The organism is Planktothrix mougeotii LEGE 06226 (assembly GCF_015207485.1).
In the GTDB taxonomy this organism is placed as follows: domain Bacteria; phylum Cyanobacteriota; class Cyanobacteriia; order Cyanobacteriales; family Microcoleaceae; genus Planktothrix.
In genome coordinates, this window is the sequence record NZ_JADEWU010000015.1 from 1 (window position 1) to 57671 (window position 57671).

The 57671-nt window shown below is 39.4% G+C and carries 54 protein-coding genes (1 of these 54 running past the window's edge); 34 read left to right on the plus strand and 20 right to left on the minus strand.

Going from position 1 to position 57671, the window contains the following annotated elements:
- Positions 1-145: 145 nt before the first annotated feature.
- The 4 genes from IQ236_RS08795 (at position 146) to IQ236_RS08810 (ending at position 2189) form a co-directional block, all read left to right on the plus strand.
- On the plus strand, positions 146-406 hold the full coding sequence (locus IQ236_RS08795) for a ParB N-terminal domain-containing protein (protein ID WP_190515457.1): 261 nt from the start codon (positions 146-148) through the stop codon (positions 404-406).
- 105 nt (positions 407-511) lie between these two features.
- A complete protein-coding gene (gene dps / locus IQ236_RS08800; protein ID WP_193868919.1) occupies positions 512-1018 on the plus strand; it encodes a DNA starvation/stationary phase protection protein Dps in 507 nt (168 codons plus the stop codon).
- A gap of 42 nt (positions 1019-1060) precedes the next feature.
- The gene (locus tag IQ236_RS08805) at positions 1061-1702 is read left to right on the plus strand and encodes a helix-turn-helix domain-containing protein (protein ID WP_193868920.1); all 642 of its coding nucleotides are present in this window, start codon (positions 1061-1063) and stop codon (positions 1700-1702) included.
- A 166-nt stretch (positions 1703-1868) separates the two neighbouring features.
- Complete coding sequence (locus IQ236_RS08810; RefSeq protein ID WP_072717973.1) at positions 1869-2189, plus strand: STAS domain-containing protein; 321 nt, start codon at positions 1869-1871, stop codon at positions 2187-2189.
- Positions 2190-2276: 87 nt separating this feature from the next.
- On the opposite strand, the gene IQ236_RS08815 is transcribed toward IQ236_RS08810, so the two are convergent.
- Positions 2277-3413 (minus strand): PP2C family protein-serine/threonine phosphatase, encoded by a 1137-nt coding sequence (locus IQ236_RS08815; RefSeq protein WP_072717972.1) that lies wholly within the window; start codon positions 3411-3413, stop codon positions 2277-2279.
- A gap of 604 nt (positions 3414-4017) precedes the next feature.
- On the opposite strand from IQ236_RS08815, the gene IQ236_RS08820 reads away from it, so the two are divergent.
- Positions 4018-4455, plus strand: a complete 438-nt coding sequence (locus IQ236_RS08820; RefSeq protein ID WP_193868921.1) for an ATP-binding protein — start codon at positions 4018-4020, stop codon at positions 4453-4455.
- 179 nt (positions 4456-4634) lie between these two features.
- On the opposite strand, the gene IQ236_RS08825 is transcribed toward IQ236_RS08820, so the two are convergent.
- Positions 4635-5663 carry an adenosine deaminase gene (locus IQ236_RS08825; protein ID WP_193868922.1) on the minus strand — a complete coding sequence of 343 codons (1029 nt, stop codon included), beginning with the start codon at positions 5661-5663 and terminating at the stop codon, positions 4635-4637.
- Between the two features lie 450 nt (positions 5664-6113).
- On the opposite strand from IQ236_RS08825, the gene IQ236_RS08830 reads away from it, so the two are divergent.
- The 3 genes from IQ236_RS08830 (at position 6114) to IQ236_RS08840 (ending at position 8760) form a co-directional block, all read left to right on the plus strand.
- On the plus strand, positions 6114-7454 hold the full coding sequence (locus IQ236_RS08830; RefSeq protein WP_193868923.1) for an adenylosuccinate synthase: 1341 nt from the start codon (positions 6114-6116) through the stop codon (positions 7452-7454).
- A gap of 200 nt (positions 7455-7654) precedes the next feature.
- Entirely contained in the window at positions 7655-8041 is a 387-nt protein-coding gene (locus tag IQ236_RS08835) for a hypothetical protein (RefSeq protein ID WP_228041504.1), read from the plus strand.
- Positions 8042-8172: 131 nt separating this feature from the next.
- On the plus strand, positions 8173-8760 hold the full coding sequence (locus tag IQ236_RS08840) for a 50S ribosomal protein L25/general stress protein Ctc (RefSeq protein ID WP_193868924.1): 588 nt from the start codon (positions 8173-8175) through the stop codon (positions 8758-8760).
- 98 nt (positions 8761-8858) lie between these two features.
- Here the strand turns inward: IQ236_RS08840 and IQ236_RS08845 are convergent, their stop codons facing one another.
- Positions 8859-9860, minus strand: coding sequence for an adenosine kinase (locus IQ236_RS08845; RefSeq protein WP_193868925.1), 1002 nt, complete (start codon positions 9858-9860; stop codon positions 8859-8861).
- Between the two features lie 176 nt (positions 9861-10036).
- Here IQ236_RS08845 and IQ236_RS08850 point away from each other — a divergent pair, with 176 nt between their 5' ends.
- The 3 genes from IQ236_RS08850 (at position 10037) to IQ236_RS08860 (ending at position 14331) form a co-directional block, all read left to right on the plus strand.
- Entirely contained in the window at positions 10037-11578 is a 1542-nt protein-coding gene (locus IQ236_RS08850; RefSeq protein ID WP_193868926.1) for a bifunctional aminoglycoside phosphotransferase/ATP-binding protein, read from the plus strand.
- A gap of 112 nt (positions 11579-11690) precedes the next feature.
- Complete coding sequence (locus IQ236_RS08855; RefSeq protein WP_193868927.1) at positions 11691-12923, plus strand: glycoside hydrolase family 10 protein; 1233 nt, start codon at positions 11691-11693, stop codon at positions 12921-12923.
- Positions 12924-12978: 55 nt separating this feature from the next.
- A complete protein-coding gene (locus IQ236_RS08860) occupies positions 12979-14331 on the plus strand; it encodes a Fic family protein (RefSeq protein WP_193868928.1) in 1353 nt (450 codons plus the stop codon).
- A 5-nt stretch (positions 14332-14336) separates the two neighbouring features.
- Here IQ236_RS08860 and IQ236_RS08865 read toward each other — a convergent pair whose 3' ends face one another.
- From IQ236_RS08865 to kdpA, 5 genes are read right to left on the minus strand one after another with little or no spacing between them, the layout of a single operon-like run.
- Positions 14337-15485 (minus strand): sensor histidine kinase KdpD, encoded by a 1149-nt coding sequence (locus tag IQ236_RS08865; protein ID WP_193868929.1) that lies wholly within the window; start codon positions 15483-15485, stop codon positions 14337-14339.
- Positions 15486-15487: 2 nt separating this feature from the next.
- Positions 15488-16066 (minus strand): K(+)-transporting ATPase subunit C, encoded by a 579-nt coding sequence (gene kdpC, locus IQ236_RS08870; protein ID WP_193868930.1) that lies wholly within the window; start codon positions 16064-16066, stop codon positions 15488-15490.
- 48 nt (positions 16067-16114) lie between these two features.
- Positions 16115-16378, minus strand: coding sequence for a potassium-transporting ATPase subunit F (locus tag IQ236_RS08875; RefSeq protein WP_193868931.1), 264 nt, complete (start codon positions 16376-16378; stop codon positions 16115-16117).
- A 42-nt stretch (positions 16379-16420) separates the two neighbouring features.
- Positions 16421-18487 carry a potassium-transporting ATPase subunit KdpB gene (gene kdpB / locus IQ236_RS08880; protein WP_407676147.1) on the minus strand — a complete coding sequence of 689 codons (2067 nt, stop codon included), beginning with the start codon at positions 18485-18487 and terminating at the stop codon, positions 16421-16423.
- Positions 18488-18525: 38 nt separating this feature from the next.
- Complete coding sequence (kdpA, locus tag IQ236_RS08885; RefSeq protein WP_193868933.1) at positions 18526-20208, minus strand: potassium-transporting ATPase subunit KdpA; 1683 nt, start codon at positions 20206-20208, stop codon at positions 18526-18528.
- A gap of 355 nt (positions 20209-20563) precedes the next feature.
- On the opposite strand from kdpA, the gene IQ236_RS08890 reads away from it, so the two are divergent.
- Both IQ236_RS08890 and IQ236_RS08895 read left to right on the plus strand, forming a co-directional pair.
- Positions 20564-21640 carry a sensor histidine kinase gene (locus IQ236_RS08890; RefSeq protein ID WP_193868934.1) on the plus strand — a complete coding sequence of 359 codons (1077 nt, stop codon included), beginning with the start codon at positions 20564-20566 and terminating at the stop codon, positions 21638-21640.
- 32 nt (positions 21641-21672) lie between these two features.
- Positions 21673-22344, plus strand: a complete 672-nt coding sequence (locus IQ236_RS08895) for a response regulator (protein WP_193868987.1) — start codon at positions 21673-21675, stop codon at positions 22342-22344.
- Positions 22345-22405: 61 nt separating this feature from the next.
- Here IQ236_RS08895 and IQ236_RS08900 read toward each other — a convergent pair whose 3' ends face one another.
- A complete protein-coding gene (locus IQ236_RS08900) occupies positions 22406-23710 on the minus strand; it encodes a hypothetical protein (RefSeq protein ID WP_193868935.1) in 1305 nt (434 codons plus the stop codon).
- A gap of 145 nt (positions 23711-23855) precedes the next feature.
- Between IQ236_RS08900 and IQ236_RS08905 the strand changes: the two genes are divergently transcribed.
- Positions 23856-24752, plus strand: coding sequence for a T9SS type A sorting domain-containing protein (locus IQ236_RS08905; protein WP_193868936.1), 897 nt, complete (start codon positions 23856-23858; stop codon positions 24750-24752).
- Between the two features lie 39 nt (positions 24753-24791).
- Here the strand turns inward: IQ236_RS08905 and gatA are convergent, their stop codons facing one another.
- The gene (gene gatA, locus IQ236_RS08910) at positions 24792-26252 is read right to left on the minus strand and encodes an Asp-tRNA(Asn)/Glu-tRNA(Gln) amidotransferase subunit GatA (protein ID WP_190515492.1); all 1461 of its coding nucleotides are present in this window, start codon (positions 26250-26252) and stop codon (positions 24792-24794) included.
- A gap of 213 nt (positions 26253-26465) precedes the next feature.
- Between gatA and IQ236_RS08915 the strand changes: the two genes are divergently transcribed.
- The 3 genes from IQ236_RS08915 to IQ236_RS08925 all read left to right on the plus strand — a co-directional run bounded on the left by IQ236_RS08915 (position 26466) and on the right by IQ236_RS08925 (position 28786).
- A complete protein-coding gene (locus tag IQ236_RS08915) occupies positions 26466-26933 on the plus strand; it encodes a helix-turn-helix domain-containing protein (RefSeq protein WP_193868937.1) in 468 nt (155 codons plus the stop codon).
- Between the two features lie 86 nt (positions 26934-27019).
- Positions 27020-27661 carry a COP23 domain-containing protein gene (locus IQ236_RS08920; protein WP_228041505.1) on the plus strand — a complete coding sequence of 214 codons (642 nt, stop codon included), beginning with the start codon at positions 27020-27022 and terminating at the stop codon, positions 27659-27661.
- A 33-nt stretch (positions 27662-27694) separates the two neighbouring features.
- Complete coding sequence (locus IQ236_RS08925; RefSeq protein WP_193868938.1) at positions 27695-28786, plus strand: S1 family peptidase; 1092 nt, start codon at positions 27695-27697, stop codon at positions 28784-28786.
- Positions 28787-28817: 31 nt separating this feature from the next.
- On the opposite strand, the gene IQ236_RS08930 is transcribed toward IQ236_RS08925, so the two are convergent.
- On the minus strand, positions 28818-29426 hold the full coding sequence (locus IQ236_RS08930; RefSeq protein ID WP_193868939.1) for a cytochrome b/b6 domain-containing protein: 609 nt from the start codon (positions 29424-29426) through the stop codon (positions 28818-28820).
- A 522-nt stretch (positions 29427-29948) separates the two neighbouring features.
- Here IQ236_RS08930 and IQ236_RS08935 point away from each other — a divergent pair.
- The 3 genes from IQ236_RS08935 (at position 29949) to IQ236_RS08945 (ending at position 34024) form a co-directional block, all read left to right on the plus strand.
- Positions 29949-30500, plus strand: coding sequence for a hypothetical protein (locus IQ236_RS08935; RefSeq protein ID WP_193868940.1), 552 nt, complete (start codon positions 29949-29951; stop codon positions 30498-30500).
- Positions 30501-30575: 75 nt separating this feature from the next.
- Positions 30576-31760 carry an NAD(P)/FAD-dependent oxidoreductase gene (locus IQ236_RS08940; protein WP_193868941.1) on the plus strand — a complete coding sequence of 395 codons (1185 nt, stop codon included), beginning with the start codon at positions 30576-30578 and terminating at the stop codon, positions 31758-31760.
- Between the two features lie 356 nt (positions 31761-32116).
- Positions 32117-34024: an EAL domain-containing protein gene (locus tag IQ236_RS08945; RefSeq protein ID WP_193868942.1), complete on the plus strand. Its 1908-nt coding sequence runs from the start codon at positions 32117-32119 to the stop codon at positions 34022-34024.
- Positions 34025-34057: 33 nt separating this feature from the next.
- Here IQ236_RS08945 and hisA read toward each other — a convergent pair whose 3' ends face one another.
- From hisA to IQ236_RS08975, 6 genes are all read right to left on the minus strand, one after another.
- Complete coding sequence (gene hisA / locus IQ236_RS08950) at positions 34058-34831, minus strand: 1-(5-phosphoribosyl)-5-[(5-phosphoribosylamino)methylideneamino]imidazole-4-carboxamide isomerase (protein ID WP_193868943.1); 774 nt, start codon at positions 34829-34831, stop codon at positions 34058-34060.
- A 96-nt stretch (positions 34832-34927) separates the two neighbouring features.
- Positions 34928-35317, minus strand: coding sequence for a hypothetical protein (locus tag IQ236_RS08955; RefSeq protein WP_190515504.1), 390 nt, complete (start codon positions 35315-35317; stop codon positions 34928-34930).
- Positions 35318-35459: 142 nt separating this feature from the next.
- Positions 35460-36074 (minus strand): hypothetical protein, encoded by a 615-nt coding sequence (locus IQ236_RS08960; RefSeq protein ID WP_193868944.1) that lies wholly within the window; start codon positions 36072-36074, stop codon positions 35460-35462.
- A gap of 179 nt (positions 36075-36253) precedes the next feature.
- A complete protein-coding gene (locus IQ236_RS08965) occupies positions 36254-37387 on the minus strand; it encodes a type II secretion system F family protein (protein WP_190515507.1) in 1134 nt (377 codons plus the stop codon).
- A gap of 103 nt (positions 37388-37490) precedes the next feature.
- A complete protein-coding gene (locus IQ236_RS08970; protein WP_193868945.1) occupies positions 37491-38594 on the minus strand; it encodes a type IV pilus twitching motility protein PilT in 1104 nt (367 codons plus the stop codon).
- A gap of 235 nt (positions 38595-38829) precedes the next feature.
- Complete coding sequence (locus IQ236_RS08975; protein ID WP_193868946.1) at positions 38830-40833, minus strand: GspE/PulE family protein; 2004 nt, start codon at positions 40831-40833, stop codon at positions 38830-38832.
- Between the two features lie 1061 nt (positions 40834-41894).
- On the opposite strand from IQ236_RS08975, the gene grpE reads away from it, so the two are divergent.
- The 9 genes from grpE (at position 41895) to IQ236_RS09020 (ending at position 50714) form a co-directional block, all read left to right on the plus strand.
- The gene (gene grpE, locus IQ236_RS08980) at positions 41895-42641 is read left to right on the plus strand and encodes a nucleotide exchange factor GrpE (RefSeq protein ID WP_193868947.1); all 747 of its coding nucleotides are present in this window, start codon (positions 41895-41897) and stop codon (positions 42639-42641) included.
- Positions 42642-42792: 151 nt separating this feature from the next.
- The gene (dnaK, locus tag IQ236_RS08985) at positions 42793-44847 is read left to right on the plus strand and encodes a molecular chaperone DnaK (RefSeq protein WP_193868948.1); all 2055 of its coding nucleotides are present in this window, start codon (positions 42793-42795) and stop codon (positions 44845-44847) included.
- Positions 44848-45163: 316 nt separating this feature from the next.
- A complete protein-coding gene (gene dnaJ, locus IQ236_RS08990; protein WP_193868949.1) occupies positions 45164-46294 on the plus strand; it encodes a molecular chaperone DnaJ in 1131 nt (376 codons plus the stop codon).
- A 73-nt stretch (positions 46295-46367) separates the two neighbouring features.
- Positions 46368-46625 (plus strand): sulfurtransferase TusA family protein, encoded by a 258-nt coding sequence (locus tag IQ236_RS08995; protein ID WP_193868950.1) that lies wholly within the window; start codon positions 46368-46370, stop codon positions 46623-46625.
- Positions 46626-46630: 5 nt separating this feature from the next.
- The gene (rsgA, locus tag IQ236_RS09000) at positions 46631-47773 is read left to right on the plus strand and encodes a small ribosomal subunit biogenesis GTPase RsgA (protein WP_407676146.1); all 1143 of its coding nucleotides are present in this window, start codon (positions 46631-46633) and stop codon (positions 47771-47773) included.
- Positions 47774-48291: 518 nt separating this feature from the next.
- Positions 48292-49254 carry a hypothetical protein gene (locus IQ236_RS09005; RefSeq protein ID WP_193868952.1) on the plus strand — a complete coding sequence of 321 codons (963 nt, stop codon included), beginning with the start codon at positions 48292-48294 and terminating at the stop codon, positions 49252-49254.
- Between the two features lie 33 nt (positions 49255-49287).
- Positions 49288-49974 (plus strand): hypothetical protein, encoded by a 687-nt coding sequence (locus IQ236_RS09010; RefSeq protein WP_193868953.1) that lies wholly within the window; start codon positions 49288-49290, stop codon positions 49972-49974.
- Positions 49975-50190: 216 nt separating this feature from the next.
- Positions 50191-50535: a hypothetical protein gene (locus IQ236_RS09015; RefSeq protein WP_193868954.1), complete on the plus strand. Its 345-nt coding sequence runs from the start codon at positions 50191-50193 to the stop codon at positions 50533-50535.
- The gene (locus tag IQ236_RS09020; RefSeq protein WP_193868955.1) at positions 50532-50714 is read left to right on the plus strand and encodes a hypothetical protein; all 183 of its coding nucleotides are present in this window, start codon (positions 50532-50534) and stop codon (positions 50712-50714) included. The genes IQ236_RS09015 and IQ236_RS09020 overlap by 4 nt, the downstream gene beginning before the upstream one ends.
- Here the strand turns inward: IQ236_RS09020 and IQ236_RS09025 are convergent.
- On the minus strand, positions 50711-50962 hold the full coding sequence (locus IQ236_RS09025; protein ID WP_193868956.1) for a type II toxin-antitoxin system Phd/YefM family antitoxin: 252 nt from the start codon (positions 50960-50962) through the stop codon (positions 50711-50713). The two genes, IQ236_RS09020 and IQ236_RS09025, sit on opposite strands and share 4 nt — an antisense overlap.
- Positions 50963-51286: 324 nt before the next feature.
- On the opposite strand from IQ236_RS09025, the gene IQ236_RS09030 reads away from it, so the two are divergent.
- Both IQ236_RS09030 and IQ236_RS09035 read left to right on the plus strand, forming a co-directional pair.
- Positions 51287-52612, plus strand: coding sequence for an IS4 family transposase (locus tag IQ236_RS09030; protein ID WP_193868957.1), 1326 nt, complete (start codon positions 51287-51289; stop codon positions 52610-52612).
- A gap of 76 nt (positions 52613-52688) precedes the next feature.
- Positions 52689-53264 carry a Uma2 family endonuclease gene (locus IQ236_RS09035; protein WP_193868958.1) on the plus strand — a complete coding sequence of 192 codons (576 nt, stop codon included), beginning with the start codon at positions 52689-52691 and terminating at the stop codon, positions 53262-53264.
- Between the two features lie 49 nt (positions 53265-53313).
- Here IQ236_RS09035 and IQ236_RS09040 read toward each other — a convergent pair whose 3' ends face one another.
- On the minus strand, positions 53314-53883 hold the full coding sequence (locus IQ236_RS09040; RefSeq protein ID WP_193868959.1) for a Uma2 family endonuclease: 570 nt from the start codon (positions 53881-53883) through the stop codon (positions 53314-53316).
- A gap of 61 nt (positions 53884-53944) precedes the next feature.
- Positions 53945-54451 carry a cupin domain-containing protein gene (locus IQ236_RS09045; protein ID WP_193868960.1) on the minus strand — a complete coding sequence of 169 codons (507 nt, stop codon included), beginning with the start codon at positions 54449-54451 and terminating at the stop codon, positions 53945-53947.
- A 185-nt stretch (positions 54452-54636) separates the two neighbouring features.
- Between IQ236_RS09045 and leuC the strand changes: the two genes are divergently transcribed.
- From leuC to IQ236_RS09060, 3 genes are all read left to right on the plus strand, one after another.
- Entirely contained in the window at positions 54637-56040 is a 1404-nt protein-coding gene (gene leuC, locus IQ236_RS09050; protein ID WP_193868961.1) for a 3-isopropylmalate dehydratase large subunit, read from the plus strand.
- A gap of 190 nt (positions 56041-56230) precedes the next feature.
- Complete coding sequence (leuD, locus tag IQ236_RS09055) at positions 56231-56824, plus strand: 3-isopropylmalate dehydratase small subunit (protein ID WP_193868962.1); 594 nt, start codon at positions 56231-56233, stop codon at positions 56822-56824.
- Between the two features lie 131 nt (positions 56825-56955).
- A protein-coding gene (locus IQ236_RS09060) for a BMP family protein (RefSeq protein WP_193868963.1) crosses the window boundary here: on the plus strand, positions 56956-57671 show its 5' portion. 319 nt of this gene lie beyond the right edge of the window; only the first 716 of its 1035 coding nucleotides appear in the window; it begins with the start codon at positions 56956-56958; its stop codon lies beyond the right edge, outside the window.

Genomic DNA, 57671 nt, shown 5'->3' on the forward strand with positions numbered 1-57671 from the left:
CCATCCCCTTGTCCCCTTGTCCCCTTTTCTTCCTCGTCTGTGTGAATGCCGGAAATCGGATTTCTAAGTTTTTCCCAGAAAAGGTTGCAACTTGAAGTCATTATGAGTATGATATAGAAAGACAAGGAAAAGGAGGAGTAACTGAATGCAGGTTAAAGAGATTCCTCTCAAGCAGATTCGTCGTCCTCTGCCTCGTGGAACAGACCCCACTAAAGTTGAAGCCTTAATGAAATCCATTCGAGAGATTGGCTTACAGGAACCGATTGAGGTTTTAGAAGTGGACGGGGACTATTATGGCTTTTCAGGATGTCATCGCTATGAAGCTTGTACAAAATTAGGGTTAGAAACCATTCGCTGTCATGTCCGAAAAGCACCGCGTTCTGTCCTGCAAAAGCATCTAGCTTGAGATAGATTTAGAAGGGTTTGAAATTCGATACACTGTGATCAATCTCTTCTATATTTGTAAAGTTTTGATTCATTCTATAAAACTGATCAAGGAGTATTTTCAATCATGGTAGCAACTCACTCAAAACAACGTCTTTATCCGACTCGAATTGATTTACCCGAAACAACCCGCGCCGGAGTGATTGAGATTCTAAACCACAGTTTGGCGACAACATTAGATTTAAAAACTCAGGTTAAACAGGCTCATTGGAATGTCAAAGGGATTAATTTTTATCAACTGCACCTACTGTTTGATGAAATGGCGACCGAATTAGAAGAATATATTGATCTAATTGCCGAACGAGCAACTGTGTTAGGTGGGACAGCAATGGGAACGGCTCGGATGGCAATTGCAGACACAATTATCCCAGAATTTCCCCTAGATTTGGCTAATGATAAAGATTATGTGGTGGCTTTAGCCGATCGCTATGCTCCGTATGCGAAAATGGTTCGAGAAGCCATTGATCAAACAGGTGCATTAGGCGATGCGGATACAGCAGATTTGTACACTGAAATTTCCCGCGCCATTGATAAGCGGTTGTGGTTCTTAGAAGCTCATTTGCAAGGCAACTAAAGGGCCATCAATGGCAGTGTAACTCGTGAACTAAAAATCAAAATGAGTGAATCTGCGTTACCGGACTATAGCCCCCAGTTACAGGAACTCATGCAACGGGCGGGGATTTCTAGCCTGGAAGAATTAAGCCAAATTGCTGGGGTTTCCCCGTTGCAGATTATTCGACTGCGACGGGGACTCGCGCTACAAACCCCGGTTAGTATTTTGTTGAAAATTAGTCAAGGTTTAAAGATTTCTCTGAGCGAATTATTAGCCGTATTTGCTCCAGGTTCTGTTCCTTCTGAAACTCCAATTCGGGGAGATTTAGAATCAGAATATCAACGCTTACAAACGCAGATGGAGCAACAACGTTCTGCATTGTTAGAAGAATGGAAACGGGAAAGTCTGCACGTTTTGGAGTCGTGGTTATTGCAATGGCCAACGGTGGTGTATCGAGTTCAAGAAAACCCCCAACTTCCGGCGGTAAAATTATTACCTTTTGTGCGTCCAGTAGAACAGCTTATGAGACAATGGGGAGTAGACGCGATCTCACCTGTCGGCACACAAGTTCCCTATGATCCGCATCTACATCAACTCCTGGAGGGAACGGCTCAACCCGGAGAGCAAGTGATTGTGCGATATACGGGATATCGAGAAGGGAATAAACTCCTTTATCGGGCTAAAGTCAGTCCGGTGAAAGGTTGATTAACTTTACGGTTGCGGGATCATCAATGCAGCCCGGAAACAGACAGGGTACTGATTAAATTTCCTGTTCCCCAGGTTAACTGGATGTATTTGGCTATGAGTCCATCTCAAAGCTATACTAACTGAGTCGGGCGAGTCTTATGGAGGGTTTCATCCCTAAAACACTATGAGTTCTGATGTTAAAATTCTTAAACCTCACGGGATTTTAGATGGTACTAAAGCTAGTCCATTTCGTCAAGATATTGCTGCTTTAGTTGAGAAGGGAGCCAAAATAATATTAATTGACTTCCAAGATGTCACATTTATGGATAGTTCGGGTTTGGGTGCATTAGTCTTAGCTCTGAAAACGGTTAGAGCGGCTGGGAGTAAATTATTTGTTTGTTCTATCAATGAACAAATTAGGATTTTATTTGAACTCACCAGTATGGATCGGGTATTTGAGATTTTTGAAAACGAAGATAAATTTTTGGAATCTTTGAAAAGCTAATCTTTGGTGATTCAGGAGCTAAGATAGGGTGAAAACGGGGAATTTAATCTGGATTTCAACAGATTTGTGTTTCCCCATTTCACCCGATTAAGTAAAAGTAACTTTTAGCAAAGAAAAATCATCATCAAAGGGGTTATTTGCATTAATTTTTTTAACGGTATTTAAAACTTCTTCTAAAGTATCTGTTTGTAAATCATTGTATTCTACTAAAATTGAAATTAGCCCTTCTAAGCCTAACATTGTATTATCAGGTTGATTGATTTCATAAACTCCATCACTGAAAATATAAAGATTACTAAATTCTTCTATCTTGTGGGTTGCATCCATATATTCTGCTTCTAAAAACATTCCGACAGGCATTCCTCGTGTTTTTAAGCGTTCAATTTTAATATCTTTTTTATTTTTCCCTGTTAATAAAATAGCAGGAGGATGACCCGCACTAGAATATAATAATTGTCGAGTTGAAAGCTCATAAACCCCATACCAAATTGTAAAATATTTATCATTTTGATAGGTCATCTGAAAGGTGGTATTTAAGGCTTTTAAAACGTTACTGGGTTGATAATAATCAATATTAGGAATAGCCCTAGAACGCAGTAAATTAAGAACAGAAACGGAGGGAAGAGCCGCTCTTAAGCCATGTCCTGATGTATCTAATAAATAAATCGATAAATGATCAGAATCTAACCAATAATAGTCAAAAGAATCGCCACCTAATTGACGAGAGGGAATAAATTTAGTATCAATTTTTACAGGTTCAGTTAAAGGTTCAGGAAGGAGCGATCGCACATATTCTGCGGCTTCTGCTAATTCAGCTTCAATGCGTTGTTTTTGGGTTTGTAAATCTTGGCTGAGTTGATGTAATCTTAATCCTGCCCGAACTCTAGCATAGAGTTCATTCATTTCAATGGGTTTAGAAATAAAATCATCGGCTCCTGCATCTAAGCCCGTGACTCGATCTGAAACTGAACCGAGGGACGTTAATAAGAAAAATTGTGTTGTTGATAACTCTGAAGTCGCTTTAACTTGACGACAGACCTCAATCCCCGTTAACTTGGGCATAATCCAATCACAAATAATCAGTGCTGGACGTAGCTGTTTAGCCTGTTCTATGCCTTCTTCACCATTATTTGCCACACTAACATCATAACCCTGTTTTTTCAGCGTTCTTTTGAGAAGTTCTAAAATGGCAACATCATCATCGATAACCAGAATTTTAAACATGAGCGTTGAGGTACGTTGGTACACCAGATGAGGGTAATCAAGGCCAAGTTAAGACTTTGCTGTCTTTGAGTATAGTCTAATTAGAGGATTGCCTGAACTTGAAATTGACGGACTTCAAGGTTTTGTTCAGTTAATATTTAAGATTCATAAAGTTCATCCCATAAAAGTTACAATTAATTCCTTTTCATGTTAAAGCAGTAATTTTATGTCATATTAGCGCTGATCTATGCGCTTTCAGCCTCATTTCAAAGGAGTGTGTTTTCACTCCTTGAGGGGTTGATTTTTCTGAAACTTCACAAGTTGTGTTATCCCATCTCTAATATTTTACTTGATCTAGCACAATCACGGTTCAGGAAGACTAGAAAACCACTCAAAAATGCAGTAAACTATTAGAGGACGCCAAAGGCAATAACTTATTCAAGGGGGGTAAAACGCTGTGACGAACAAGCGACCTCAGAGGTTAAATAAGCCTCCCTCCTATCCTAACTTTTGTTGTATCATGATGAAGTCAGCCAACTTGTCAAGATTCTAAATCCCTAATGCTGTTCAGGATTTAGGAAATCAGTCAAACTTAATTGTGATTGAATAAGAGGATTCAAAACCATTGCCACTTCCCCAAACGACTCAACTTCAAGTTCCGTCTAGTTTAGTGTTCCTAGCTAAAGTCTTGTCATGGTTTGAGCAACTGTATCAGTCCTTTATTCCTCAATCTGTTTGGATACGCTGTCAGTTAGCTTTAGCAGAGGGATTTACTAATGCAGTTCGTCATGCTCATAAAGGACGTTCTGAGGATCTATATATTGATTTAGAAGTGACTGTTTTAGAACAACAAATTGAAATTCGGATTTGGGATTTTGGCGAACCTTTTGATTTACTCAATAAAATCAAACGCATTCTCAAGGAGATGAATGATCCCTCAAGGAATACGGAGATAAAGGGAGGGGGAAGAGGTTTGAAATTAATGTACGATATTGCCGATTATTTAAGTTATGAACAGGGTGAAGATGGACGGAACTGTTTATTAATTATTAAGAATTTTTAAGCTAGAGACTTGATTGAAAATAATCGAATTAGTCAAAATCAACTTTCCTATTAGTGGGAGGGGAACGAGTTGCTCAGGGTTTAAAACCGCTATTAGAAAAAGCAAAAAAACCGGAATTATTAAAAAGTTAGGAGACAGGAGACAGGAGACTAAATCAACTGCTCACTGTTTCCCATTGTTTAAACCATTGCAGGTTCAGGTTTTAATAAACCATTAAGAATTTGTGCGGGGGGGTTTTCATGGGGCCATGCAAAGGCATGACGAAAGGCGGCTTGTTGACAAGCTTGTAATTCTTCAAACCCTAGAATATCAAGGGTTAATAAATTCTCGTATTCAAAGGGTAAACGCACGTTATGTAACCCGGCGTTATCGGTACAAATGGCAATATCAACTCCAGCATCAAAACAACGTTCAAAAACAATTTTTAGTTGCTGAATATCCTTGAGAGTACCTGTTTTAATATAGGTCGTGGGACAAACTTCTAAACACTGGTTTCGTTGAGCTAATTCCGGTAATAATTCAGGATGTAATAACGGAATTTGAATGCCATGACCAATTCGCATTAAATAGGGTAACAATTCGGGATAACAACCATCTGGGGTTTCATATAAATGTCCGGTGGTTTTTAATCCCAAGGATAAGGCATATTGGTATAAGTCAATAAACTCATCCAACCGTTCAGCATAATGATTATCGCCTCCAGCAATATCAACCGCACAAACATATTGAGGCATTTGTGCAGCTAAATCAATAATTGCCCGGTTAACTTCAACAGGAAGTCGGGAGTGCATACATAAAATTTGGCTGGTAATAATGGGAGTATCACTACTTTGACTGGCTTTTCCTACCACTTCTACAATTTCAGCCATACAATCAATTCGTTGGGACTGGCTGAGATGTTCGGGAGTTCGTAAATAAGGGGTATAGCGCAATTCTAAATACGCTAAATTTTCAAAAGTATAAGCACCCCGCATCAACCGATAAATAAAATAAGGCAAGGTTTCAACGGTCTGCACACTTTCAACCATTGTATGCAGTTCTAAATATTCATCTAAGGTATTGCGAGGTTTGGTATAAAAATCCTCAAACCGCTCATATTCGACAAACCCTTGGGTTAACTGAGGGTTATGACGTTCAAAATACCGCCACAGAATACGCGGTACAACAGAACCCCCTAAATGGCGATGTAACTCAGCGTGTAACGGCATAGTAACTCTTAAATAAAGGTTAAAACAATCACTATCACTGATCCGTTTCAAGGTTTATTGACTCACTTGATAAACTGATCCTGATATTAACCATTAACGATAGCACAACCCTCAAAAAACATGGGGTTAAAACCTGCGTTTCTATGAAGATTCTTATTTTAGAGTTTTAAGCTAAAAAATAATTTTTTTGCTATAATAGAGTTTTGGATAAAAATTGAAGATAGACTTGATTTTCGTTACTTCTTTTAATCTGTTTTTGCTGAGAAACTGAAATCTGGGGGTTGTCGCGATCGCAAATAGAGATAACTCAACGTAACGTCTCTATTCTAGGGCGGTCAGTGAAGGCATTAGGATCAAGGGTGACAAAACCGTTAACAAAACTTAATTTGACAGAGTTCCCTTAATAACAGATAATTAAGATTTGTGTAAACTGTCGGAGTGAAAACTCTCTTGGCTAACGTAGTTGTTATCGGTGCCCAGTGGGGCGATGAAGGAAAAGGCAAAATCACCGATCTGCTGAGTGGTTCAGCCGATGTGGTCGTCCGCTACCAAGGTGGCGTTAATGCAGGTCATACAGTTGTAGTTGACAATCAAACCTTTAAACTGCACCTGATTCCTTCAGGCATTTTATATCCCGATACCGAGTGCATTATCGGTTCAGGAACCGTAATTGATCCCAAAATTTTAATCGAAGAACTGGATCAACTCGAATCCCTGAAGATTTCCACCCAAAACTTAATGATTTCCCAGACGGCTCATGTAACGATGCCTTACCATCGCCTCTTGGATCAAGCATCGGAAGAACAACGGGGAGATCAAAAGATTGGGACAACGAAACGGGGAATTGGCCCGACTTACGCCGATAAGTCTGAACGCACGGGAATTCGCATCATTGATTTGATGGAAACCGAGACTTTACCCGATCAGTTGCGCTGGACGATTAACAATAAAAACGTTATCCTCGAAAAGCTTTATAATCATCCTCCTCTCGACCCGGAAGCGGTGATTAAGGAATATTTGGAATATGCAGAACGGTTGCGTCCCCATGTGGTTGATGCTTCACTGAAAATCGACGCAGCAGTACAAGCTCGACGGAATATTTTATTTGAAGGGGCACAAGGAACCCTATTAGATTTAGATCATGGCACCTATCCCTATGTGACCTCCTCTAACCCCGTTGCTGGCGGTGCTTGTGTGGGGGCTGGAGTTGGCCCGACGATGATTGACCGGGTAATTGGGGTGGCGAAAGCTTATACAACCCGTGTGGGTGAAGGGCCATTCCCGACGGAAATGGTGGATGGGATTGGCCAAGTCTTGTGCGATCGCGGGGCTGAATTTGGAACGACAACGGGACGTCAACGGCGTTGCGGTTGGTTTGATGCGGTGATTGGTCGTTATGCTGTTAGAATTAACGGTTTAGATTGTTTAGCGATTACCAAATTAGATGTTTTAGATGGTTTAGAGGAAATTAAAGTTTGCGTTGCCTATGATATTGATGGGGAACGGTGCGAACATTTCCCCAGTAGTGCGCGAACCTTTGCTCGCTGTCAACCGATTTATGAAACGGTTCCCGGTTGGAAAGAATCAACAGCTAATTGTCGCAAGTTAGAAGATTTACCCAAAGAAGCTTTAAGCTATTTGAAATTTTTAGCAGAATTAATGAAAGTTCCGATCGCCATTGTTTCATTAGGAGCCAGTCGAGATCAAACGATTATTGTTGAAGATCCGATTCACGGGCCAAAACGAGCGTTATTAGATGCAGACGGACAACCTGTAACCGTTGGCGGTTAGAAGTGTTGTATCTTGTGTTTTCGTTGCAATATTTTTTTCCTTTAAAACGTAGCTTGGGATACCAACCCATGCTACGTTAAATATTTTAGTAAATCTAGTGGAGATTGCGTTGATATGCTAGGAGGATGTCAACGAAGAATCTCCACTCTTAAGTACCTCAGAACATCAAAAATAGGAATAAATAGGAATAAAGGATTGTTATGAATACCAAATCCCAAAGCAAAAGACGAGCGATTGCTGTTACTCTCAGTATGGCGGGTATGATCGTTTGGGGAAATGCTGTAGTTGTTGTCCCTGTAAAAGCAGAAACGATTGAGCAATTATCTAATATTGTTGCACAGTCTCCCACTCCCGTTACCAATATAACGGAAGTTAATAATAATAAGATTATGATGGAAATTACCGAGGGAGAGTTTCGCTTTCGCGGCTATCTAAAGCGAACTTCGGGTAATAAATTTATGGGTGAAGATAGACAGGTTCGCGTGATGTATGATCGGGATACAAACCGTGTTGTTGTCATTAATGTTGTGACTGGAACCGAATTTTACAACTATATCTTTTCTGATGTGGATGAAGGAGCACTTTAGCAAACTGTATTAACCCTCAAAATTATTGATTCAGTCCAGATCCCTGATCTTAGCTACAACGTCATGATTTTGGTATAATCAGAGTTTGGCTAAAAAATTTTAAGTGTTTAACCCTAAGCGCAATCAACGTCATGGAAATTACAATTGAAGGTCAAAAACGCCCAGAAGGCTCTAAACCCAATGCTTTGCGTCGTCAAGGATTAGTTCCGGCGGTGCTGTATGGTCATCAAGGAGCCGAATCTATTAACATTACCATTTCAGCGAAAGTCGCAGAAACTCTAATGAAACGGAACGTTGTGAATCATACTTTAATTCAACTGAACGTTCCTGAACTGTCTTGGAGTGGCAAAACCCTGCTGAGAGAAGTACAAAAACATCCTTGGAAAGGATTTCCCTATCACCTGAGCTTCTTCTCCGTTGCTCAACAAGATAGTTTAACGGTTTCTATTCCTCTGCATTTCGTGGGTGAAGCCGCTGGGGTGAAACTCGAAGGTGGTCTGTTAGATGTTGTCCTCTCTGAATTAGAAGTTGAGTGTGAACCGGGAAGCATTCCTGATCGCATTGATGTGGATGTCACGAGTTTACATCAAGGTCAAGCACTACACATTAGAGAACTTAACTTACCTGCGGGTGTCACAGCTACAGGGGATGGAGAACAAGTCGTTGTTAGTATTATTCATCCTGAACGGGGTGAGGAACAAAGCAGCGTCGAAGGTTAAGAATATTGTGAACTGGGGGAGCAGAAGAGAGGAGGAGAAAAGGAGAAATCGTTAACTTCTGACTTCTGACTCCTTCTTCGCACTCCGCACTCCGCAACCTAATTAATAATTGTTGCTAATTTATCTTGTTGAGATTCGCTTAAACGGGGGCCATGAATTTGAACGATTTGAGAACCGAGATAATTTCCCCAACGGGCGGCTTGTGGGGTGGTTAAATTGTTAGTGAGTCCATATAATACTCCACCTGCAAAAGCGTCTCCCGCCCCAACGGTATCAACAGGTTTAACCGGAAACCCTGGAACAGGAATTAAACTTTGGTTTTCAACCACTAAACAGCCTTTATTACTATTGGTAATAAAAACTAAATTAACTTTTTCTCCTAACTGACGAGCGCAAACTTCTAAATCTTCAGTTCCACAGAAGTGACGCACTTCATCTGCATTGCAAAATAAAACATCACAATACTCTGTTAAAACGCTACGGAAATCATCTCCAAATCGTTCAACTAAGAACATATCCGAGAAGGTAAACGCCACTTTTACCCCCAGGCGTTTCGACTGTTCCATTGTTTCAATACTAGCTTTTCGGGGTTGGGCTGCATCCCACAAATACCCTTCAATATAACTGTATTGACACTGACTCAAATGATCAACATTGATATCCGTAACCGATAAAGTTGTAGAAACCCCCAAATTGGTACACATTGTTCGCTCTGCGTCGGGGGTTGTTAAGACTAAACAGGTTCCCGTTGGCCCTTGGGTACTATCAGCAGGTTCGATTTCAAATTGAATTCCAGCCGCGACCATATCCTGTTGATAAAATTCGCCATTGGTATCGGCGCTGACTTTACCCGAATAAATTCCCGTCCCGCCACTTTGAGCGATCGCCATCATCGTATTAGCGGCGGAACCCCCACAACGTAATTCTAAAGGATGGGTTTCCAATTGTTGTAACAATTTCCCCTGTTTGAGCGTATCCATCAGGGTCATTGATCCTCGGTTGAGGTCATGGGTTTGAATAAAATTATCTTCAACTAATGCCAAAATATCAAGGAGGGCATTTCCAACACCAAAGACATTAAAGGGTTTGGGTTCTGTCATTGACTTTTTCTATAAAACGGCTTGAACAATTCAAGTGTTGATCATATCAAATCTTTTGTTACTTTTATTTTCAAGACATTGGAATTGGCTTTTTCTCAAGAGATAATAAAAATAACCCTAAACCCATGACTTATTCTCAGGTTGATTGAATTCATTTTTATCTTTCTGGTATGGATATGACTGACTCTGCACTTCCTCGATTGATTCAACAAATGTTAGAACCGGATTTTTATCCCCATCCGGTACAAGAACCCATTGAACTCTTACAAACTCATATATCGTTTATTCTGTTAACGGGTGAGTATGTGTATAAACTTAAAAAAATAGTCGATTTTGGGTTTTTAGATTATTCAACTTTAGAGAAACGGCACTATTTTTGTGAACAAGAATTACAAATGAATCAGCAACAAGCACCAGAATTGTATTTAGAGGTTTTACCGATTATAGAAATCGGCGATCGCTTTCAATTTGGGGATAATCAAAACCCTGCTGTTGAATATGCTTTAAAAATGCGTCAGTTTCCTGAAGAAGATTTATTGATTAATTTATTTGCACAGGATAAATTAACAACAAAAGAGATGGAAGAGTTAGGAAAAGTTGTTGCTGAATTCCATCAAAATTGTCCAACAAATGATGAGATTCTTAAATTTGGGGAAATGGCTCAAATTCGTCATTCCATTGATGGAAATTATCAAAAAACACAAAAATATATTGGTTCTTGTCAAACCCAAGAACAATATGAACAAACCAAACAATACACAGATAGCTGTTTTGAAACCCATGACGCTATTTTTAAAAGTCGGATTGAAAATCGATGGATTCGAGAATGTCATGGAGACTTGCATTTAAAAAATATTTGTATTTATCATGATAAAATATTACTATTTGACCGGATTGAATTTAATCAAGAATTTCGGTTTGTAGATGTGATTTATGATGTGGCTTTTGTGGTCATGGATTTAGAAGGACGAGGACGGGCGGATTTAGGGAATCGATTTTTAAATACTTATATTGAACAAACCGGAGACTGGGAAGGATTACAATTATTACCTTTTTATTTAACTCGTCAAGCTTATGTTAGAGCCAAAGTTAATTCATTAATTTTAGATGATTCAGCCGTTGCTGAAGAACAGAAAGAAACAGCCCAACAAGAAGCCACTCAATATTATAAATTAGCATGGCAATATACTCGCAGATCTTCAGGAGGAATCGTGATGATGTCGGGGTTATCGGGGTCAGGAAAAAGCACAACCGCCCGCAAATTATCAAAACGATTAAATGCGATTCATATTCGTTCTGATGCGGTGCGAAAACATTTAGCAAATGTTCCTCTATATGAAAAAGGAGAAGAAGAAATCTATACCCCAGAAATGACAGAAAAAACCTATAAACGATTATTAGAGTTAGGATTATTATTAGCAAAACAAGGATTTTGGGTGATTTTAGATGCCAAATATGACCAACAAGAACGACGGGGAGAAGTGATAGAAACCTGTAATACCCATCAATTACCCTTACAAATTGTTGAATGTACAGCACCAATGGATATTTTACAAGATCGTTTACAACACCGTCAGGGAGATATTGCTGACGCAACGGTAGATTTATTAACCTCTCAACAAGCAAAAGCTCAACCCTTTACGGATGATGAAAAAAGCTATCTAACAACCATTGATACCACCCAAAATATTGATCATCAATGGAAAAAATTATATTAAAATTATCTAGGGTTTCCGGTGCGAAGATACTAAAATTATAGTTTCTTACTTACCCTCTATCCTTCTCTCTTTCTTCGTGTCTTTGTGTCTTTGTGTTTCCTTCTTTATAATAATGAAATCCAGAAAGAAAATCATCTTAATTTTATCGTTGATTCTAGCGATCGCTCTTTTAATTCCGCCCACACCGTCCCAACCTATTTTAATTATACCCAATGAAATTAGAGGCGTTTGGTTAACCAATGTCAGCAGTGGAGTCTTATTTTTTCCTTGGGGAATGAATCGTGCTTTACATCAATTATCAGACCTCAAATTTAATACCATTTATCCCGTTGTTTGGAACCGAGGAGTTACATTTTATAAAAGCGCAGTCGCCAGACGAGTCATCGGTCGTTCACAAGATTCCTTATTAAATTTAACCCAATTAGGAGGAGATATTTTATCTAAAATTGTTACAGAAGGACATCGAAACGGATTGAAAGTCATTCCTTGGTTTGAATATGGATTTATGGCTCCGAAAAACTCGGCTATTGTTCAACGTCATCCTGACTGGCTTGCTCAAACTCAAAAAGGAGAAAAAGCCTTAAATCATTTTAGGAATTCGGAGGATGTTTCCTATCAAACCAAGATTAAAAACTGGATTGTTAATCAAATTTTAGAATGGATGACCATTAAAAATGTTTGGTTAAATCCGTTACATCCTGAAGTTCAACAATTTATTGAAGATTTAATTTTAGAAGTTGTAATGAAATATAATATTGATGGAATTCAACTCGATGATCATTTTGGTCTTCCTGTTGAATTTGGTTATGATGAGTATACAATTCAACTTTATCAACAAGAACATAATAATCAATTACCTCCTAACAATCCTTACAATCAAGAGTGGCGGAATTGGAGAGCGAACAAAATTACTGAGTTAGTTCAAAGAATTGTCAAAAGTGTTAAAAAAGTTAAACCTGATTGTATAATTTCTTTATCTCCAAACCCTTACGAATATACTTATGAAATGTATTTACAAGATTGGTTAACCTGGGTCAATCAAGGATTAGTCGATGACATTGTTTTGCAAGTTTATCGAGATAGTATGGTAAAATTTATTTCAGAATTAGATCATGAATCTGTACAAATAGCACGGCGAAAAGTTCCGGTAATTATTGGATTATTAAGTGGAACATTACGCCATCCTGTCCCAATGGAGCAAATTGAAAAACAAATGAAAGTCGTGCGCGATCGCGGTTTTGATGGAGTCTCGTTTTTCTATTGGGAAACCCTCTGGAGTTATTTTACCCCAGATTCTCCCCGATATCGTCGGAAAAGCTTTAAAACTTTATTTTCTGATTCATAAATTTGACTAAAATAAGATAAACTAAAAGAATAGAATTGAGTGAAAAATACTCTCTATGGCAAGAATTAGAGTTCCTAAACCTCTCATTTTGCTATTGCAAGAAGTTGAACCCGAAAAATTTCTACCGTTACTTGGAAAATATGGAGCAACAGATTCCAAAGGAAGGTATTTTCATTGGAATGATTTTAAATGGAGAGTCAAGCCAGGTGACAACGAATTAGCTGCATGGATAGCGACTAAAATTGCACGGAAAGCAATCACTAAGAACTTACCATTATTAAAAGCTGAAGGTGATCGCTGCTTTAGTTATTGTGTACCAGACTCACTGTTTGCTCAACTCTATGGGATTGATACAATGACCGGGGGAAGTCGAGAGAATAGTAATAGTATTCTCGGATCTTCTCCTCCCAAAAATCCTTATCTCGTCAAAAGTTTAATGCAAGAGGAAGCGATTACTTCCTCTCAACTTGAAGGAGCTTCAACAACTCGTGAAGTTGCAAAGGAAATGCTGGAAAAAAATCTTACCCCTAAAGATAAATCTCAACAGATGATCCTCAATAATTATTTATTGATGAAAAAAGCGGTTGAAAAAAAGGATGAGGAATTATCCCTAGAATTAATATTAGAACTCCATAGAATTGCAACAGAAGAAGCCATAGAAAATCAAGCAACACCAGGGGAAATCAGAAAAAACAATAATATTTTTGTTTCTAATTTATACAATGAGAATACTTTTTATCCCCCTGACTGGAAAACCCTCGAAGCTAGACTAACAAATTTGTGTGATTTTGCAAATTATGATCCCGCTCCCAATGATTATAGTAATTTTATTCATCCCATCATCAAGGCTATTATCTTACATTTTATGATGGGATATATCCATCCTTTTGGGGATGGTAATGGTAGAACTGCAAGAGCTATTTTCTATTGGAGTATTCTGCGGTCGGGTTATTGGCTATTTCAATATGTTTCGATTAGCAAACTCATACAAGAAAAACGTGGAGATTATGATCAAGCTTTTATTTACACTGAAACTGATGATTTTGATCTCACCTATTTTCTCTATAATCAGATTAGTACCCTAGAAAAAGCAGTGAAATCATTGTATGAGTATATGAGCAGAAAAAAACAAGATTTTTATGAATTTATGGATTGGATTGATAAAAGTCCTATTGCAAGAACTTTACGCAGAGGTCATTTAGAAATCCTAAAAGAAGCATTCAGAACACCTGGTAAAGAATTTACTTCAAAACAAGTCGCCATCGATTTTGGGATCACCGAAAATACTGCTAGAAGTTATCTCAATAAATTAGTGGATAAAGATTTATTAATAGCCGCTAAATCTAAAAATCAGAAAACAGTTCTCTATCTAGCTCCAGCTAACTTACAAGCCAGATTGAAACTCTAATCTAATTAAGAGGAGGAATTCAATATTTTCTCAGCATCAATAATATGAATATCAACTCCTTTGAGATATTTTAATAATTGCTGAACAGGTGATCCTTTCCAAAACAATTCCCAGCGAGATTTGCGCGTATGTCCGAGAACAACTTGAGTGATATGATATTGTTCAGCAACTTGAGCGATCGCTTCCGAGACATTATAACTTTTCACCCTAAGAAACTCTCCCCCAAACTCTTGAATTAAATCTTGACAAGTTTCTAATAGTAAACTTTCTTCTTTAGTTAAAAAACGTTCTGGATTTTCCACATATAGCCCATATAAACGCGCTTTCATTACATTCGCTAAACGTAATCCTCGCCTTAACAGTTGGGGGGAATTTTGATAAGTAGAAATACAAACTAAAACTCGCTCATGAACATTACAAAATAAAGCTTTTTCAGTCGTTTCTGCTGCGGCTTCAATATTATCAGCAACTTCGCGTAAAGCCAACTCTCGCAATGCCACTAAATGACGACGTTGAAAGAAATTTTGTAACGCTTGTTCAATTTTTTCAGGTGCATATATTTTACCCTCTCTTAACCGTTCTTGTAACGTTTCTGGGGTAACATCAATCACCACAACCTGTGTCGCTTCATCCAAAAGACGGTCGGGAATGCGTTCTCGAACAATAACTCCTGTAATTTTTGCGACTAAATCATTCAAACTTTCTAAGTGTTGAATATTCACGGTTGAATAGACATCAATTCCATGATTAAGAAGAATTTCTACATCTTGATAACGTTTTTCGTGAATAGAACCCGGAACATTTGTATGGGCTAATTCATCCACTAAAACTAATTGAGGTTGACGAGATAAAATCCCATCGGTATCCATTTCCCATAACGTTATCCCTTGATGAAAAACAGATTTTTTAGAAATCATTTCTAAACCGATCGCTTTTTCTGCGGTTTCTTCCCGTCCATGGGTTTCTAATAACCCAATTACAACATCAATTCCTTCTGCTTTTAATTGATGTCCTTCTTCTAACATTCGATAGGTTTTACCGACCCCAGGAGACATCCCAATAAAAATTTTATGTTTTCCTCGATTTCGAGAGGATGTTTGATAATAAGATTCAGGGTCATTTTTTTGAGTTTCAATTTCGCTGCTATCAATCATAGTTAATTGGATAGGTTATCTAAATCTAAATTTAGTTTTAGTACATTAACTCCTGGTTCTCCAAAAATTCCTAAAAATCGATGTTCAGTATTGTTATAAACCAGAGTTTCTACTTGATTAGGATTCAAAGAACGCGCCTTAGCGACTCGTTGAATTTGGGCGTTTGCGGCTTGAATACTAATATGAGGATCTAACCCTGAACCCGATGAATAAACTAAATCCGCCGTTGGAATAATATTATTAGATTGGAGTTGATCAATTCGTTCTGTTACTTTTTTTAACAAATCTGGATTACTGGGTGCTAAATTACTTCCTCCTGAAATTCCCGTTGCTAAACCATCTTTAACTGGACTATAATCAACGCTACTTGGACGGGATAGAAAATAACGATTGGAGGTAAAATTTTGACCGATTAAAGCCGAACCCACAATCTCTCCTTGAGGATTTTTGATCAAACTTCCATTGGCTTGAAAGGGGAAAATTGATTGACCGATTATTAGAATCAAAACCGGGTATAAAATAGCCGTTAAAACCCATAAAACTAGGGTAGTGCGGATGGCGGTTAACAAATCTCTAAACATAGTATAGTTTGAAATTGAAAGTACATTTTTCGAGAATTTGATTGAGTTTTAAAACCGTTCAGGTTGTAAAATTACAGCCAATAAATAGAAAGCAATGGCTATCGTTACTAAAATTAAAACTCCAATCGCCCAAGCTGTTTTGCGAGTTATTTCTTCTCCTGTTGCTGCATAAATAAGGGGAGCAAAGATTAAATTAGAGGACAATAAAAAAAACAAAGAAAGGGGTAAAAGGTTACGTTTGGTTTTGATTAATGAAATTATTTCTTTGACTTCACGGGGTAATATTGAATTAAAATCATCTAATGTTTTCATTTTTTACTCCTATTATTTTAGCTATAAAAACCTGGTTGATTGTTATGTTAAACCAATAATAGCAATTATGCTATCAATCATTTTAATTCCAATAAAGGGTGCTATAATTCCTCCTAATCCATAAATTAAAATGTTTTCTCGAAGTAATTGATTAGCACTAACGGGGCGAAATTTAACTCCTTTTAAGGCTAAAGGAATTAAGGCGGGGATAATTAAAGCATTATAAATTAGGGCGGATAAAATAGCCGATTGACTACTGGCTAATCCCATAATATTTAAACTGCCAATACCTGCCGAGGAAAACATTGCTGGAATAATCGCAAAATACTTAGCAATATCATTCGCAATAGAAAAGGTTGTTAACGCTCCGCGAGTAATCAATAATTGCTTACCAATGGTAACTAAATCAATCAACTTTGTCGGGTCAGAATCTAAGTCTACCATATTCGCAGCTTCCTTTGCAGCTTGGGTTCCAGAATTCATTGCTAACCCGACATTTGCTTGAGCTAAAGCCGGAGCATCATTCGTACCATCCCCCGTCATGGCTACTAATTTACCCTGGGATTGTTCCTGTTGAATCACAGCAATTTTATCCTCTGGGGTGGCTTCTGCAATAAAGTCATCTACCCCCGCTTCTTGAGCGATAACTTCAGCCGTAATCCGATTATCTCCCGTTAACATTACAGTTCTCACTCCCATGCGTCGCAGTTGGTCAAAACGATCTCTAATCCCCGGTTTAATAATATCTTTTAGGTAAATAATTCCATACAATTCATTGTCTTTACAAACGGCTAAAGGTGTACCACCCAAACGAGAAATACGTTGATAAGCGATATCTAAATCAGCCGTTAGTTGACCTCCACGAGACCGAACAAACCCCTTAATTGCATCAACAGATCCTTTTCTAACTTCGCTTTCATTCGGTAAGTTTGTACCACTCATCCGAGTTCTAGCAGAAAACTCAATTCCTTCCGCTAATTCTCGATTAAAATTAACCATCGCCCCCATTTTTTCTGCAAGTCGAACAATCGATTTCCCTTCTGGTGTCTCATCAAAAATACTGGCAGCCAGCGCTACTTCAGCAACAGCTTTTGGACTATGACCATTCACCGGAATAAACTCTTCAGCCAGTCGATTTCCTAACGTAATGGTTCCGGTTTTATCCAAAACTAAAGTATTGATATCTCCACAGGCTTCTACCGCCCGTCCCGATGTCGCAACAACATTAAATTGAGCGACTCGATCCATTCCAGCAATTCCAATAGCACTTAATAAACCGCCAATTGTTGTGGGAATTAACGCCACTAATAGAGAAATTAAAATTACAATACTAACCGGAGTTTGAACATAATTAGCAAGAGGTGAAATTGTAGCAACTACGATTAAAAAAACTTCAGTTAATACGGCTAATAACACCGTTAAGGCAATTTCATTCGGGGTTTTGGTCCGTTCCGCTCCTTCAACTAAAGCAATCATTCGGTCTAAAAATCCTTTTCCCGGTTCTGATGTCACCCGCAAGATTAATTCATCAGAAATAATCCGAGTTCCTCCGGTTACAGAACTAGCAACATCGCTTCCGGGTTCTTTTAAAACCGGGGCAGATTCGCCAGTAATTGCAGATTCATCGACGGAAGCAACTCCCGCAATTACGACCGCATCCACTGGAATCATATCTCCAGCAATAACTTTAATTTGATCTCCTTTTTTTAACGATGTGGAACTAATTTCTGCAAGAGAACCATCGGGTAATAATTTGCGAGCGGTGGTTTCTGCTTTCGTAGAACGTAAGGAATCCGCTTGCGCTTTTCCCCGTCCTTCTGCGACTGCTTCAGCGAAATTTGCAAACAGAAGGGTTAACAATAAAATCACTGTGACGAGGAAATTAAAGAAGCGATTATTTTCTCCTTGAACGGTTCCAAATAAGTTAGGATCGAGAACTAATAAGGCTGTGATTATTGTTCCTAACCAAACGACAAACATCACAGGATTTTTAATCATGTATCGCGGATCGAGTTTGCCAAAAGCATCCCGAAATGCTCGTTGATAAAGTCCTTTAGTATTGACTTTATTTTGCTTTTTTTGTTGTCGTTTATTTAAGCGAGTTTGCATCATAAAATTGAAGGGGTATTTGATGGAAAATAGGTGGATTATTTGAAACTAGCAATTTGAAAGGCTTCCGCCACTGGCCCTAATGCTAAAACAGGTAAGAATGTTAAGGCTCCTAAAATCAAAATCACTCCCGTTGTCACACTGGTAAATAGGAGAGAATTGGTTTTTAATGTGCCCGGAGTTTCGGGAACAGGTTGTTTATTTAACAGGCTTTCTGCTAACAGTAATAACGCCACAATTGGGATATAACGTCCGGCTAAAAGCACAACACTGGTACTAAGATTCCACCAGATAGTATTATCCCCTAATCCTTCAAATCCTGAGCCATTATTGGCAGCGGCTGAAGCATATTCATAAATCACTTGAGAAATGCCATGAAATCCAGGGTTTGAAATCCCTGAAAGTTGAGGATAGGCGAGAGTAATCGCACCCGGAATTAAAATAACAATGGGATGAACCAGTAAGATGACACTGGCGAGAATAATTTCTCGCTTTTCAATTTTTCTCCCTAAAAATTCTGGAGTTCTCCCCACCATTAATCCGGTTAAAAACACTGTTAAAATCAGGAAAATAAATAAGTAGACTGTTCCGGTTCCTTGTCCTCCCCAAACAATTTGTAAAAACAGATTAAATAAGGTAGAAAACCCCCCATTTGGCATAAAAGAATCCAGCATTCCATTCACTGCACCGCACATTGTTCCGGTTGTAGTAACAGCCCAGAATGCTGTTTCTGCCCAACCCAACCGGATTTCTTTTCCTTCTAAATTGGGTGCTTGTTGACCGAGAGAATTATTAACAATTGGGTTTCCTTGAAATTCTCCAAAAGCGGTAATAAGGATGAAGCCGGAATAGATTAAAAATACCATTCCAAAGAGTAACCAGGCTTGTTTTTTGTCTTGGATAAAAATTCCAAAGGTATAAATCAAAGAAGCAGGAATACAAACCATTGCTAAGGTTTCAATTAAGTTAGAAAACCCATTGGGATTTTCATAGGGATGGGCTGAATTTGCTCCAAAAAAACCTCCCCCATTTTCTCCTAATTGTTTAATGATTTCAAAATGAGCAATAGGCCCCCGTGCGATCGCTTGGGTTCCTCCGTCTAAGGGGGTAACAATTTGTGACCCTGCTAAGGTTTCAGGCACACCTAACGCTAATAAAATGATAGCTCCCATTAAAGAAAGAGGTAATAAAATCCGAGTAATAGAACGGGTTAAATCAACATAAAAATTCCCTAATGATCTGCCTGTTAATCCTCGAATAAAAGCGATAGAAACGGCTAAACCTGTCGCAGCCGAAGTAAACATTAAAAATCCCAAGGCGAGTACCTGAGTGGCATAACTAAGGGTGTTTTCACCGGAATAATGCTGTTGATTAGTGTTGGTTAAAAATGAAATGGTTGTATGTAGGGTTAAATCCCAACGCGGAGCATTTAATTGCATGGGATTTAAAGGTAAAACTCCTTGTAAACTGATAATAAAATAGACAAAAACTCCCATAACTAAGTTGATTAAAAGCATAGAACGAGCATATTGCCAACCGGTCATATCCCGTTGAAAACGAACCCCACTCAGGTTATAAATCGTGCGTTCCAAGGGATTAAGTAGGGAGTCAAGAAGGGTCTTTTCCCCTAAGAAAACATCAGCAATATAGGTTCCAAAAATGGGAACAATCGCCACTAATAGTCCTAATGTTAGGGCAATTTGAAAAAATCCTTGCCACATAAATATGATAGAGATTTACATTTGAATTTAATCCTATTATTTTACTTTTTTTCAAAAAAACAATCTAACAAAAAGTATAATTTCGATTAGAAAATGATATAAGCCAAAAATATAATAGATATGTAGCTACTCCTATCTGGACTCATAAACTCCTTGATATAGATGAGTATAACTAGAGATATATTTCATATAATATTTTATCGTAGGGGTTTGGTTTCCAAACCCAGACATAAAGAGGGTTTGGTTTCCAAACCCCTACAGAATTTTTTCACAAATCCTACTCGGATTGCTATAGTTCACTTTCAACGGTGATTTTAAGCTAGATTAAAAAGAGTAATCAATTGAGCAATTAGTTATGATTTTAAAATATACTTTAAAAATTCATTGGTTAATTTTAGGATTCTTTGGGGTGATAATTTTATTAGAATATACGACTCCCGCAGACTATGTTTTTGGTTATCTTTATACGGTTCCAATTTTACTTGCTCACCCCCGTTTAAATCGGATGATTACCCTACAAGTAACTGTAGCTGCTGGTTTATTAACGTTATTCAATTTAGTTTTTCCCCGTGCTGAAATTATCAATTTAGCAACAGTTGCTAATCGAATAATTGCTGTTTTTGCCTTAATTGTTACGGGTTGGTTAAGCGATCGCACTCGTCGCTATGAAGAAGCAATTGCTCAACAACAAGCTCAACTCCAAGCTCATCATAAACTAGCCAGTGTTCGAGAAGATTTTGCGTCTACTTTGACCCATGATTTAAAAACACCGCTTTTAGGGGCAATTGAAACGCTAAAATCCTTTCAAAACAGACAGTTTGGTGACATTAATTCGACTCAAGAAAAAGTTCTCGATATGATGTTGCGTTCTCACCAAAGTAGCTTACAGTTAGTTCAAACTTTATTGGATGTTTATCGGAATGATACGGAGGGATTAAAACTCAATTTAGAACCGATTAATTTAGTTGAAATTGCAGAAGAAGCGATCGCAACTTTAACAGATTTAGCAACAACTCGGCGAATTTATTTAAGTTTAAGTTATCGAGACTCTAATTTTCGGCGATTTCTGTGGGTCAAAGGCGATCAACTGCAACTTCAGCGTGTTTTTAGTAATTTATTAATTAATGGGATTAATCATTCTCCGCGTGGGGGTCGGGTTGAGGTGATATTGGAGTCTGAAACTCATTTTCAAGTGGTGAAAATTTGGGATCAGGGTCTCGGAATAACCCCCGAAGAATTGCCGAATTTGTTTGAGCGATTTTATCAGGGAAATAGCGATCGCCAAGCTCAAGGCTCAGGATTAGGATTATACTTAACTCGACAAATTATTGAAGCCCATGGAGGTATAATTTGGGTAGAAAATAAAATCCCCAATGGAGCGATGTTTTGTTTTCGTCTTCCGGCTTTAGCTCAGGGAGAAATTCAACTGTAAAACTTAAAACTTTTTGAAAAATGTTAGAAAAAATGGAATCAAATTTATTAAGAGTTTTATTAATAGAAGATGATGAATTATTCCGTCTAGGGCTAAATATTCGTTTGCAAAAAGAACCCGATATCAAAATTATTGGCGAAGCTACCGATGGAGAAACAGCCGTTGAATTGACAAATCAATATTTACCAGATGTAGTATTATTAGATATAGGATTACCTGGAATTGGAGGCGTAGAAGCCTGTCGTCAAATCAAACAAAACCACCCTGAAATTCCGATTTTAGTCTTAACTTCTCATTCCCAAAAAAGCCTAATTGAACGATTAATTAAGGCGGGTGCATCCGGGTATTGTTTAAAAGGAATTGAACCTCATTTACTAATTTTAGCCTTACATTCTGTTGCTGCTGGAGCTTCTTGGTGGGATCAAACAGTAACAGCAGAAATTCGGACATTTTTTGAAACGACAGGCTCAGGAGAAACCCAAAATACAGTGATCGCTGATCATGATTTAACTCAAAGGGAACAGGAAATTTTAGCCTTAATTGCTGATGGAAAAACGAATCAAGAAATTGCCAATTTACTTCATATTACATTGGGAACAGTTAGAAGTCATGTTCATGCTATTTTACAAAAGTTAGAAGTGCGAGATCGCACCCAAGCTGCAATTCTAGCGATTCAGAAAGGATTGATTTCTAAACCTTCATGACCCCTAATTTAAGGGTTATAAAATTCAAGTTTTATTAGGTTTAATTCAGTCTATTTTACCGTTATTCAGATTCATCTAAACGCTTTTGCCATTCTGCATCACTTTGATCCAGATTTTTTATTTCCTGTTCTAATAAATCAGTTTCAGTTGTATAAGCTAAATTATCTTGATGAATCACAATTTTTTTAGCAAACTGACCAGCATAATTGAGTTTTTTCTTTAAAATTGAACCCCCCTGAGCTAAAATATTAGCTCTTTTTTCTCGCCTAATATTGCGATTATCAATCTTTTTATTTTTTCCTTGAATCCAAAAATATCGAATCAGAGGAATCGTTAAAAATCCTATACCGTAAATCAATAAAATGGGATAAATAAATTGCACAAACCCTAAAAATCCGGTTAAATATCCAGCAATTTCAGGAGTTTTTAATAAACTTCCCAACATTAATGCGCCAATTAAATTAACCGAACCTAAACCAATTGCTCCTAAAACTTGCCCAGAAGTTGCTAAACTAAAACGCCACTTTCTTTCTTTTAAATAAGCAGGGACAGGCTGAGTTTTGGAGTTTTGCGCTGTAATTTGTAATTCAGGAAAATGATAAATTAATTGTCCTTCTGGACTCACTTCGGGTCGGCCATCAAATCGAGCTAAAATCGGTAACATATAATCTTCATATTCTTGAGCGACTGAACTCCCGATTTCATCTAAATAAGGGGTTATTTGTTCAGCAATAATCGCTCCTTTTTGATTTTTAATAACTGTGCCAATCGTTTGCCATCTGCGTTCTTCTAAATTATAATTCGGATTTCCATCTCCAAACATAAAGGAAAAAATAGCTTCCAAAAAATTCATCTTTTTTTTGTCACTGTTCTTAGTTTCATACCGTTGATAATTGTTATTATCCCAAGAAACAAACCACCACCAATCAGGAATGAACCAACTGATAGGAAAATAACCTCCTACACTACTATCATTTCCGCCTGAACTATCGTTATCCTGACTAGAATTAATTGCAATTAAAATAACAATAATAGCAACAACAATCAGAAGAATTGATGCAATCAAAATAATTCCAAAAGAAATCCGAATCAGGTAAAATAAAACTTTCCAGATTTTTTCCCACCCATCTTGTAATTTTAACCGCCAATATTTATTCCGCAGAATAGCCCGAAAATTTTGGGGAAATGCAAAGGCTATATCTCCCGACTCAGCAACTTGTAAATGACCTCCGGCTTCCGATGCTAGAGCTAAAAGTTCTCGTTGGGCGATATTAACATCAATTCCCGCTTGAGTGGCTACATCGCCACTGGTAACACGATGCCCTAGTTTTTCAACGGCATTGATGATGCTAGGATTAAGAGTCATTGGTTTTTCCTACTCAACACTCATCCAATTTGATCAGAGGTGATTTTCTTTGGATAATTCTATTATTACTGTTTTTTTGAAAATTGGGTTACTGTTGTTATAGTAAACTTAAGACAGAAGTAAATAATCGGAAGGTTGTGAAAAAATGTTAACGTTAGAAACCTTGTTTGATGAAGAATTCTATCTTGCCCAATATCCTGATGTTGCTCAAACAATTGAAAGTGGAGAATTTGATACAGCTTTTGATCATTTTATTGAGATAGGTCAAGAATCAGGTTATGAACCTAATGCTATCTTTGATAGTCAATATTATCAGGACACAAACCCTGATTTATCTGCTCAAATAGAAGAAGGATTTCTGACACCTGTTGAACATTTTATTAATTATGGTCAGTTTGAATTGCGTTCTCCGAATCCCTTCTTTGATCCATTCTATTATTTAGAACAATATTCCGATGTCAAAGGTGCTTTCCTGAGAGCAGAAATTAATCCCTTTGAACATTTTTTTCTGTTTGGACAATATGAAGGGCGAAATCCGAGTTTAGCTTTTGATACTAACTTTTATCAAACTCGATATCCTGAAATTATATCAGAATTAGAATCAGGACTATATAACACCTTATTTGAACATTTTTGGCAGCAAGGGTTAGCCGACGGAAGATTAGGAACACCTCCAGCTTTAAAAGATGATCTCACTCAAGCCGTTGATCTTGATATTTTGTTAGGTAATCAAACAATTATTGGTTTAGTTACTGATGCCGACCCGGTTGATATTTATCAATTTATTATTCCTAATTTTAAGAGTGATTTTAGTGCGATTATGAATCAAATGAAGGCTAATTTAGATTTAGATTTAATTCAAGATCTGAATGGAAATCAAGCCGTTCAAAGTAATGAAATTATTGCGAGTTCTGCGAATTTAGGTTTAACCCCAGAATCGATTCAAATTGAGCAATTACCCAGTGGAACCTATTTTCTACGAGTTTCTTCAGTAGAAGGAAACACAAATTATCTCCTAAATTTATCAGCAACTCCTGTTTAGTTAATGAAAAAAGGTGGGCGAACCCACCCCACAGTTTAATTAAATTCCCTTGGGTTTATAGTTATGCCAATCTGTTGCTTTTTCATAGGCGTGAGCAACTTCTAATAATCGAGATTCCCCTAACGGTTTGCCAATTAATTGCATTCCAATGGGTAATCCTTGATCATCAAAACCACAGGGAACACTAATTCCGGGTAAACCCGCTAAATTCACGGGAATTGTCATTAAATCCGATAGATACATACTCAACGGGTCAGCCGTTTTTTCACCTGCTTTAAAAGCCGTTGAAGGTGCTGTCGGACAAACTAACACTTCCACCTGACTAAAGGCGCGATCAAAATCTTCCTTAATTAAGGTTCTCACCTTTTGCGCTTTCAAATAATAAGCATCATAATATCCCGCCGATAAAACATAGGTTCCCACCATAATCCGGCGTTTAACTTCCGCCCCAAATCCTTGCGCCCGGGTTTGCTGATACATTTCAATTAAATTCTCTGCATCAGGATGACGGAACCCATATTTCACCCCATCATAACGAGCTAAATTCGCAGAAGCTTCCGAAGGAGCAATCACATAATAAGTCGGTAAACCATACCGGAATCGAGGACAAGAAACAATCTGAATTTCTGCTCCTAATTCCTGTAAAACACTAATCGCTTTCGTTACCGTTTTTTCAACAATCGGATCTAATCCTTCCCCAAAAGTTTCTTTAATCACCCCAATTTTAATTCCGCTTCTAGCTCTTAAGGTCGGTCTAAGGGCGGAAACATAATCAGGAACAGGAAGGTTTAAACTGGTGGCATCTTTCGGGTCATGACCGGCGATCGCTTGTAATAAAATAGCAACATCTTCTACACACCGTCCAAAGGGCCCAATTTGATCCAAAGAAGACGCATAAGCCACTAACCCATACCGGGAAACGAGCCCATAGGTCGGTTTCAGCCCCACAACCCCACAGAAGGAAGCCGGTTGACGAATGGAACCCCCCGTATCAGAACCCAAGGAAACCACCGCTTCTTCGGCTGCAACGGCTGCGGCTGACCCTCCCGAAGACCCCCCCGGAACTCGTTCGAGATCCCAAGGATTAGCGGTCAGTTGATAAGCTGAGTTTTCCGTAGAACTCCCCATGGCAAACTCATCGAGGTTGGTTTTTCCCACCATTACAGCCCCAGCCGCAGCGAGTTTCTGGGTGACAGTGGATTCATAGGGAGGGATAAAATTCTCTAAAATTTTGGAACCACAGGTTGTCCGAATTCCCTCAGTACACATATTGTCCTTAATCGCGATGGGAATACCAGCTAATAGACCAATTTCTTCCCCCGCCGCAATTTTGGCATCCACTTGACGCGCCTGTTCCAAGGCTCGATCTGCCGTTACACAAAGAAAACTCTTTAATTTAGGTTCGAGTTGTGCAATCCGATCCAATGCCTCCTGGGTGATCTCAACGGCGGAGCGTTCTTTCTTGATCAGTTGTCGGTGCAACTTACGGATGGATGCCATACTCTACTTTTCCTCTTGTTCTTAAATACCCATATCTGAGTTTACCAGAGGAAGGGGAGGTCTGTGGAACAGGCATCTTGCCTGTTAACTCCTATTAACTCCTCCGGTTAACTTGTTAACTGCGGTGTGTCGGATAAAAATTCTCTGTTCGATCCGGAAAAGCATAAAAAGTTGGGATAGATTAACCAACTTTCCTGATGCTATATCGGAGGAATGCCACCTAAAGCTCACTTAGAACCCCATCTGACGCTCGAAGACCTAAAAGTTCGTTATCGTCAAGCACGAGATACAACTGAGGCTCGTCGATGGCACCTGCTTCACCTTGTGGGGGGGGGTTGGACAATCAAACAAGCGGCGGATATTGTGGGGTTAAATTACGATTACGCCAAAGAAATTATCCGGCGCTACAACCATGAGGGGCCAAGTTCCATCAAGAACCGCAGCCGAGAACGCCAACCCCCAATGGCAAAATCTCTACTGACTTCAGGACAACAACAAGAATTGATGGAAGCGTTGCAAGGGCCAGCACCCGATGGAGGCTCTTGGTCTGGGCCAAAAGTAGCAGAATGGATTGCTCATAAAACAGGTCGTGATCACGTTTGGCCGCAAAGAGGTTGGGATTATCTCAAACGCTTAGGAGTGAATTGGAGGAAGCAAACAACCCTGAATGATCGGGACTAAAGCCTGGAATATCAGTTTTTTAAGGCTAATATTTTTGGCTTGTAATCTTTTATATTTTTGTATCCGTGATTCGGAATAAAACGAATATGAAAAACTCAATTTTTCTCAAAAGTTTACAGATGAGCGCGATGGCTTTTAGCACTTTTTTCGCGTTAACTTCTGTGAGTCAAGGACGAGAGTTATCTCCGAATAGTTCCTGCGATTTTGGAAATTGGAGTCGTTGTCAACAAAATCAAGTTGAAATCCCTAATTATCAGTATGCTGATCGGGTTAGACAACAGTTTTATTGTGGGGTAAGTTCTGATGGAATTCCGACAACTTTTGTTAAGAATTCACGGGGCACTTTTCCGGTTATCCGGTGGGTTTCTCGAATTTTTGATGATGCGGGTTATGTTCCTGAAACTCGCTGTCGTCAAGTGTCTTCAAAATTCCAACAATTTTATGAACGAGGCTTATTAAATTATGTGACTACAGGACGGGTGAATCAACAGCCTGTTATCTGTGTTTCTAATAGTCAAGAAGGGCCTTGCTTGGGTGTTTTATTTACGTTGAAACCGGAACAAAATGCCAATCGTACATTACAACAGTTATTTGATCTTCGAGCCAATGCAAGTGCTGGCCCCCTAGAGGAAAGTAAGGGTCGATTTTATTTGGATCTTAATCAATATATTGAGGATAAAGGTAGTGTTTCGGCATCGGATTCAGTTCGATTAGATGAACAGCATTGAACAAAAAAGCGATTGATTTTGAGTTCAATTATCATGGTTTATCCTTCTGGAATTCCTCGAAAACTTAAAATAATAACGGGTATTGGCAGTTGTTTAATCACGCTACCAATACTTATTTTTTCTGATGTTTTTTTAACTTCTTCTACTTTAGAGGTTCGAGATCATCCTTCAACTCTGTTTTCAGTTAAATCGAATTGTTGGGATATTTATTGTCAAGTTTGTTCTCCTAACGAACTTCAACGAATTGCTCAAAAAATTACTGTTAAAATTTTATCTGGTTCCGCTTGGGGGTCAGGTATTTTAGTCAAAAAACAGGGAAATATTTACACTGTTCTAACCAATCAACATATTTTAAACCCCAGTGACCCACCCTATTCAATTCAAACGCCTGATGGTAAAATTTATTCCAGTTATCCCATTTCTAATGGAAAGTTTTCGGGTCAGGATTTAGCTTTATTACAGTTTGAAAGCCAGACTCAGATTTATGCGATCGCAAATTTACAACTCTCTCCTGCAATTCAACCGGGAGACAAGGTATTTGGGGCGGGTTTTCCCTGGTTAGAAGTATCTAATCATCCAAATGCTATAGAGATTAAAAATCATACCCCAATTTCAAAAACTCAGTCTGAATTATCACTATTATCAAAACCTTTCCCTTCTAAATTTTCTCAACTCAATGAACCTGAATTTTTACCTAAATTAGGACTGCATTTAACACGAGGTCGGGTTTCTCTAATCTCGGAAAAAGCAATCCAACAAGGGTATACTATTGGTTATACGAATCCCATTCAAAAAGGCATGAGTGGGGGGCCATTATTGAATTCCCAAGGTAAAGTAATTGGAATTAATGGAATGCACGCCTATCCCCTTTGGGGAGATCCTTACATTTATCAAGATGGTTCTTTACCGACTCCTGAAATCCGCGAAAAAATGGTTCAATTAGCCTTTGCAATTCCTATTAAATCGGTGATCGCATCTATTCCCGAATTAAATCAGTCTTCGGTTTCAGTGGAATTATTTTTATCAAATTCTCTATTAGATCAACATTTTTCTATATTCATTTATCCCTTAAATCATCTTAATTTTGATAATTTAAAAGTTAATTTTACTTGTAATAGTTTTTAGGATGGATAGAGCAGATGAGATCATCTATATACTATTTATTCAAAAAACGTTGACACCAATCTCGAATATTATTTAACCATAATTTAGGATGATCTTGAGGTTTATAGTTGGTTTTAAACATAGAAACAATTAAAGGAAAACCACCGACTTTAACAACCATTAAAACATGAAGTAAAATGGAAAATAGAATGATCACCCAAGCGATTAAATGAACAAAATACCACAGGTGATTAAATTCTCCATTAGGGAGCCAATTTTCTTGCTGAAATTTTCCTGAAATAACCGAGAATGCGGCTGCAATTAACGCTAGGGTATTACTCAGGCGAAGAAGGGTATACCACCACACAGGTTTATTGATTTGTGTTAAGGTTTGTAGGGTATTTCCTTGAATTAAGCGTTTTCTTTCTGCAATTAAACTATAGACAGCAAAAATAATATAGACAAACAAAAGGAAAAATCCAAAGGTTCCATGAATATCAATTAAGTTGCGGTTTTCTTGGGTTAATCCTAGGCCTCCAAAACGACGATCATAACTGTCATAAACTAGAAATCCAGTGACTAAAGCACCTAAAATTAAAAACGCATTTAAAGCGTGAGAAAGTCTTAAAAAGAGAGGTTGGTAAGGTTGTGATTGAGCCATTATTCAACAATTGTTTAGGAGGATTTGAGATAAATTATGAATCAATAATGAATCATAGTTTTACCCGAAAAAGCTGTTATGTATTATAAACACTTTTACTTTTAAATTTCAATCTCAGGGAGTTTTCTGATCAGACCCAAAGGCTATTTTCAGACTAGGGGCTGGAACTCTATCAGGACTAACACAAACCTTCTTCGTGCTATTCAGTCCTAAGCTGGGTTAGAGACTCCGAGTCAAGAAAAGCATCTGAAAGATTGTAGCCTGAACCCAATAATTGATAATTTTTATCAAAAAGCATCTTTCAAAAAAAGGTGTAACCCTTAATATATGCTTGGATTTGCCTTTTAAATCAAGTTCTATTCTAAATTAATGCCCAGAATTAATTAAAATTATTTCTAATAAATGATTGAATCATTTTTTTTGTTAAACTAGATTAATATAAAAAAATATTACCCTTTGATTCATTCCAGTAAAATACAAGTTATTTTTAAGCGAATCAACTTTTGTAGAAGGTGAGAATCTTTGGTTGAGCAATTTCATAATTTATCTGCGAATCAAGTAGTAATCTCTTTGAGTCTGGAGCGAGAACTGTGGCTGAGTTTCCAAGCCCGATGTCAAGAGCGGGGAAAAACAATCACAGAAGTCTTAAGCACATTGATTCATCAATATTTAGAAGCAAATTCTGTTCAAAACTCCCAATCTCTTCTAAATTTAGAAGGGTTAATCATTCAATATGTACGGGTACAAATTGAATCTCATTTTGAACAATATCTCAAAACTCAAATTATTGATCTGATAGAATCCTCAATTAATGAATATTTACAAAATGACTTAGAACAGGCGATTAACCCTGTCATTGAACCTTCTTCTAGGGAGGAAGTTAAGACCACTGAATTTCAACCCGGAGAAACTGATTTAAAAACAGCAAAAGAGTTAGGAAAAATTTTAGGAGTCTCCGCACCTTATATTACAACCTTAAATCGAATTGGAGAATTGAAGCAGTGGGGATGGGAAGATTCAGGACAACGACGGGGAAAAACGATTCTTTATCGACCCATTAATCTGCCAAAATAAATATCTAACCAGCCATATTTATTGTATAGTAGATTATGAGTCTGCTTACAATTTCACTACTACCACAGAGATTCCATGGACGCTTACGATTGGATTGTAGTTGGGTCTGGAATTACCGGTTCTGCACTCAGTTATGAATTAGTTAAAAAAGGATTTCAGGTACTCTTATTAGACCCAAATCCGATATTAGATGGTGCAACTCGTTATAGTTATGGCGGTTTAGCATATTGGTCAGGAACAACGGAACTAACCCGGATTTTATGTGAAGAAGGTCGCCAACGTCATCAGATTTTATCCGATGAGTTAGGAATCAATACACAGTTAAGAGAACTCGATTTAATTTTAGTCGTAAATCCTGATGATGATCCAGAATTGATAGCCCAAAAGTATCGCTATTTTGCTACACCTCCTCAATTTATCACTGTTGAAGAAGCCTGTAAATTAGAACCTTTATTAAATCCGCAGGGCATAAATGGAGCATTTACAGTTCGTCATGGTCAAGTTTCTCCTGAACATTTAAATAAAGCTTATATTAACCGGTTCAAAAGTTTAGGAGGAAATCAAATTTTTGATCAAGTTTTGCAAATTTATCCGATTCAAAATCAAGCGGTTCAAGTCACAACTCATTTAGAACAATATGAAGCTGAAAATATCGCCATTTGTGCAGGAGGGTTAAGTCGCCAGGTCTTAAAAAATGCCGGAATTTCAATTCCTATTTATTTTACCCATACTGAAATTTTAGAAACCCCCCCCGTCGATTTAAAATTACAAACAATTGTCATGTCGGCGTCAATGGAACGTTTTCAACTTGAAGCCAAATCAACGCAACCGGAATTAGAATCTTTATGGGAAAAACCGGGTCATGAGTTAACACCATTTATTGTGGATAAAAGTGCCGCTCAGTTGCTAGACGGTCGAATTAGAATGGGTCAACCTTCCCGTGCTTTCAGCGATGTTAATGCTCAAGTGAACCTCCTCGAAAGTGAAACCTTGATTCGTCAGGAAATCATTAAAATTTTACCAGCCTTGGCAAATTTACCCGCAACTTGCTATCATTGTTTAGTAGCCTTTAGTTCCGATAGTTTACCCTTGATTGGTGCTGTTGGTAACTTTGATAAAATCCATATTTTTTCAGGATTTAGTAATCCTTTAGTTTTTATTCCCCCCTTAGCTCAACGGTTTGCAAATTTTATCACAGGACAACCCGATCCAATCATCACCCAATTATCCCCTTTACGTTTGATGAAATTGATCGGGTAAAGAGTGAATGCGCCACTCTATTTTGGTGAATCTTAGAAAAAACTTGCTTTTATTCTCAAAATGTGTTAGTTATTGGATTAACTTTTGTAACAATGAGTTCCTGATCTGATCATCAAAGTAGTCATAATCGCTATTAATTCTTGATCCTGTGTATCTATCACCCCTTTTTCCCTAGTTTGAACCCTCGTTATCAGTTCAAAGCAGACATCGCAACACAAAGATCAGGAATGCTTGAGAACCCAAAATTTCATCCTTTGATTAACACATTGATAGGACATCAAAGCCTAGTTTAAATTTATATTCAATTTGAGCAAAATTCCGGCTGAATTGAAACATATCCCATAGGAGTAGATTGTATGAATACTGTAGTCAAGCCCAGATACAAAATTTTAATTATTGATGATAACCCTATCAATGTTGACTTATTATTTGAGTATCTTGATTATGCTGGATTTGAAGTTTGGAAAGCATTAGATGGAGAAAGTGGTCTGGAAATTATTGACCAAAACACGCCTGATTTAATCTTATTAGATGTGATGATGCCGGATTGGGATGGATTTGAGATTTGCACTCATTTAAAAGCCAATCCTGCCTATAGTGAAATCCCTGTTATTTTTATAACAGCATTAGCTGAAACCCAACAAAAAGTTAAAGGGTTAAACTTAGGGGCTGTAGATTATATTACCAAGCCTTTTGATCAAAGTGAAATCTTAGCCCGGATTAATCTGCACTTAAAGCTTTATGCTTTAAATTCTCAATTAAAGTCTGAAATTAAGGAAAAAAGACAAGCAGAACAAGCTTTAAATCAGCTAAATTTAGAATTAGAAAAACGAGTAGAAGAACGTACCTTCCAACTGCAAAGTACCTTAGAGGAATTACAGCAGGCACAACAAAAACTATTAGAGAGAGAACAGCAATTACACTATAAAGCTTATCATGATCCACTGACAGGACTTCCCAATCGAGCTTGGTGTATTTCTCAACTTAAAACCTTAATTGAACAAGCTAAATCTGACTTTAATTATCATTATGCTGTCTTGTTTTTAGATTTAGATCGCTTTAATGTTATTAATGATAGCTTAGGTCATTTATTAGGAGATAAACTGTTACAAAAGGTTGCTAAACGCTTAGAATCTTGCTTAACCTCTAATCTCCATATTGCTCGTTTAGGAGGAGACGAATTTGTTATTATTGTTGAAAAAATTAGCGATGAGCAGGAGGTTATGAGCATTGCTCAAAAAATTTTAGATGTGTTAAGTCCCGTTTTTCAATTAAATCAATATGAAGTCTATACAGGCGGGAGTATAGGAATTACATTTAGTAAATTTGGATATGATCACCCCGAAGATATCCTGCGAGATGCTGACGTAGCCATGTATTCTGCTAAAGCAAATGGCAAAGGTTGTTATCAACTTTTAACCAGTGAATTGCAACAACAAGCCATGAGTCGTTTACAGTTAGAAAATGATCTCAGGCGTGCTATTCAAAATGAGGAATTTTCTCTCTATTATCAACCTATTATTTCCCTTTCCAACTCCCCAAAATTAGGATTTGAAGCGTTAATTCGTTGGCATCATCCGCAAAAAGGTATGATTCCTCCAGATCAATTTATTCCTGTGGCGGAAGAAACCGGATTAATTATTGAGTTAGGATGGTGGGTGATCAAAACTGCTTTAAACCAAATTGAAATTTGGCAGGAACAGTTTCCTGGATTTTCAGAACTTGCGATTAATGTTAATGTTGCACCTCAACAATTAATGCTGGTTTCTTTCTCTGAACAAGTTCAAGAGCTATTTTCGCATTTCAAAATTAAAAGACATCAAATCAAATTTGAGATTACAGAAGGCTCGTTACTGAAAACTGGATCTCATCACATTGAAGCTTTAAAAAGGCTGAAAAATCTAGGAATTCAATTTTGCATTGATGATTTTGGGACAGGATATTCTTCCCTCAGTCGTCTTCATGAATTCCCCATTGATACCTTAAAAATTGATCGCTCTTTTGTGCGTCAAATTGGTTCAAATCAAGGAGAAATTGAGTTAATTAGAACCATTATTACCTTAGCTCATGGATTAGGAATGGATGTTGTCGCGGAAGGAATTGAAACAAAATCCCAACTGAATCAATTATCCTTATTAGGATGTGAATGGGGACAAGGATTTTTATTTTCAAAACCCTTAAATTCTATCGATGCAACTCAATATATTGCAGCCTTGTTAACCTCTCAATGGAAGCAAGAACGGGTTAAAGCCTTACTGATGTAAACCCATTCTTGAACTAAATCTCGACCTTAACAATTAACCAAAGGCAGAGTTTCCAAAATCGGAGGGAACATCTTGCCATCGTCCTTGACCGACGGCTTGAATTGCTTCTTTTAAATTAATATCCCCGGTATAAAGTGCTCGTCCCACAATTACATCAGTTACCCCTAAAGGTTCCAGGGATAATAAACTTAATAAATCTGTAATCGAACTCACTCCTCCAGAAGCAATCACTGGAATTGAAACGACATTAGCAATTTCTCGTAAAGCCTCAAGATTTGGCCCAATGAGGGTTCCATCCCGATGAATATCAGTATAAATAATCGTGACAACCCCTAACTGTGCCATTTGTTCGGCTAAATCCGTCGCTAAAATTTCCGAGGTTTCTAACCATCCTTTTGTCGCAACTTTGCCATTTCTAGCATCAATTCCTACCGCAATATGACCCGGAAATTCTGCACATAAATCCGCAACTAATTGAGGTTTTTCTACTGCAATCGTTCCTAAAATTGCCCGTTCTACTCCTAAATTGAATAGGGTGGCTACGTTGTCACGGGTGCGTAATCCTCCGCCAACTTGTACCGGAATATTAATCGTTTTTGCGATCGCTTCAATCACCTGATAATTTGTGGGTTTTCCGGTTTTTGCTCCATCTAAATCTACTAAATGCAACCTTGTTGCTCCTTGTTCAACCCAATCTTGAGCAACCGCAAGGGGGTCATCATTAAAGGTTTGAGCTTGGTTATAGTCTCCTTGATATAATCGAACACAACGTCCGTCTAATAAATCAATGGCTGGAATAATATTCATGGGATGGGTTTATGATCAACAATACTCAGTTTCCCACAGAATAAAACCCCCGCTTTGCGGGTTTTATTCTGTGGTGATCAAAGTGTTAGATTCTAACTAGATTAAAACGGTTTCTTTTTCAGGAGTTGAATCAGTTGGGGTCGGGTCAGAAGCAATATCTAACGCACCCCCTGGAGCTTCAGGATGTTCCACATAAACGGCTTCTGTCATGGCTTTAGCACCTTCCGAACGACCTTTGAGATAAATACTTCCTAATCCTAATAACCCGGCTGTTCCGAGGGCTAATCCAGCAATGATGCCATAATCCGGTTTAATCGGGGGAATTTTTGTCCACACCGAACCGGAATTAAAGTTAGAATTTGTCAACAACCCATTAGACTTATATTTGCTAAAAGGACAAGGACTCGCTTCCGACACCGGAGAGAACACAGCACTCAGAGTTGCTGTAGCTAAGAGGCTCACGAGTAAGGGTTTGAGTTTGTTCATGATGATTGCCATATTGGGGATGTTTAATTTGGTAATGATAGCAGGAGATTTTAAAATTAGCCGACCCCAATTGATTTTTAATCCAGATATTTTGATCCATTAAGTTCCTTCCCATCCCCCAGACCCAACATTCACCAGCGACTTATCCCCACTCTCCGCCAAATTCCTGATATTCTTCTGATTCAATTTGATCGAGATCAGGATATTCATAATTATCAGCCATTTCCTCTACAGAGTGAATAACAAACGGTAAATTAGCACCCATTAAACCCCGTTTAATCCGTTCTGATGTTTCAGGAAATAAAACAAATAGGGGATAAATATCATCAGCCTCTTGAGAATCAATGTGTTTATAATGGTGAGGCATTATCCATTCATAATCTTGATCTAATAACACTTGGGTTAATCGCCAACGGGCTAATAAATCCGATAATTCTTCTTGAGGACGGTGAATAAAAATAAAAATCTCCGCCCCAATTTTAACTTTCCATTCTGGATCACACATCAAAAGTCCAATATCGCAGGGTAAACCCACCGCATCCCCCGGTTTAATAGTAATTCCCTGCTGTCCTGAATAGGAAACTCCGTGTCGTAAACGTACAATCGGTAACGGAATGGTAATCACACTATCATCAGAACGGCGAATACTCGGAACCATTTCAAAATAAGGACGATGTTGCTTCAGTAAAGTAATGGCTGCTTCCGAATTACTATATTCTGCCAGCAACGCTTCATAATGGGATTTTAGAATAGACATAAATCATTTCAAATAAAACGTTTACAGCATGGGTTAATGGGGTAATAGGTAGAATCAACATTTAATTACGAATTACGAATTGTAATTTGTAATTTGTAATTCGTAATTCGTAATTCGTAATTCGTAATTCTTATTGAAAGTTGTGTTTGATATACCCTCTAATTTTCTGGGTTTTGGAATTAGCCAATTTTTTCAAACACGGCAAACATAGGCAGATACATCGATAGCAAAATTGAACCCACAATTCCAGCTACCATCACAATCATCAGGGGTTCTAACATACTGGTAAGTCCTTTTACAGCTTCTTCCACTTCCGTTTCATAGAAGATCCCTACTTTCATTAACATTTTGTCGAGTTCCCCTGATTCTTCTCCAATTGCAATCATTTGAATAGCCAAAGGAGGAAATACATTGCCTTCTTGTAAAGCTAAACTAATTAAACCGCCTTGTTGAATAGAATCTCTGGCATTTCTAATACATAAAGCGATGGCCGCATTTCCTGCCACCTCTTCCACAATTTCCAGAGAGTTCATAATCGGAACCCCAGACCGGGTTAAGCTTCCAAAAATTGTACAAAACCGCGCCACAGCCGAAATTTGAATTAGGTTTCCAAAAATCGGTAACTTCAAAAATAGCTTATCAAAAAACATTCTTCCCCCAGGGGTTTTATAAGCGGTTTTATAAGCAAACAATAACCCTATCAACGTCCCGATTACAATAGCTTGTGGAATCGGAGGCCAAGTTCTACAAAAGGCACTAATATTGAGCATGATCTGGGTAAACATTGGTAGTGTTGCCCCAATATCCTGAAACACCTTAGCAAAGGTGGGGAGTAAAAAAGTTGTCATCCCAAAAAAGATGGTAATGGCAATAAAAAACACCGTTTTGGGATAGGACATAGCGGACTTAATTTCGGCTTGGGTTTTGTGGTTTTTTTCCATCATTACTGCTAGCCGTTCTAAGACTTCATCTAAAACCCCCCCGGTTTCTCCAGCAGATACCATACTAATAAAAAGCTGATCAAAAATATCAGGAAATTTCCGCATTGCTACGGAAAGTTCTGTCCCTTCTTCCACATCAGCCCGAATGGAAGTTAAGGCATTTTTTAACTTAGCATTACTACATTGATCACTTAAGACACTCAAACATCTTGCCATCGCAATCCCGGCGTTAAACATGGATGCAAACTGACGAGCAAAAATCGCTAAGTCTTTAACGGTAATCGTTGCCAGAGCAATGCTAATACTTTCTTCAATTCGTTTAAAGTCAAAACCTCGGTTTCTGACTTGACTGCGAACTACACTCCCTGCCATAAATTTTTACCTACTCAGTATTAATTTTTTACTGATAACTGGTACAGACGCGCCATGGCGCGTCTCTACGCTGATAACTGATAACTGACAACTGATAACTGATTTAAGCTTTGGCTTTTTGTCCCTTAGCGGCGGAGGGAGCAGGGCCAATTAAACGTTCTAATTCATCGGGTTTAGACGACTTACTCATGGCCGCTTCCCAAGTGACTTGACCTTCGTTATAGAGTTTCGCTAAAGCCATTTCCATCGTTTGCATTCCTAATTTTGCCCCCATTTGAATTTGGGAGTAAATTTGAGAAGTTTTTCCCTCCCGAATCAGGTTAGCCATAGCAGGAGTATTGGCCATAATTTCGATCGCCGCCCGACGACCTCCTCCAATGGCGGGAACCAAGTTTTGACTACAAACCCCCACCAGTGAACCGGATAACTGTGCTCGGATTTGGGGTTGTTGAACGGGGGGGAATACATCTAACATCCGGTCTACGGTTGCGGCTGCGGAGTTGGTGTGCAGGGTTCCAAAGACTAAGTGACCCGTTTCTGCGGCGGAAATCGCTAGACCAATGGTTTCTAAGTCCCGCATCTCTCCCACCAGAATAATATCGGGGTCTTCCCGCAAAGCGGCTTTGAGGGCATTTGCAAAACTTTTGGTGTCTTCTCCCTTTTGTCGCTGGTGGAACAAACTTTTAATATTGGGAAACACATATTCAATCGGGTCTTCTACGGTTAGAATATGTTCTGAGCGAGTCCGATTAATTAAGTCTAACAAGGCTGCCATGGTTGTGGTTTTACCTGAACCTGTTTGACCTGTGACCAACACCATCCCCCGTGGGCGTTCCGTCATGTCCCGAATTACTTGGGGAACCCCTAATTTATCCGCATTGGGAATCTTGGAGGCTAACGCCCGCAAACAAGCGGCCCAACAACCTCGTTCTCGATAGACGTTGACCCGGAACCGAGCTAATCCTCTTACCCCGTAAGCACAATCCAGTTCCCATTCTTGTTCTAATTGTTTACGCTGCATATTATTGAGCATTTGGTAAATCAGAACTTGCACCTCTTCAGCCGATTGAGTTTCTCCAAATTGGGGCTGAGGGGTCAGTTTCCCACTAATCCGAAAAAAGATAGGCGCACCCCCTTGAATATGAATATCAGAGCCACCTTGTTCGACTAAAGACTCTAAAATGTCTTCAATCATTAATCCCGGCATAATTATTCTCCTCTAAACTACAAATCAGTTATCAGTTATCAGTCATCAGTTATCAGTCATCAGTTATCAGTTACCAGTTAACAGTTATCAGTGATCAGTTAAGAGTTAAGAGTTAAGAGTCAAGAATTAATAGCTAATAGTTAAGGAATTAGCCAATTCCTGCACTGATAACTGGTACAGACGTGCCATGGCGCGTCTCTACACTGATAACTGATAACTGATAACTGATAACTGATTAGCTGATAAAGCGGGGTGTCATACAATAGGGACAGTCTAACCATTCGGGTTTTAATTCCGCTACGCAACTCTTACAGGTTAAGCCTTGTTTGCGTTTGGCTTTGAGTTCGGCTTCTAAACCGGAATCTGTAAATGTTACCCGTTCCACCTCCTCAAAGGTAGTGTACCCTTCACGAACTAATTGCAAACTATAAGCTAATAAGGTTTTCATCCCTTCTTCAACGGCGGCTTCCTTAATTTGTTCAGTAGGAGCACCTTTGGTAATCAGGGTTTGCATTCGTTCGGTGACTTTCAGGAATTCATAGACTCCGACCCGACCTTTGTAGCCCAGCCCACTACATTTTTTACACAATTGACCGAGATCGGCTAAATGCTTCCGTTCTTCAACTGCAATGGTATTCGCCTTATAAAAAGTAATATTGACTTCTTGAGAAGCCGATAACCCATAACGACCTAACTCTTCAGGAGCGGGGGTATAAGGTAGCCGACACTCCCCACAAACGCGCCGCATCAGCCGTTGGGCGAGAATTCCTAATAAGGCGGCGGACACCATGAACGGTTCTACTCCCATTTCATCTAAACGAGCGATCGCACCCGCCGCGTCGTTAGTGTGTAAAGTAGTTAACACTAAGTGTCCGGTTAAAGCCGCTTCAATAGCAGTTTTTGCTGTTTCTAAATCCCGTGTTTCTCCCACTAATAAAACATCCGGGTCTTGTCGTAAAAATGCCCGTAAAATATTAGCAAAGGTTAAATTTTTCTCCCGAATTACCTGACATTGGGTAATCCCCGGTAAAGCATATTCAATCGGATCTTCTGCGGTACTAATATTAATCCCCGGATCATTTTTTTCGGCTAAAACCGAATACAGAGAGGTGGATTTTCCTGAACCCGTTGGCCCTGTAACCAATATCAAACCAAAAGGACGAGATGCGGTTTCCCGAACTAACGCTAAGGTTTCTTGATCTGTAATTAATTTATCTAACCCTAATTGGGTTGAAGAACTATCCAAAATCCGTAATACAATTTTTTCCCCGTAGCGACTGGGGAGACTATTGACTCGGAAGTCTACCGTCCGTCCTCGGAATTTACGGCGAATCCGACCATCTTGGGCTTGACGACGTTCAGCGATATCCATTTCAGCGAGAATTTTAAACCGGGAAGTAATCGCCGGAATTACTTTTTTGGGAAATTTATAATATTCCTGTAACACCCCATCTTTCCGCATCCGAATTCGCATTTCATGTTCCTGGGGTTCAACGTGAATATCAGATACCCCCTCCGAGAGGGCTTTCGCTAAAATCACGTTGACAGCCTTAATCACCGGGGCGGTTTCCGCTTGTTCGATTTCTTCGGACAAATCCATCCCGACGCTATCATCGCCTACTTCTTCGAGGTCGGTGGTTTCAAAATCTCCGGCGGTAAACTCTAATTTCTCTTGTTCCCGTTTAGCAGCTTCAGCGGCTTTGCGTTTAACATCTTCGTTACTATAGGTGGAAATAATTTGATCATAATCTTCCTGAGTAATCACCCGCCGTTGGAGTTTCAATTGCTTGGGTCGCAAAATTTGATTTCTTAACTCCTCCAACGCATTCAGGTTGTCGGGGTCAACCATGGCAATCAACACCGAAGTCGGATCACTTTCAGGTTTGCGTAAGGGGATGAAGCGATGGCGTTTACAGGTTTCTAAACTCGTATCGAGGGTATGCAGCATTTGTTCGAGTTCTTCATTCGACATCGGTTCAATTTCAGGATCGAATGCTTCGACGCCGTGAAGGATTCTGAGTTCAAATAACTGTTGTTTTTTATAATGACGTGCCAAGTCAGGGGGAAGGGGCTGCCCCGTCATCGATTCCAAAACTTCTGTCAGGGGTTGACCTGAGCGACTGGTTTTGAGGGCTTGCTGAAGTTGCTCTGGATTAATATAGCCGGATTGAATTAATTTGTTGCCAAAGGGAGTGGTACTTTGAACAACTAGGGCGCGTCTTTGGGATGTGTTCGTCATAGCTTAAAATTAAGGTCTATGTCATTGTATTAATGCGTTGATGTCACGATAATCACTTAGTTTTCAGGATTAATGGACATGATGGGTTTGAGGTGTACCTGTATCCGACGCTGATTTTGGCAAGAAATACAGCGTGAAACTTTCCCTAGCTCCAACCCGCACAAAGGTTAAATGTCCCGGGGCTTCCCTCTAACCCATCTCAGAGTTAAGTTACTCAGAACACAACCGCAATTATCAAGCATCTAGGGTGGCTGTGGGTTTTAAGGGAATAGAATTCCCTTTGACGTGTCAATTTTAACCCAACTGTTGAATAGCCTTCTCGTTCTCAATTCCAATCCGCATCTAAGAGAAGTTCAGGGGGCTGATTGATCTCCTCCTGTACGCATCCTTAGCTCAACCCATCCCATCTTGTAAACCCCCTACCCAGCATTTTAATTAAGGCTCCATCTTGATCATAACGGTTTACCTCACCTTGAGGATGTATTTTAAGATATGATTTTGATTAAAATTTTTAAAGTAACGAAATGTCGTCAGCACCCCGTACTGAAGTAACGGGGCTATGGGCGGAGCGCAGGCTACGCGAAGTCATGCCTCACTAGAGCGTGATAGTTGACCAGCCTAAGTGCCTTGTGCACTACGTTTTTTGAGTCATGACACCCTGTGGATGCGTAGCTAGTCCCTGGCTCTGTCGTTAGTAGTTAAACATCTTTATCGGGCCGGTGGAAGTGCTACTAGCCTAACAAGCTCTTAAAACCTTGGCGTTCGCGTAGCGTGTGCGAAGCACTCAGCTAACTTTACCCTAGAAATAGGTGTTAGGAGGCAACCATACCTCTACACAGGGGTATGATTGATTGCCCTTCTACCCCGAAAGGGGAAATAAAAGCCGTCCTAAATAGAGTCAGCCCTGAGCCTTGCCCTAAGCTTTGTCGAAGGGCTGTCGAAGGGACGGGGTTTCTACCCATTTTTGCGATGATGATGGATAGCGGGGTTACTCCTCAGCCGTGTAAGGGTTAAGGACTCACGCTGATTTTCTGTGATTAACAAGGACAAACAGTACCATTATGATGCCTAATTCAACGGCTAATACTCCTGATGAACTAACGGGTCAATCCTATTCAACCTCAGAGTCGGATGTCCCGAACTCCGATAATTTGGATGCTGAGGCGACAACAGCGACGGAATCAAGTTCCTACCCAGAGGTCGGGACGGACGAATCCGCTAGCGAAGCACCCTCTGAAAAAACTTTTGGCCAGGAAATCGAGTCAACGGGGGAAGGACTTCATGCTGAAGTCATGGCTTTAGCGGAAGCCAATGCGGCCCTCAAAGCACAATTAGAAGATGTTAGTGGTCAATATCGGCGTTTGGCGGCAGATTTTGAGAACTTCCGCAAACGGACTCAAAAGGAAAAAGAAGAGTTAGAAATCACCATCAAAGGTTCAACTCTGAAGCCATTACTCCCGGTTGTGGATAATTTTGACCGAGCTAGATCCCAAATTAAACCCCAAACCGATTCAGAAATGAATATCCACAAGAGTTACCAAGGGGTTTATAAATTAATGGTGGATTGTCTCAAACAACTGGGGGTGGCTGTGATGCGTCCCGAAGGGCAGCCCTTTGATCCCAATTTACATGAAGCGGTGATGCGTGAAGCAACGGATGCCTATCCTGAAGGAACTGTGATTGAAGATTTAATGCACGGTTATCAGTTAGGAGAAAAGGTTTTACGCCATGCGATGGTGAAAGTGGCAACGGCTCCTGAACCAGATTCTACAGAATCTACTGCCGAAGAAACTCCATCTGAAGCATAAAGTGTTGCTCAGGGACAAGGAACCAGCCATAGGAGGGAACTCTAAATCTATCACCTGAAGGCATCTGGATCAAAGCGATTTTATCCCGTAAGAATCTGGAAAAATTGCTGATTTCAGGATCAGTATTGCAAACATTCATCGCCGAGGAGCTATGGGAAAAGTCATTGGCATCGACTTAGGGACAACGAACAGTTGTGTTGCCGTATTAGAAGGCGGTAAACCGATCGTAATCGCTAATTCTGAAGGCGGACGAACCACGCCGAGTATTATCGGATTTGGTAAATATGGCGATCGGTTAGTGGGCCAGTTGGGTAAGCGACAAGCGGTTACGAATGCCGAAAATACGGTTTACAGTATTAAGCGGTTTATCGGACGTCGCTGGGAAGATACCGAAGAAGAACGCTCACGGGTTCCCTATACTTGTGTCAAAGGCAAGGACAACACCGTTAATGTCCAAATTCGCAACCAAGTCTACACCCCCCAAGAAATCTCGGCGATGGTGTTGCAAAAGCTCAAAGAAGATGCAGAAGCTTATTTAGGAGCAACGGTCACTCAAGCGGTGATTACGGTTCCAGCTTATTTTACCGATGCTCAACGACAGGCAACCAAGGATGCGGGAACCATTGCGGGTTTAGATGTCTTACGGATTATCAATGAACCCACGGCAGCAGCTTTATCTTATGGCTTAGATAAACAAGATCAAGATCAGAAAATTCTGGTCTTTGACTTGGGTGGGGGTACCTTTGATGTCTCGATTCTACAACTGGGAGACGGGATTTTTGAAGTCAAATCAACGGCCGGAAATAACCATCTGGGCGGGGATGATTTTGATAACTGTTTGGTACAGTGGATGATCCAAAAATTCAAAACCCAGGAAGGCATCAACCTCTTAACGGAAAAAATGGCATTACAACGGTTACGAGAAGCCGCCGAAAAAGCCAAAATCGAGTTATCCAGTCGCAACACCACCTCGATTAATTTGCCCTTTATTACCGCCGATGATTCCGGGCCAAAACATTTAGAACTGGAATTGAGTCGCACCGAATTTGAGGGTTTAGTTAAACCGTTGGTAGACAGTACCATTGAACCCGTCATCCAAGCGTTGAAAGATGCCAGTTTACAACCTAATCAGGTGAATCGCATTATTTTAGTCGGGGGATCTACGCGAATTCCGGCGGTTCAACAAGCCATTAGTGAATATTTTGGAGCCCGAACCCCAGACCGTTCTGTTAACCCCGATGAAGCCGTTGCTTTAGGGGCTGCCATTCAAGCGGGAGTGTTAGCAGGAGAAGTCAAAGATTTATTGTTATTAGATATTACTCCTTTATCTCTAGGATTAGAAACCTTGGGAGGAGTTTTTACTAAAATTATTGAACGCAATACAACAATTCCCACGAGCCGTTCTCAAATGTTTTCCACCGCCGTTGATGGACAAACCTCTGTGGAAATTCACGTTCTCCAAGGAGAACGGGCAATGGCGAAGGATAATAAAAGTTTAGGAAAATTCCTCCTGAATGGAATTCCGTCGGCTAAACGGGGAGTTCCTCAAATTGAAGTGGCGTTTGATCTCGATGCCAATGGAATTCTAAAAGTTTTAGCGGAAGATAAAGGGACGGGACGAGAACAAGGGATTGAAATTAGTAATACCGGAGGATTGACGGAAGCAGAAATTGAACGAATGCGTCAAGAGGCAGAAATTTACGCTGATGAGGACGAAAAACGTCGGTTAGTGGTAGAACTTAAAAATCAGTCCGAAACTTTGTTTGCTAATTGTAAACAAACCCTCAAAGGCAAGGCTGATCAGATTAGTAATGATCTCAAAGAACGAGTTCGCAAAGAAGCTGCGGCTTTAAAACAAGCGGTTGCTAATCCCAATATTTCCCATGAGGATATGAAAAAACAGTTAGAATCCTTCCAAGAAATGTTGTATGCTTTGGCTTCAGAGATTTATGAACAAGCAGGTCAGAATTCGTCTTCCGCTTCATCTGTTGCTTCGGAGTCTTCAGAATTTGAGGCTTCTGTACAAGCGGTAGAAGATAAACTAGAGGAAACACAGGAAGACGAAGATGAAGATGAAGAAGAGGCAAAACCTACCAGTAGTGAATTATTATTCTTGAACAACAGCATGATTGAGACTTCCTCTGGAATAGACACCTTCAGTGATCCTCCTGATCCTGGTAATCCGTTTACCAATACCCTGAATTGAAAGGTTTGTCCTACAGAGGAAGGCTTTTGAGGATTTATGATAGAATTGAAAAGTCTCAAATGTAGGATTAAACCAGTGATCAGTTATCGGTAAACAGTAATCAATGGAAGAGTGAGTCGTAAATCGTCATATAGCACTACGCAAAAAGGTGAGGAAATTTCTAAATCCTGCAAGCCTTTCACAACTTACTGTTCCCTGTTCCCGCTTTGCGTAGCGCTATAGTTGTCAATTTTTAGCTAAAAACTAGAAACTGACTAGGGGTTACTGATTAAGCGTTAACAAAATTGTTGTTATTTATTTTTAGGCAAAATACTCTATGGCAGGCGATTATTATGAAATATTGGGTGTCTCCCGCGACGCAGATACAGAAGAACTTAAACGGGCTTATCGTCGCCTAGCTCGCAAATATCACCCGGATGTCAATAAAGAACCGGGTGCAGAAGAACGGTTTAAAGAAATTAGTCGCGCTTATGAAGTTTTAAAAGAACCGGAAATCCGGGCGCGATATGACCGTTTTGGAGAAGCGGGAGTAGGGGGTGGTGCTGGAGGTTTTGACCCCAACTTTACCGATCCGTTTACCGATATTTTTGAAAGCTTCTTCAGTGGGTTTGGCGGGGGTATGGGGGGTAATGCCCAAACTCGCAAGCGCACAGGCCCAGCCCGGGGAGATGACCTGCGCTTAGACCTGCGGTTAGAGTTCAAAGAAGCCATCTTTGGCGGCGAAAAAGAAATCCGCATTAAGCATTTAGAAACCTGTGAAACCTGTACCGGAAGCGGTGCTAAACCCGGAACTCGCCCCCAAACTTGTTCCACCTGTGGGGGAAGTGGTCAAGTGCGTCGGGCGACTCGTACTCCCTTTGGCAGTTTTACTCAAGTCTCCGTTTGTCCGAACTGTAATGGTACAGGACAAATGATTGAGGATAAATGTTCCACCTGTGGCGGTCGTGGGTTAAATGAAGTCACGAAAAAACTGAAAATTAATGTTCCCGCCGGGGTGGATAATGGCACTCGTCTGCGGGTTGCCTCCGAGGGGGATGCCGGGAAACGAGGCGGGCCCCCTGGGGATTTATATGTGTTTTTATCCGTCGCACCTGATCCGAAATTTAAACGGGATGGGATTAATATTCTGTCCGACGTGAAAATTAGCTACCTTCAGGCGATCCTTGGTTTTAACTTTGAGGTAGACACCGTTGATGGCCCCACTAAATTAACCATTCCGCCAGGAACTCAACCGGGCACAGTATTAACCCTAGAAAATAAAGGGGTTCCTCGTCTGGGAAATCCCGTAAGTCGGGGGGATCATTTAATTACGGTTCTCGTCGATATTCCCACGAAGTTGATTCCAGAAGAACGGGAACTTTTGGAACAGTTGGTTAAAATTCGGGGCGATCGCACGGGAAAGGGGGGAATTGAGGGATTTCTCGGTAATTTATTTCAACAAAAATAAAAAATTGACCGTTGGCTGTTAGCTGTTAACGGTCAACAGTCAGCCGAAAACAAACAATATATCCCTCCTTTTTATGGCAGAAATAACTCACTTAAAACCAGATGCTCAATTGGATCTACGGGGAACTCCTTGTCCCCTCAATTTTGTTCGCACGAAATTACGCTTAGAACAGATGCAGCCCGGTTCCCTGCTAGAAGTTTGGTTAGATGCGGGAGAACCCATTGAGCAAGTTCCTGATAGTTTAACGATGGCGGGGTACAACATTGAGCAAATCACCGATTGTTCAGACTATTTTTCCCTGCAAATTCGTTGTCCTGTTACCGTTCAATGAGTTCAATGACAACTAATGAACCGTTGAATGTTCCAGAACTGATCGGAACGGTTGTCGCTGTTCAAGCGAATTTCTATCAGGTTCAACTGGAAACCCAAGCAACTTCACTTCCTGAAACTATCCTGTTATGTACCCGTCGTTCTCTGTTGAAAAAAATGGGTCAGCAGGTGATGGTGGGAGATCAAGTTGTGGTGGAAGAACCGGACTGGTTAGGAAAACGGGGGGCGATCACTCAAGTTTTTCCGCGCCGGACAGAACTGAGTCGTCCTCCGATTGCTAATGCTAATCAAATTTTATTAGTATTTGCGATCGCAGAACCAGAGCTAGAATCAACGGCTTTAAGTCGGTTTTTAGTGAAGGCGGAATCAACGGGTTTAGAGGTGTGTTTGTGTTTAAATAAGTGCGATTTAGTCTCCTCAGAACAGTTGTTATACTGGCGCGATCGCTTATTAAATTGGGGATATCAGGCTTTATTTATAAGTGTAAGTAGTGGGTTAGAATATACGGTTAATTCTGAGCATCAAATTATTCAAAAATCTCTATTTCAAATTGAAAATACCTTTGTAGAAAATACTCTACTGTATCAACTTCAAGATAAAACAACGGTAATTTCTGGCCCTTCTGGGGTGGGAAAATCTAGTTTAATTAATCAATTAATTCCCAGTATTAATTTACGGGTCAGTAGCGTTTCAGGAAAATTAGGACGGGGAAGACATACAACTCGCCATGTTGAATTATTCCAATTACCGACGGGGGGATTATTAGCGGATACACCGGGATTTAATCAACCTGAATTAGAATGTGCTCCCGAAGAATTAACAGATTATTTTCCCGAAGCGAAACATCGTTTTCAGCAGGGAAAATGCCAGTTTAGTGATTGTTTACATCGAGATGAACCTAATTGTATTGTTCGGGGCGACTGGGAACGTTATCCGATTTATTTGGAGTTTTTAGAAGCTGCGATCGCCCATCAAGAAATGCTTCAACAACAAAAAGATGTAGAAATCAATGTCAAATCTAAATCGAAATCAGGCGGTAAACAACAATTAGAACCGAAATTAGCCAGTAAAAAATATCGTCGTTCTTCCCGTCGTTTTCAACATCAGACGTTACAGGATTTATGTGAAGATTTTGGTGAAGAAGAGTAAGATTTTTTAAGTTAAATTTTAGATCAGAATTAACTCCTGATTTCTTTGATTTAGGGAAGGGGAATTTTTTACACTAATCCGCTATTAATAACCCAACGGCGAAATAGTTCCACAATAATTCGCCAATGGTGATCGGTTTCTATAATAACATCATGACGAGACAGAGTATCAAGGGCATTTTGTAAGGAAATAGGATCTAAATTTGTAACGGTTTGGAGGGTATTAAAATCGAGTCCGGTGGGGTGAGGTGCGATCGCTTTTATAATCTGTTGTTGACCGGGAGAACCTTCCCCCGCTTGTTGCCAAACCCCTGTAAAATAGGGTTCTCCTGATTTTGAACTGACTTATATTCAAGCGTGTTTGCTGTTAGGGCAAAAGCCACTGATTTTCGTAAGAGCAATCAGTTCAAGGGAAAATAATTGTGTCAATTATTAATATTTCTTAAATAATAAATTTTGCGATCAGCGAATTTGTTGCTATCATAAGAGATATCATAGTTATAACTGAGAATTTACAGGATGCACAGCTTATTAATTCTCGATGATCAATCACTTGGGTTTATTCAAGAGCCTTTTCTTAGCGAGTTTGTAAAAAGCTATTGGGATCAGATAGCCATTGTAATTCCTGTAACCCAAATTGATGGCTTGAGTGACTGCTCCTACATTGAAAGTATAAATAGAGGACACACTGTAGATTGGCTATTTGCGATTGTTCCGAATCCTCATCATCCACTTGATGTTGACTGGATTTTTGTAAAACCTAGACAGGCTCATCCTTGGTGGTACGGAAATCATCCAGCTACAACAAACTTGAATGGTGGTGGGTCAACAGCTTGTCTCGAAGAGACTCTAAGGTTAGTTGAAACACTATCCAAAGTTGATCGAGTCCAGGAACACTGTTGCTATATGCCACAGTTGTACAGTGACAATCCACCAATAACTTTTGAATCTTTGTATAGCTTGAGTTTGTTTCGTGGGGCTCAAAATTTAGCAGATTCAAACTATCCATCATTTGATAGTTTGCATGATCAAACACGGGAAATCCATAATATTGTTTGCTTAGGATTATACGGTTGTAATGATACAACATTAAATATGCAGTGGCGAGTTGAATCTGTGCGTAGTGCAGGGTTTTGGATAGCTACTACATTAGAACTAGCAGATATGGTGACGCTTGCTATGAGGTTATCTGGAAAGTCAGACCACCATATAAATGTATCCCCATCTTATGCTTTTGAGCAATGGATGGGAAACGACGAAAATGATATTACTCAAGAACCTCTACTGATCCGAACTAAAGATGATATTTTGTTTTGTGATCCTCAAGTTCGTCGTCGGCCCTACTGTTGTGATGCTTATTTCTTAGACTGCGAACAGCAAAACATTCAAAGGTTGGGTCTTAATGGTGGAGATCCCGTACAAACATTAAAGACTTGGGGTGTTAATCCACAGGATGACAGACTGCGATTTTTGTTTGGGTAATCAAGAGTTTTTAAATTTATTTTGAAAAAATGTATGCGATACAAGACAGAGTTTGGTATCCGTTTAGATCAGTTAGAAGCCTCACCAGAAATGGAAATTTACCGGAATTTACAAGCTTTAAGTGCAAGCTATAGGGTCTTTGCAGGGAATTACAATGAGCTTATACAGTATCTGGAGCATCTCAAAAATCCCAGAGAATCTTTGCCTTTGTACAACAATATTGACAAACGAAAGGAAGTTAATCTTTTACTTGATGAAACTTCAAGACTATTCCATAACTTTATTGCATCCGCAAAAACATTAGTTGATCATACCAGAGTTATTGTTAAAAGACTGTACTCTAACCAAGAGTTTATAAAGGAATACCAAGCAAAAATTGATCAAGATATTGCCAACAATGATGTTCAAAAGTTTGTGCAGCATTTACGAAACTATACACAGCATTACACCTTACCTATCCCCGCGTTGCAAATCGCATTTGCAGAAGATATAGAAATGAGTATGCGTCTTGATGTAAACATTCTAAAACAGTGGGGTGAATGGGGAAGGTCAAGGTCTTATTTGGAAACACTAGGAGATAACTTATGTCTAATTTCTTTATCTAATGAATACTTTACCTTAATTCAAAATTTTTATCAATGGCTTACAGAACGCCAAACACAACTTCATAAGTCTGATCTTGAGAAGCTCCAAAAGATGAATGATGAGCTTACAACTTGAGGTTGATAATCTCTCCAGATCTCGTTAGGGCGAGGTTCGCCTTGCCCCTAAAGGGTTAGGGTAAACTTGAATCAGATTCAACAGTGTTGATCCATTGTGAAAACTTCTTCCTGTTGATATTCTTTACGAGAGGCTTCAATAAATGAAGAGATTATTATTCAAATTATGGGCGATATTTTCTGATAAGCTAAATATAGCTATTAATGGATTAAAATTATGGCAAAGCTACCTCCAGAAATCACAGAAATTGCTAATCAACTCAAACAACAATCTTTAGATATTATTGATCAGGCTATAGCCCTAGAATTAGTGTTAGTTGATCGCTTTGGTGAAACAGAAGAAACATTACCCTTTTTTGCTGAATTAACAACAGTCTTAGAAGATGCTGAAGCAACGTATATGCAGCTATCTCGATTAGGTTTAAATATTGCTCGTTCTCAACCCAATGCCTCATCAGATATGTTACAGTTAATGAATCGAGCTATTATCCGCACTCAAGCTAGGATTCCAGCCTGGGAACGCAGTTTAGAAGAAGTAAAATTAGAGTGGAATTTACCATGAACCAACAACACCCTATTCCTGATCGGATAACAAGAGAAAGATTATTAGCCAATTTACGCCGGACTCATTTAGAAATGGAACAGTTTAATTTAGAATTAGAAGAAATTAATGCTCAATTAGAAGCAGTGATTCGTGAAAAGCGGTTGTCGAGGTTGAATAACCTGTTAAATAATTCTTAATTTAAAGTTTGTTCTACTGTTAAAAATTCTCCCTGCTGATATTCTTGACGAGAGGCTTCAATATCAGCAATTAAGGTTTTGTCTTGAAGTAGTTCGACGGTTTCTGTCCAACTTTCTAATTCTTCTTGGCTGATGAGGATGAAACTTTTATTATCCTGAACAATAACAACCCCTCCAGGTTCCGTACTGGCTTTTTCTAAAATTTCACTGAAGTTATTTTTAGCGTATTCTCCTGTAACGTGATACATTATTTAACCTCTCTGTTGAATGAAGGAATAACGAACCTTGACCTTTAATAATATTATGGCATAATTTAACAAATAGGTAGGGTTAGTTAAGATCACAATACCTGAATATTGCTTAGTGATCTTGTTGATAATACCCCAAGATCTCGTAGGGGCGAGGCGCGCCCATTGGTGTCAACTTAAGGAAAAGATAGGAGACGAGCGCAACGGTTAATGCTAGTTGAAGAGGGCGATGAGTAGTCGTCCTGGCGAGATGACAACTGGTTGTGTTAGTTTAAAGGAGCGATCGCACTCATTCGGTGTGAGTTGAAGGGGGAAGGAAATCAGATGAGTAAAACAACAGGGAGAATTTTGAGAAATGCCGATTTAAGGCATCAAAGTCAAATGGCAGGGCCACCATTAGAAGTGCTAGAAAAAGAACTGTATAGACTACTAACACCCGAAAATTTTAAACCGTTAAAGGAAAGCCGAGGAATTCAGGAAAAAAAACTGCGTTCGCGAGTATTAAATTTACCGGTGATGATGGCAGTAGTTATGGGCTTAGTGTATAGAAGAATAGCTGGATTGCGAGAACTGTTAAGACTCCTAACGGAAGAAGGAATGCTGTGGATAGAACCGATGCAAGTGAGTGTGGAAGCGTTATCAAAAAGATTAAGAACACTACCAGCGAGTTTATTTGTAGAAATCTTTGAACAGGTGATAGAGAAATTAAAAAGCGAAGAAAATCTGAAGGGAGTGCCGGAAAAATGGCTTGGGATCTCAGAAAAGTTTTCAGGAATTTGGATAGCAGATGGTTCGACACTGGAAGAAATATTTAAAAAGTTAAAAGTGCTGAGAAAGGGTAACACAGTGTTAGGGGGAAAGATGATGGTGATTGTAGAAGCCTGGACATATAGACCGGTGAAAATGTGGTATACAGAAGAATCAAAAGCTAACGATAAAATCTTTACTGACCAACTACTAGAACAACTTCCCCAAGGGGGATTGATGATTTTTGACTTAGGTTTTTTTAAGTTTGGGTGGTTTGATGAATTTACAGAGCAAAAGAAATTTTTTGTAACCCGATTAAGAGAAAAAACTGCCTATCAAGTCAAAAAAACCTTAAGTACAGGGTTATACTATCAAGATGAAATTATCCAGATGGGAATGTATCGTTCTAACCAATGTCATCACCCTGTGCGATTAGTCTCAGTCTTATGGGGAAAAACTTGGTATCGCTATTTAACCAATGTCTTAGCTCCAGAGGAATTATCGGCTCAACAAGTTTGTGAGTTGTACCGAAATCGCTGGCAAATTGAACAAGCCTTTTTATTAACGAAGAGATTATTAGGATTGGCGTATCTCTGGGTGGGAGATAGCAACGGAATCCAAATTCAAATTTTATCAACCTGGATATTTTATGCCGTCTTAAATCAGTTGTGTACTGATGTCGCTGTGGCTTTAGGTCAACAAACAGAACGAATTTCTACAGAAATGGTATTTCGCGCTTTATATCATTTTTCTCGAGCTAGTTTACGCGGAGAAACTTCTGATGTTATTAGTTATTTAACCTCACATCAGAAGTTATTTGGCTTGGTCAAATCCACCCGAAAACGACATCGAGTTCTCGATGCTCTTACACAGCAGGTTTGGGGCGAGCGCTCCTTAAGTTGACACCAATGGGCGCGCCTCGCCCCTACAGGGTTCTGATTGAAACAGACAGCTTAAAATTAAAATAAGGGAATTAATTATGATACAAACGCTTAACGGAATATTGACCTTAGAAGAATTTCTAAAGTTACCCGAAACAAAACCCGCCAGTGAATATATTGATGGTCAAATTATCCAGAAACCCATGCCTCAAGGAAAACATAGTAAACTACAAGGTAAATTAGTTACAGTCATTAATAATATTGTTGAAGAACAAGCGATCGCATTAGCTTTACCTGAGTTAAGATGTACCTTTGGGGGAGGTCGTTCTATTGTTCCTGATGTAGCAGTTTTTGTTTGGGATAGAATTCCTCTTGATAATGAGGGAGATATTGCTAATACGTTTAATGCTCATCCAGACTGGACGATTGAAATTTTATCTCCTGAACAAAGCACTACTAAAGTCACTAAAAAGATTTTACATTGTTTAAGTTCCGGTTGTCAGATGGGATGGTTAATTGTTCCAGAGGAAAAATCTATTTTTGTTTATCCTTCAGGACAACAACCGATATTTTTAGAAGAACTAGACGCTGTAATTCCGGTTCCTGAATTTATGGCTAATTTTACCTTAACCTTGAGAGATATCTTCAGTTGGTTAAAATTGAATCCGAGTTAAATCAATTCATCTTGATGTAAACATTCTCTAAAGGTTATTTCTGTGGTTTTTAATTAAAAAATAGTTCGACTCGACAGCTAAATTCGGGTAAAAAGGGAGAAGTAATTTCATCATTTATTAATAACGTTTCAGCTAAAATTAACTGATTATTTTGACGACGATAAACTTGAACTTGTTGTTGAGAGCGATCAACAATCCAATATTCCTGAACACCTTGAGTCGAATAAAGTTTTAACTTGGCTTGTTTATCCCGTCTTTCGTTTTCTTTCCCTGGGGATAATACTTCAACTACTAATTCAGGAGAACCTGTTAAATGTCCTGAACTATCTAATAACATTGCTAATTTTTCTCGACTGACCCAAACCACATCAGGAATGACATTATCAGATTCAGTATAAATAATTCCAGGTGTCATTGCAGGTTCTCCTAAATTTGTGCGACGTGACCAAGCATTTAATTCTGCATAGATATTACCGCAAATCCGTTGATGATTCCAATCTGGCGCTCTAGTCACAAATAATTCTCCCGCAATAATTTCATAACGTTTCCACTCATCATTTGACAACAACTCGACATCGGCTGTCGTCCACTTCATTGATTCTGCCAGAGTTTGATTCATGATAAAATGAGGGTAGAGTTAAATGTTATTTTATCATATTTTATTAAAATTGGAATAACTTTCAAGGATTAATTAAAATCGCTTTGGGTTTACCTTCTTCAAATAAAGAAGCGGATAATAAAACAACAGGATTATCGGTTTCATTCTCACCATAATGTACCATTCCCCCAATTTCTACTAACGCATCCCCAACATTTAAACGGGTGGTTTTCCCCGCTTCTAAAGTTTCTTCTTTGCCATTAGAACGGGTTATTTTAGCTGAACCTTTAACAACGGTATAAGTTAAAGTTCCCGACTCCACTCGTTCAATTTGCATCCCCGGATGAATATGAACAGGTAACTTACTGTTAGGAGGAATTGTATATTTAACTAATTCTAAGACGCGACCTTGTACTTCTGTGGGAGAACCACTGGCTAAGACTTCACGAGTCACTTTCTGAGTGTAAGCATTAGTCGGGGTTTGCAGTTGTTGGCTTCTAACGATGGGCTCCGCCCAGCCGAAGGCTATCGCAACGCTGCTCAAAAATGTTAGTGCAACTAAAGGGAGGAGTTTTTGAAATTTGACCATTTTGATAACTTTAACGACAACAGAGGTTAAAATGGGCGAATATTGATAATTTTAAACAAGTTATTTTCAAAATACTATTAAAAAAATCCGTTATTTTATCCTTTTTTAAGCATCAGTGTGCCATTAACCGCTAAAATAAATACCAGTATAGAGAGCGTTACAAACGCGATTATTTTTCTGATTCTATGAGCGAAAGAACACTATTTGATAAAGTATGGGAGTTGCACACTGTTGGAACTCTCCCTTCAGGACAGACTCAACTCTTCATTGGTCTGCACCTGATCCATGAAGTCACCAGTCCCCAAGCCTTTGCGATGTTACGCGATCGCCATCTCACCGTCCTGTATCCTGAACGCACTGTCGCTACAGTGGATCATATTGTCCCCACCGATAACCAAGCTCGTCCGTTTACGGATGTATTGGCGGAAGAAATGATACAGTCCTTGGAGAAAAGCTGCAAAGAACACAATATCCGTTTTTACAATATCGGGTCGGGAAATCAAGGCATTGTTCATGTGATCGCACCGGAACAGGGGTTAACTCAACCGGGGATGACCATTGCTTGTGGTGATTCTCACACCTCTACTCATGGGGCATTTGGGGCGATCGCTTTTGGCATCGGGACGTCTCAAGTTCGGGATGTTCTGGCGTCTCAAACCCTGGCGTTAGGGAAACTGAAAGTGCGCCGCATTGAAGTGAATGGAGAACTGCCACCGGGGGTTTATGCCAAGGATGTTGTGCTGCATATTATCCGTACATTAGGGGTGAAAGGCGGTGTGGGGTATGCCTATGAATTCGCTGGCAGCACCCTTGAGCAGATGTCCATGGAAGAACGGATGACGATCTGTAATATGGCGATTGAAGGGGGCGCCCGATGTGGCTATGTTAACCCGGATCAGGTCACTTACGACTATTTGCAGGGTCGAGATTTTGTTCCTAAAGGGCAGGACTGGGAAAAGGCCGTTGCTTGGTGGAATAGTATCCGTAGTGACACGGATGCAGTTTATGATGATGTGGTAAAATTTGATGCTGGGGATATGGCCCCGACCTTAACGTGGGGGATTACCCCAGGACAGGGAATGGCCGTTAACGAGTTGATTCCTGATTTAGAGCAGATTCCAGAAAGCGACCGGGATGTGGCCCAAGAAGCTTATCAATATATGGAATTTGCCCCTGGAACCCCCATCAAAGGCACAAAAGTTGACGTCTGTTTTATTGGCAGTTGTACCAATGGCCGCCTCAGTGACCTACGGGAAGCCGCTAAATTTGCCCAAGGTCGGAAAGTCGCAAATGGGGTAAAAGCCTTTGTGGTTCCGGGTTCTGAACGGGTGAAGCAACAAGCGGAAGCGGAAGGATTGGATAAAATCTTTGAAACGGCGGGGTTTGAATGGCGGGAGGCGGGGTGTTCGATGTGTTTGGCCATGAACCCCGATAAATTACAGGGAAATCAAGTCAGTGCATCCTCTTCTAACCGTAATTTTAAAGGCCGTCAGGGTTCGGCTAACGGACGGACATTATTAATGAGTCCGGCGATGGTGGTGGCGGCGGCAGTTAACGGGGTGGTTACGGATGTACGCGAGTTGTTGTAAGTGACCTAACCCCCCAGCCCCTTTCCCTGCAAGGGAAGGGGGAGTAATTGCTCTTATTAAATGCAACTGCCGATTTAATAGTAACAAAAATTCTCCCCTCTCCATGCGGTCGAGGGGTTGGGGGAGAGGTCACAACGAGTCAAACGAACAAAGTCAACGATTTCTTAATATTAACGACAGAACATTAACCATGAGCAAAATTCAAAGTCTTTCAGGAACAGGAATTCCTTTAGTGGGGAGTGATATTGATACAGATCGCATTATTCCCGCCCGATTTTTACGGTGTGTTACCTTTGATGGATTAGGGGAACAAGTCTTTGCTGATGATCGCCAACAAATGCAAGGTCAACACCCCTTTGATTTACCCGAATATCAAGGAGCCAATGTATTAGTTGTTAATGCTAATTTTGGCTGTGGTTCTTCACGGGAACACGCTCCCCAAGCGATCGCTAAATGGGGAATTCAAGCCATAATTGGTGAAAGTTTTGCGGAAATTTTCTTCGGTAATTGTGTAGCTATTGGGATTCCTTGTGTAACGGCAGAACCGGAGGCGGTCAAAGCATTTCAAGAAGCATTAAAAGCCAATCCCCAAGCAACGGTTAAAGTTGATTTAGAGGCAATGAAAGGTTATTGTGGAGATTTAACGATTGATGTGCAAATGAATGCAGGTTCTCGTCAATCGTTTGTAACAGGACTGTGGGATAGTTGCGGACAATTAATTGCTAATGTTGATCAAATTCGAGCAACAGCTACAAAATTACCTTATCTGCATTGGGCAAGTTAAAGCTTGAAAATAGCAAGGAGGCGTTGATCAAGCTTCCTTGCTATTTTTATTTAAAAAAAATATACGGGTGCAATTATAATTTTAAGCCAATAGAATTCACTAGAAAAATTCAGTTTAACTTCAGGAATAGTATGCTCCAGACCCCCAAATTTTTAACAAACATCTTACTAGGAATCATCACTTTAGCGATTATTGTGAGTTGTCGCTCCTTTAATCAAGAAGAATTAACATCTCCTCCCTCAGATTCCCATAGTCAATTTAAAGTCGCTGGTATTTTTACTGGTTCTATTAATGATGGCAGTTGGAGTCAAGCGAATTATGAAGGATTAAAATTAATTGAAAAACAATATAATGCTGAAATTAGTTACACAGACAATGTATCAAAAACGGACAGTGAAACCTTGATTCGTCGCTATGCTGAACAGGGATATGATTTAATTATTGGTCATGGAGGTGGTTATATTCAAGTGATGGAAAAAGTCGCTCAAGATTTTCCAGAGACAAAATTCGCTTTAGTCACCACCTATCCAGGGAATAATAAAAACTTAGGTGCTGTTGCTTTTCGTTCTGGGGAAGTTGGTTATCTGACGGGAGCATTAGCCGCCATCAAAACTAAAACAAATAAAGTGGGTTATATGGTGGGAGATGATTACCCCGTTTATCGAGAAGAAGAAGCATTATTTAGACGAGGTGCAACGGAAACTAAACCCAATATAGAAGTTTATACTGAGTTCTTAAAAACTTGGACAAATGCAGAGAAAGGCAAAAAAGTTGTTGAAAATTGGTTAGAAAAAAACGTTGATATTGTTGCCATTAATGCCGATGAAGCTGGAATTCCAGGTTTAAA

What these genes read in the sequence shown, in the direction of transcription:
- IQ236_RS08960 (WP_193868944.1), bottom strand. Translation starts at nt 36,074, where the DNA reads ATGTCTATTCTAAAATCCCATTATGAAGCGTTGCTGGCAGAATATAGT.
- dnaJ (WP_193868949.1), top strand. Translation starts at nt 45,164, where the DNA reads ATGGCAGGCGATTATTATGAAATATTGGGTGTCTCCCGCGACGCAGAT.
- IQ236_RS09030 (WP_193868957.1), top strand. Translation starts at nt 51,287, where the DNA reads ATGAGTAAAACAACAGGGAGAATTTTGAGAAATGCCGATTTAAGGCAT.
- kdpC (WP_193868930.1), bottom strand. Translation starts at nt 16,066, where the DNA reads ATGTTTAGAGATTTGTTAACCGCCATCCGCACTACCCTAGTTTTATGG.
- IQ236_RS08850 (WP_193868926.1), top strand. Translation starts at nt 10,037, where the DNA reads ATGACTGACTCTGCACTTCCTCGATTGATTCAACAAATGTTAGAACCG.
- rsgA (WP_407676146.1), top strand. Translation starts at nt 46,631, where the DNA reads ATGACAACTAATGAACCGTTGAATGTTCCAGAACTGATCGGAACGGTT.
- IQ236_RS09025 (WP_193868956.1), bottom strand. Translation starts at nt 50,962, where the DNA reads ATGTATCACGTTACAGGAGAATACGCTAAAAATAACTTCAGTGAAATT.
- IQ236_RS08975 (WP_193868946.1), bottom strand. Translation starts at nt 40,833, where the DNA reads ATGACGAACACATCCCAAAGACGCGCCCTAGTTGTTCAAAGTACCACT.
- IQ236_RS09005 (WP_193868952.1), top strand. Translation starts at nt 48,292, where the DNA reads ATGCACAGCTTATTAATTCTCGATGATCAATCACTTGGGTTTATTCAA.
- IQ236_RS08825 (WP_193868922.1), bottom strand. Translation starts at nt 5,663, where the DNA reads ATGCCGTTACACGCTGAGTTACATCGCCATTTAGGGGGTTCTGTTGTA.
- IQ236_RS08900 (WP_193868935.1), bottom strand. Translation starts at nt 23,710, where the DNA reads ATGACTCTTAATCCTAGCATCATCAATGCCGTTGAAAAACTAGGGCAT.
- IQ236_RS09035 (WP_193868958.1), top strand. Translation starts at nt 52,689, where the DNA reads ATGATACAAACGCTTAACGGAATATTGACCTTAGAAGAATTTCTAAAG.
- dps (WP_193868919.1), top strand. Translation starts at nt 512, where the DNA reads ATGGTAGCAACTCACTCAAAACAACGTCTTTATCCGACTCGAATTGAT.
- IQ236_RS08925 (WP_193868938.1), top strand. Translation starts at nt 27,695, where the DNA reads ATGGTTTATCCTTCTGGAATTCCTCGAAAACTTAAAATAATAACGGGT.
- IQ236_RS08895 (WP_193868987.1), top strand. Translation starts at nt 21,673, where the DNA reads ATGGAATCAAATTTATTAAGAGTTTTATTAATAGAAGATGATGAATTA.
- IQ236_RS08840 (WP_193868924.1), top strand. Translation starts at nt 8,173, where the DNA reads ATGGAAATTACAATTGAAGGTCAAAAACGCCCAGAAGGCTCTAAACCC.
- IQ236_RS08915 (WP_193868937.1), top strand. Translation starts at nt 26,466, where the DNA reads ATGCCACCTAAAGCTCACTTAGAACCCCATCTGACGCTCGAAGACCTA.
- IQ236_RS08920 (WP_228041505.1), top strand. Translation starts at nt 27,020, where the DNA reads ATGAAAAACTCAATTTTTCTCAAAAGTTTACAGATGAGCGCGATGGCT.
- IQ236_RS08995 (WP_193868950.1), top strand. Translation starts at nt 46,368, where the DNA reads ATGGCAGAAATAACTCACTTAAAACCAGATGCTCAATTGGATCTACGG.
- IQ236_RS08860 (WP_193868928.1), top strand. Translation starts at nt 12,979, where the DNA reads ATGGCAAGAATTAGAGTTCCTAAACCTCTCATTTTGCTATTGCAAGAA.
- IQ236_RS08815 (WP_072717972.1), bottom strand. Translation starts at nt 3,413, where the DNA reads ATGTTTAAAATTCTGGTTATCGATGATGATGTTGCCATTTTAGAACTT.
- grpE (WP_193868947.1), top strand. Translation starts at nt 41,895, where the DNA reads ATGATGCCTAATTCAACGGCTAATACTCCTGATGAACTAACGGGTCAA.
- IQ236_RS09020 (WP_193868955.1), top strand. Translation starts at nt 50,532, where the DNA reads ATGAACCAACAACACCCTATTCCTGATCGGATAACAAGAGAAAGATTA.
- IQ236_RS08905 (WP_193868936.1), top strand. Translation starts at nt 23,856, where the DNA reads ATGTTAACGTTAGAAACCTTGTTTGATGAAGAATTCTATCTTGCCCAA.
- IQ236_RS08890 (WP_193868934.1), top strand. Translation starts at nt 20,564, where the DNA reads ATGATTTTAAAATATACTTTAAAAATTCATTGGTTAATTTTAGGATTC.
- kdpB (WP_407676147.1), bottom strand. Translation starts at nt 18,487, where the DNA reads ATGCAAACTCGCTTAAATAAACGACAACAAAAAAAGCAAAATAAAGTC.
- IQ236_RS08875 (WP_193868931.1), bottom strand. Translation starts at nt 16,378, where the DNA reads ATGAAAACATTAGATGATTTTAATTCAATATTACCCCGTGAAGTCAAA.
- IQ236_RS08835 (WP_228041504.1), top strand. Translation starts at nt 7,655, where the DNA reads ATGAATACCAAATCCCAAAGCAAAAGACGAGCGATTGCTGTTACTCTC.
- IQ236_RS09040 (WP_193868959.1), bottom strand. Translation starts at nt 53,883, where the DNA reads ATGAATCAAACTCTGGCAGAATCAATGAAGTGGACGACAGCCGATGTC.
- IQ236_RS08940 (WP_193868941.1), top strand. Translation starts at nt 30,576, where the DNA reads ATGGACGCTTACGATTGGATTGTAGTTGGGTCTGGAATTACCGGTTCT.
- IQ236_RS08805 (WP_193868920.1), top strand. Translation starts at nt 1,061, where the DNA reads ATGAGTGAATCTGCGTTACCGGACTATAGCCCCCAGTTACAGGAACTC.
- kdpA (WP_193868933.1), bottom strand. Translation starts at nt 20,208, where the DNA reads ATGTGGCAAGGATTTTTTCAAATTGCCCTAACATTAGGACTATTAGTG.
- IQ236_RS08855 (WP_193868927.1), top strand. Translation starts at nt 11,691, where the DNA reads ATGAAATCCAGAAAGAAAATCATCTTAATTTTATCGTTGATTCTAGCG.
- IQ236_RS08845 (WP_193868925.1), bottom strand. Translation starts at nt 9,860, where the DNA reads ATGACAGAACCCAAACCCTTTAATGTCTTTGGTGTTGGAAATGCCCTC.
- IQ236_RS09045 (WP_193868960.1), bottom strand. Translation starts at nt 54,451, where the DNA reads ATGGTCAAATTTCAAAAACTCCTCCCTTTAGTTGCACTAACATTTTTG.
- IQ236_RS09015 (WP_193868954.1), top strand. Translation starts at nt 50,191, where the DNA reads ATGGCAAAGCTACCTCCAGAAATCACAGAAATTGCTAATCAACTCAAA.
- IQ236_RS09010 (WP_193868953.1), top strand. Translation starts at nt 49,288, where the DNA reads ATGCGATACAAGACAGAGTTTGGTATCCGTTTAGATCAGTTAGAAGCC.
- leuC (WP_193868961.1), top strand. Translation starts at nt 54,637, where the DNA reads ATGAGCGAAAGAACACTATTTGATAAAGTATGGGAGTTGCACACTGTT.
- gatA (WP_190515492.1), bottom strand. Translation starts at nt 26,252, where the DNA reads ATGGCATCCATCCGTAAGTTGCACCGACAACTGATCAAGAAAGAACGC.
- IQ236_RS08810 (WP_072717973.1), top strand. Translation starts at nt 1,869, where the DNA reads ATGAGTTCTGATGTTAAAATTCTTAAACCTCACGGGATTTTAGATGGT.
- IQ236_RS08965 (WP_190515507.1), bottom strand. Translation starts at nt 37,387, where the DNA reads ATGGCAGGGAGTGTAGTTCGCAGTCAAGTCAGAAACCGAGGTTTTGAC.
- IQ236_RS08795 (WP_190515457.1), top strand. Translation starts at nt 146, where the DNA reads ATGCAGGTTAAAGAGATTCCTCTCAAGCAGATTCGTCGTCCTCTGCCT.
- IQ236_RS08970 (WP_193868945.1), bottom strand. Translation starts at nt 38,594, where the DNA reads ATGCCGGGATTAATGATTGAAGACATTTTAGAGTCTTTAGTCGAACAA.
- IQ236_RS08930 (WP_193868939.1), bottom strand. Translation starts at nt 29,426, where the DNA reads ATGGCTCAATCACAACCTTACCAACCTCTCTTTTTAAGACTTTCTCAC.
- dnaK (WP_193868948.1), top strand. Translation starts at nt 42,793, where the DNA reads ATGGGAAAAGTCATTGGCATCGACTTAGGGACAACGAACAGTTGTGTT.
- hisA (WP_193868943.1), bottom strand. Translation starts at nt 34,831, where the DNA reads ATGAATATTATTCCAGCCATTGATTTATTAGACGGACGTTGTGTTCGA.
- IQ236_RS08865 (WP_193868929.1), bottom strand. Translation starts at nt 15,485, where the DNA reads ATGATTGATAGCAGCGAAATTGAAACTCAAAAAAATGACCCTGAATCT.
- leuD (WP_193868962.1), top strand. Translation starts at nt 56,231, where the DNA reads ATGAGCAAAATTCAAAGTCTTTCAGGAACAGGAATTCCTTTAGTGGGG.
- IQ236_RS08955 (WP_190515504.1), bottom strand. Translation starts at nt 35,317, where the DNA reads ATGAACAAACTCAAACCCTTACTCGTGAGCCTCTTAGCTACAGCAACT.
- IQ236_RS08945 (WP_193868942.1), top strand. Translation starts at nt 32,117, where the DNA reads ATGAATACTGTAGTCAAGCCCAGATACAAAATTTTAATTATTGATGAT.